Raw genomic sequence first — 46,872 nt, forward strand, 5'->3', positions numbered from 1 at the left:
TGGAGGCGCTCGGCGCGGCCCACGCCGGTGCGGTCCGCCGTGCCGGGGCCAGCGCCGATGGACACAGTGGCGGCATCAACGTCGCCGCGGTCGCGACCGCGTTCCCGAGCGGCCGTGCGTCGCTCAAGGTCAAGCTCGCCGACACCGCCGACGCGGTGGCGGCCGGCGCCGACGAGATCGACATGGTCATCGACCGCGGCGCGTTCCTCTCTGGCCGCTACGGCCAGGTGTTCGACGAGATCGTCGCCGTCAAGGAGGCATGTCGCCGCGACGACGGCACCTACGCGCACCTCAAGGTCATCCTGGAGACAGGCGAGCTGAACACCTACGACAACGTGCGGCGCGCGTCCTGGCTCAGCATCCTGGCCGGCGGCGACTTCATCAAGACCTCGACCGGCAAGGTGTCGCCTGCGGCCACGCTGCCGGTGACCCTGCTCATGCTGGAGGTCGTGCGCGACTGGCACCGGCTCACCGGCGAGGAGATCGGCGTGAAGCCGGCGGGCGGCATCCGCTCGTCGAAGGACGCCATCAAGTACCTCGTGACCGTCGCCGAGACGGTGGGGGAGCACTGGCTGCAGCCGCACCTGTTCCGGTTCGGCGCGTCCAGCCTGCTCAACGACGTGCTGCTGCAGCGGCAGAAGCTGACCACCGGCCACTACTCCGGCGCCGACTACGTGACGATCGACTGAAAGCTGACCTGACCATGAGTTTCCTCGAATACGCACCGGCTCCCGAGTCGCGGTCGATCCTGAACCTCCGCGACCAGTACGGCCTCTTCATCGACGGCGAGTTCGTCGACGGGCACGGGACACCGTTCCAGACCATCTCGCCCGCCACGGAGGAGCGCATCGCCACCATCGCGACCGCCGACGCCTCCGACGTGGATGCGGCCGTCGCCGCCGCCCGCCGCGCCTACGACCGCGTCTGGTCGCGCATGAGCGGCAGCGACCGCGGCAAGTACCTGTTCCGCATCGCCCGGCTGGTGCAGGAGCGCGCCCGCGAGCTCGCCGTCGCCGAGAGCCTCGACAACGGCAAGCCGATCAAGGAGAGTCGGGATGTGGACGTCCCGCTCGTCGCCGCCTGGTTCTTCTACTACGCGGGATGGGCGGACAAGCTGGAGCACGCCGGCCTCGGCCCCGCGCCCCGCGCGCTCGGGGTCGCAGCCCAGGTCATCCCGTGGAACTTCCCGCTGCTCATGCTGGCGTGGAAGATCGCCCCCGCCCTGGCCGCGGGCAACACGGTCGTGCTGAAGCCGGCCGAGACCACCCCGCTGACCGCGCTGCTGTTCGCCGAGATCGTGCAGCAGGCCGACCTGCCGCCGGGCGTCGTCAACATCGTCACCGGCGCAGGGGAGACCGGCCGCGACCTGGTCTCCCACCCGGACGTGAACAAGGTGGCCTTCACCGGCTCCACCGCGGTCGGGCGCGAGATCGCCCGCTCGGTTGCCGGCACCTCCAAGAAGCTCACGCTCGAGCTCGGCGGAAAGGCCGCCAACATCGTCTTCGACGACGCACCCATCGACCAGGCGGTCGAAGGCATCGTGAACGGCATCTTCTTCAACCAGGGCCACGTCTGCTGCGCGGGCAGCCGGCTGCTCGTGCAGGAGAGCATCCACGACGAGGTCGTCGACCGGCTCAAGCACCGGCTGTCGACGCTGCGCCTCGGCGACCCGCTCGACAAGAACACCGACATCGGGGCGATCAACTCGGCCGAGCAGCTGCAGCGCATCCGCGAGCTGTCCGACATCGGCGAGGCGGAGGGCGCGGAGCGCTGGACCGCCGACTGCGCCATCCCGGAGAACGGCTTCTGGTTCGCGCCGACCATCTTCGACAACGTGTCGACGAGCCACCGCATCGCGCGCGAGGAGATCTTCGGCCCGGTGCTGTCGGTGCTGACCTTCCGCACCCCGGCCGAGGCGATCGCGAAGGCCAACAACACCCCGTACGGGCTTTCCGCCGGCATCTGGTCGGAGAAGGGCAGCCGCATCCTGGCCGTCGCCGACAAGCTGCGCGCCGGCGTGGTGTGGGCGAACACCTTCAACCGCTTCGACCCGGCCAGCCCGTTCGGCGGGTACAAGGAGTCCGGGTACGGCCGCGAGGGCGGCCGCCACGGTCTCGGCGCCTACCTGGTGCCCGGCCGGTCCCTCCCGGCCGCCGCCTCCATCCCCGCCCGCATCGCTCGCAAGGGAGCCTCCAAATGAGCCGCTTGGCCGTCCCGAAGACCTACAAGCTCTACATCGGCGGGAAGTTCCCGCGCAGCGAGTCCGGCCGCACCTACGAGGTGACCACGCCGAAGGGCGGGTTCCTCGCCAACGCGGCCAAGGCCTCCCGCAAGGACGCCCGTGACGCCGTGGTCGCCGCGCGCGCCGCGGTCTCGGGATGGTCGGGGGCCACCGCCTACAACCGCGGTCAGGTGCTCTACCGCATCGCGGAGCTGATGGAGGGCCGCCGGGCGCAGTTCGTCGACGAGATCCGCGAGACCGAGGGCGTCTCCGCCTCCGCCGCGACGGCGCAGGTCGATGAGGCGATCGACCGCTGGGTCTGGTACGCGGGCTGGGCGGACAAGTTCGCGCAGGTCGCGGGCAACGCCAACCCCGTCGCGGGCCCCTACTTCAACATCTCGGTGCCGGAGCCGACCGGCGTGGTCGCGATCGTCGCGCCGCAGGACTCGAGCCTGCTCGGTTTCGTGAGCGCCGTCGCTCCCGCCCTGGTCGCCGGCAACACGGTGGTCGTCGTGGCGAGCGAGCGCTTCCCGCTGTCGGCGATCAGCCTCAGCGAGGTGCTGGCGACGAGCGACGTGCCGGGCGGCGTGGTCAACATCCTGACCGGGTCGCCTGCCGAGATCGCGCCGTGGCTGGCGTCGCACGCCGACGTCAACGCGCTCGACCTGGTCGGTGCCGGCGAACTGGAGTGGATCGACCTGCAGATCGCCGCGGCGGACACCCTCAAGCGCGTCCTGCCGCCGGAGAACGGTCCCGACGCCGCCGCGCCGTCGCTCGACCGCATCGCGTTCTTCACCGAGACGAAGACGGTCTGGCACACCAAGTCGCTGCTCTGACCGGCCCGCGATTCGTGCCGAGTGGGCGCGATTCGTGACGGATGGGGCTCGATCGTCACGAACGGCGCTCGTTCGTCACGAATCGCGGCCCTCGCATCCCCGTTCGATTGGAGGGAGGATGGAGGGAGACCTAGGGGAGGCTGCGGATGACGGACGAGTGGAGACCGGAGGGCGAGGTGCTGGCCCTCGTCGGGGACAGCCTGACGCAGGGCGGCGACTGGGGGGCACTGCTGCCCGGTGAGACGGTGCGCAACTTCGGTGTCGCCGGCGACACGACCGACGACGTCATCGCGCGGCTGGACGCCGTGATCGAGTCGAGTCCGGCGCTCGTGGCCCTGCTCGTCGGCACCAACGACCTGGCCTGGCGCCGGTCGGTCGAGCACGTCGTCCGCAACGTGGAGACCATCCTGGTGACGCTCCGGAAGGAGCTGCCGGACACGCGCATCCTGGTGCAGTCGGTGATGCCGCGCGGGCACGAGTTCGCCGACCAGATCCGCGACATCAACCGGCACCTGTGGCAGTTCGCGCCGACCGTGCACGCCGGCTGGCTCGACCTGTGGCCGGCCCTCGCGCTGGAGGACGGCGAGCTGAATCCCGCCTTCACCGAGGACCGCCTGCACCTGAACGAGGAGGGCTACCGGGCCTGGGCCGCCGAACTGGCCCCCGCCCTGGAGCGCCTGCGCGACCTCCCGCCCAACTCCCGCGCCATCACCCTCCCCGACCTCGGCGGCTCCCGCTAGCCCCCACCATCGAGTCCGCGAAGACTGCACGCGACACGCCGTAGAGGCGTGCAGTCTTGGTGTACTCGACGGGGGATCAGGAGGTGCGGAGGAGGGCTTGGTAGACGCTGATGCCGCGGAGCCAGGTGGCGACGCGGATGCGCTCGTCGCGTGCGTGCAGCGCCCCGCGCTCGTCCGCGCTCAGCTCGAACGGCGTGAAGCGGTAGACGGCGTCGCAGATCCCGGTGAAGTGCCGGCTGTCGCTCGCGCCGAGCATGACGTACGGCGTGACGACGGCCCGCGGGTGCACGGCGCCGATGGCCGCGGCGAGCCGCTCCCACTGCGGCCCCTCCGACGGCGACACCGGCGACGGCTCGCTCGCGTCGACGGCCTCGATCCGCACCGCGTCATCCCGGATCGCCCGGCGCAGGTGGCCGAGCGTCTCCGCCACCGACGAGCCGACGGCGATGCGCGTGTTGACGACCGCCTCCGCGGTCTCCGGCAGGGCGTTCGCGGCGAGGCTGCCGCGCAGCTGCGTCACGGCGGTGGTGGTGCGCACGATCGCGCGCGTCTCGTCGCTCAGCCGGCCGAACACCCAGCGCAGCACAGGCTGCAGCCGCCGGGCGCGCGTGAACACGGCCCGCAGCGGCCCGGTCGCGTGCGCGCCGAGCGTCTCCACCATCCGCAGGTTCGTCTCGGTCAGCCGCGCCGGGAACGGCCGGGCGTTCAGCCGCGTGATCGCCCGTGCCAGCCGCACCGTCGCCGTCATCCGCGGGGGAGTGGACGCGTGCCCGCCGTGCTGCTCGACAGTGAGCCGCACGCTCGTGATGCCCTTCTCGCTCACCCCGACCACCGCGATCGGCGCGCTCACGCCCGGGAAGATCCGCTCGACGACCGCGCCGCCTTCGTCGAGCACGAGCGCCGGGCGGACGCCGCGCTCCCGCAGCACCGCCGCGATGCCGCGCGCACCGGAGCCGACCGTCTCCTCGTCGTGCCCGAAGCTCAGGTAGACGTCGTCCGCCGGCTGGAAGCCCTTGCGCACGAGCGCCTCCACGGCCTCCAGGATCGCGACGACGGCCCCCTTGTCGTCGATCGCCCCGCGCCCCCAGAGGAGACGCTGCTCGCCCTCGCCGGTGAGCTCGGCGGCGAACGGGGGATGCGTCCAGCCCTCCTCGGTCGCCGGCACCACGTCGTAGTGCGCCATCAGCACGGTCGGGTCGCCGTCGCCGCGGCCGCGCCAGCGGTACAGCAGCGAGTGGCCGTGCCGCTCGCGCTCCAGCGCGGCGTGCAGCGCCGGGTAGAGCTCCGGCAGCGCGTCGGCGAACCGGTCGAAGGCGGCCCAGTCGGTCTCCGACACGTCGTTGCGCGACATCGTGGGGATGCGCAGCAGCGAGCGGAACCGCTCCAGCGCGCCGTCGTCGGCGGACGTCACTCGCCGGCCGCCGCGCGGAAGGCGTCGAACGCCTCGTCGGAGAAGAGCACGAACCGCACGTGCTCGACCGATCCGACCCCCGAGGAGAGCACTGCGCGCACGGTGCTGACCGCGACCCGGGCGGCGTCGTCCATCGGCCAGCCGTAGACGCCGGCAGAGATGGCGGGGAATGCGACCGTGCGCGCGCCGAGCTCGCGGGCGACGCGGAGGGAGGAGCGGTACGCGTTCTGCAGCAGCGGCGTGCGGTCCTCGCGCGCCGACCAGACCGGTCCGACCGCGTGGATGACCCACTTCGACCCCAGGTCGCCCGCGATCGTGGCGACCGCCTGCCCGGTGGGGAGGCCCTCCGGGAGGGTCGTGGCGCGCAGTTCGCGCGTCGCCTCCAGGATCGCGGGGCCGCCGCGGCGGTGGATGGCGCCGTCGACGCCCCCGCCGCCGAGCAGCGAGCTGTTGGCGGCGTTCACGATGGCGTCGACCGTCTCGTCGGTGATGTCGCCGCGGACGATGCGGATGAGCTCCTCCACCGTCAGCCCCGGTTGTTGGAGAGCTCGTAGATCTTGAGCAGCTCGACGATGGCGTCGTCCTGGGCGCTCCCGCCCTCTTCGAACGCCTCGGAGACGTGGGTCCGGAGGTGGTTCTCGACGAGCAGCCGGTTGAGGGAGCCGAGCGACTTCTGGATGGCCAGCGACTGGGTGATGATGTCGATGCAGTAGTCCTCGTTCTCGATCATCTTCTCGAGACCCCGGAGCTGCCCTTCGAGGATGCGCGTTCGGTGCAGCGCCCGCTTCTTGATGTCTGCGATCACCCCCTCAGGATACGACCTTCCCGTGGATACCCCAGTGGGGTCTCAGTGTGCAAAAAGCCCCCCAATGGGGGGTAGGGGTGGACATACCGAGAGGTCTATCCTCCAGGGAGGGGTTGAGAAATATTCGTTTAACAGGAAAGGCCCGACTTTGCTGAAGAACCTCAGCCCGCTGCTGTCCGGTGCGCTCTTGAGCGCACTCGACGCCATGAGTGATGGCGAGACGCTTACCCTCGTGGGCAGCGGCTATCCGGAAGACCAGATCACCACGCCCGTCGTCCACCTCGGTGACGACGTCACGACGGAGGCCGCCGCAGAGGCCATCCTCTCCGTGTTCCCGCTCGATACGGAGGATGCCTCGCCGATCGTGTTCCTCGACCTCGCCGCAGAACCCTACGACGTGCCCGACGTCGCGTTCGCGGTGAACGGGATCGCCTCGGACGCCGAACTCCGCCGAGTCCCGATGACCCGCCTCGAGCTCGACGCCTTCGTCCAGCTCGCCCGACACTCCGCCGTCACGGTGCGCGTCGGGTCCGACGCGCCGCCGTGCGCATTCCTGTTCCGCCGGGGAGTGCTGTAGCCCGCAGCACGCCCCACCACACAGCGCCGCCCGCCCGGCCGGAGAGCGAGGTCTCCGGGAACCGGGCGGGCGCACCATGTCCGGGCCGCGTAGAGTGGGATGCCGTGTCCCGTCCCCACACGCCGCAGCAGCCCGCCTTCAACAGGGCCGCGCTCGCGCCCGGTCTGCTCGGCGCGATCGTGCTCCTCGCGGGGCTCGCGCTCGTCGGCGGCGACGCGTATCTCTACATCCGCTACGGCGTCAGCATCCTCGCTCTCATCCTCTGCGTCTTCGCCGGCCAGGCGCGGATGTGGTGGTGGCTGGTGGGCCTCGTGCCGCTCGCGGTGGTGTGGAATCCCGTGTGGCCGCTGCCGCTCGGCACCCTCGCCCTGCAGGGTCTCTCCATCGTCGGGGCGGTCGTCTTCGTCGCCGCCGCGGTCACGATCAAGATTCCCGCTGACACGCGTCGCTGAACGCCGGGCTTTCCGGTAAAATGGAGCTGCGCGTCCATCCTGTGCCGCGCTCCCGGCGTCACCCGCGTCGAGCCCGGTCCACTCGGTCACCGGTCCTCCCGCCTCCGCCGGCCTCACGCCCACACGGCGTCGCGTCCTCCGACAGCCCGCGACGCCTCCACTGGAGGACCATGTCTCGTTCCGGTCAGCGCACCAGCCCGACCAGGCAGCAGCAGCGGAAGAACCGGCACGCCAACAACGACGGGCTGATCCCCGTGCTCGCGCGCAAAGTGCGCGAGGTGGAGGCGAAGGCCGCGGACGGCAAGAAGCTCGGGCCGACCAACCGCACCAAGTTCCAGGTGATCGCCTTCCTCATGCGCGAGGAGCGCGCCCGCGCGAAGTCGGACCCCGACCTCAGCGACGCGCAGCGCGCGGAGCAGCTGAAGCGGCTCGACGGCATCGCCACCATTCTCGCCAAGACGGCGGCGCGCGACACATCGCTCATCTCGCTGCTCGAGAGCGAGTCGCCCTCCACGGCCACCGCGCAGAAGATGCGCCGGGACTGGCTGCTGGAGTCGGGCACGGAGCTCTCGCCCGACGACCTCATCATCACGATCGAGCGTCCCGTGGCCAAGCAGGACAGCGTCATCCCGCCGGAGCTGGCGCAGAAGCAGGTCGTGCCGCCCTCGGTGAAGGCGCGGCAACTGTCGAACCCGTTCCTCGCCCCCGACTTCTCGCGCCTCTCGCCCAGCACCCCGACCCCGCGGCGCAGGCTCGACTCGTGGGAGCTGCTCGGCCCGTTGTTCAAGTCGTTCGAGTACGGCGCGGGCGGCCAGGCCGCCAGCATGGAGCTCCCTCCGGCACCGCTGATCGACCGCTACTCACCGCACGGCCTCGAGCTGATGCACCACCAGTCGCGGTTCATCGAGAGCGTGCGGCAGGGGCACAGGAGCTTCCTACTCGCCGACGAGCCGGGCCTCGGCAAGACCGCGCAGTCGGTGCTCGCGGCCTCCGTCGCCGGCGCCTACCCGCTGCTCGCCGTCGTCCCGAACGTCGTCAAGATGAACTGGGCGCGCGAGGTGGAGCGGTGGACGCCGCACCGCCGCGCGACCGTCATCCACGGCGACGGCGAGGGGCTCGACGCCTTCGCCGACGTGGTGATCGTCAACTACGAGGTGCTCGACCGGCACCTCTCCTGGCTGAGCACGCTCGGCTTCAAGGGCATGGTGGTCGACGAGGCGCACTTCATCAAGAACCTGCACTCGCAGCGCTCGCGCCTGGTGCTGGGGCTCGCCGACGCCATCCGGCAGGCCACGCCCGACCCGCTGATGATCGCGCTGACCGGTACGCCGCTGATCAACGACATCGACGACTTCAAGGCGATCTGGCAGTTCCTCGGCTGGATCGACGGCAACAAGCCGACGGCCGAGCTGATGGAGCACCTGGAGGAGACCGGGCTGACCCCGGCCGACTTCGGCTTCTACGCGGCCGCCCGCGAGGCGGTCATCGACATGGGCATCGTCCGCCGGCGCAAGCTCGACGTGGCTGCCGACCTGCCGAGCCGGCGCGTGGTCGATCTGCCGGTCGAGCTCGACGACGAGATGGGCCGCTCCATCCGTCAGGCCGAGAAGGAACTGGCCGCGCGGCTCGTCGCGCGGTTCCACCGTGCCGCGGCCGCTGGGCGCCCCGACTCGTTCGACGGCGACGACGAGGCGCACCGCCACCACCTCATCCGCCTCGTGGCCCAGTCTGAGCTGGAGGAGGCGAAGTCGGCGAAGACCGGAGACAACGTCTTCACCATGGTCCGCAAGATCGGCCAGGCGAAGGCGGGGCTCGCCTCCGACTACACCGCGCAGCTGGCCCGCTCGGTCGGCAAGGTGGTGTTCTTCGCCAAGCACATCGACGTGATGGATGCGGCGGAGGAGGCCTTCGCAGCCCGCGACCTGAAGACGGTGTCGATCCGCGGCGACCAGTCCGCGCTCGCCCGCCAGAAGGAGATCGACGCGTTCAACAACGACCCGGAGGTCGCGGTCGCGGTCTGCTCGCTCACCGCGGCGGGCGTCGGCCTCAACCTGCAGGCGGCGTCGAACGTGGTCCTGGCCGAGCTGTCGTGGACGGCGGCGGAGCAGACGCAGGCGATCGACCGCGTGCACCGCATCGGCCAGGAGGAGCCGGTCACCGCGTGGCGCATCATCGCCGCGCAGACGATCGACTCCAAGATCGCGGAGCTGATCGACGCGAAGCAGGGCCTCGCTGCCCGCGCCCTCGACGGCAGCGACGTGGAGGTCGGCTCGACCGACTCCGTGCAGCTCGACGCGCTCATCCACCTCCTGGAGGACGCGCTCGCCTAGCCGCTACCGGTCAGGCGATCTCGGCGTCGTCGGGGTCGAGGGGGACGGGGCGGTCGTCGTCGGGGAGCAGCTCGTCGTCCTCGTCGTCGACCACGGGGAGGTCCTCCGGGTCGTGCACGACGGGCTCCGGCTCGTAGTCGGTCTCCTGCGCCTCGACGAAGTCGTCGAGACCCTCGTCGTCCCTGCGGTCACTTCCTCTGGGGTCGCTCATGCCCCGAGGGTACCGCCGTCGATCGCGCCGGTGAAGGCCGGTGTCAGTCGAGCTCGAACACGAAGGAGGCGCCGCGCTCGTCGTGCTCGATCCTGGCGCGCCCGCGGAAGCCGGCGAAGTCTCCCGTGCCCGTCCCGGCCACGATGTAGCCGAACGCGGACGGGTCGCCCGGGTGCTGCAATGCGCCGTGGTGCACGGTGACCGAGCCGCTGCGGCCGTCCTCCAGCCGCCCGGTGATCCGCTCGGCGGCGAGGTAGCCCCTGCCGTCCTCCTCCGTGCCCGACGAGACGAAGTGGGCGACCGACTCGCCGACCAGACCCTCGGTGTAGGTCTTGCGCATGACGACGGCGCCGACCCAGTCGCCCTCGATCCCGGGGAGGTCGGCCGGCTCCCAGCCGGTCACGTCGAAGCGGGCGGTGATGGTCTCTGCGGTCATGCGTTCACCGTAGGGCCCGCGTCACCCGTGGCGCTTGAAATTTCGCGACAGCCGGGATGTGGGCTAGACAGGGGATATGCCCCACCACTCCCAGACCGAGATCGAGCGCAAGTACGACGTCGACGCCGAGGCGCGGCATCCACTGCTCGTCGGGGTCGGCGCGGTCGCCGTGCAGCAGGAGCCGGAGCGGCACGAGCTCGTCGCCACGTACTTCGACACCGCCGACCTGACTCTCGCCCAGCACCGCACCGCTCTGCGGGTGCGCCGCGGGGGCCACGACGAGGGCTGGCACGTCAAGGAGCCCGCGGAGGAGGGCCGCACCGAGCGGCAGTGGCCGCTGACCGACGGGGACGAGCCGCCCGCCGACCTGCGGGACCACCTCCGGCCGCTCATCGGCGACGAGCCGCTCGTCCCGATTGCTCGCGTGACCAACCAGCGCGACAGTGTCGTGCTGCTCGACGCCGCCGGGTTCGAGGTCGCCGAGCTCACCGACGACCACGTGCGCAGCGAGAACCTGCGCGCCGGCGGCACGCAGGAGTGGCGGGAGTGGGAGGTCGAACTGCTCGCCGGTGCGCCGGACACGCGGACCGGCCGCACCGCCCTGCTCGACGGGATCGAGGAGCGGCTGCTCGCCGCCGGCGCCCGGCCCTCGGAGAGCTCCTCGAAGCTCCAGCGAGCGCTCGGGCTCTGACCCGCCTACCACCGCGCCGCCGCATCCGTCCAGTGCGATTTTGTGCAGCCGCGTGCTCCCGGGCATGATTCAGGGGACGCATCGCACGAAACGGAGCAGCATGAAGATCGGCATCCTCACCAGTGGCGGAGACTGCCCGGGCCTCAACGCGGTCATCCGCGGCGCGGTCCTGAAGGGCGACCGCGTCCACCACTCCGAGTTCGCCGGCTTCCGCTACGGCTGGCGCGGCGTCGTCGAGGGCGACATCATGCCGCTCGACCGGCACAGCGTCCGCGGTCTCTCGCGCCAGGGCGGCACCATCCTCGGCTCCAGCCGCACCAACCCGTTCGAGACGGACAAGGGCGGCCCGGAGAACATCCAGCGGATGATGGACGAGAACGGCATCGACGCCATCATCGCGATCGGCGGGGAGGGCACGCTGACCGCAGCCCGCCGACTCACCGACGCCGGCCTCAAGATCGTCGGCGTCCCCAAGACCATCGACAACGACCTCGCCGCCACCGACTACTCGTTCGGCTTCGACACCGCGGTGGAGATCGCCACCGAGGCCATCGACCGCCTGCGCACGACCGCGGAGTCGCACCAGCGCTGCATGGTCGTCGAGGTGATGGGCCGTCACGTCGGCTGGATCGCCCTCCACTCGGGCATGGCGGGCGGCGCGCACGCCATCCTGATCCCGGAGCAACCGCAGTCCATCGAGCAGATCTGCGAGTGGGTGGAGTCGGTGCGCGACCGCGGCCGCGCACCGGTGATCGTCGTCTCCGAGGGCTTCCACCTGGACACGATGGAGGAGGCGCACTCGCACAAGGGCCTCGACGCGTTCAACCGTCCCCGCCTCGGCGGCATCGGCGAGATGCTCGCCCCCATGATCGAGGAGCGCACCGGCATCGAGTCGCGCGCGACCGTGCTCGGCCACATGCAGCGCGGCGGCGTCCCGAGCGCCTATGACCGCGTGCTCGCCACGCGTCTCGGCATGGCGGCGGTGGATGCGGTGTACGAGGGCCGCTGGGGCTCCATGGTGTCGCTGCGCGGCACGGACGTGGTCAACGTCTCGATCGCCGACGCCACCGGCGGCCTCAAGACCGTGCCGGACGCGCGCTACGAGGAGGCCGCGCTCCTCTTCGGCTGAGAGTCTTCGGCTGAGAGGCTTAGGCTGAGAGTCCCTGCTGTTCCGAGGCTGCCGGGGCTAGGCTCCTCCCTACCAGGGGAAGGAGCCCATCCGTGCCGCGATTCGTCCAGTTCGAGGAGTTCGGTTCTCGCGACTACCTGCAGGTGGTCGAGCGGGACAGACCGTGGGCGGGCCCCGGTCAGCTCCTCGTGCGGGTGATGGCGGCCGGGCTCAACCCGATGGACTACAAGGCGTACCGCTCCGAGCAGGCGGCGGCGCACATGGGCGTCACCCTCCCGAGCGGCATCGGGCAGGACTTCGCCGGCTTCGTCGAGGAGCTGGGGGAGGGTGCGACCCGGTTCGAGCTCGGGCAGGCCGTGTTCGGCACGGCCCCGTTCGCGTCCATCGCCGACTTCGTCGTCGTCCCTGAGGACGGCGCGGTGGTGGCGAAGCCCGACCCGCTCACCTTCGAGGTGGCCGGCTCGCTCGGCGTGGTCGGGCGCACGGCCATGGCGACCGTCCGCTCGATCGACCTGCACGAGCGGGACACGGTCCTCGTCAGCGCGGCGGCCGGCGGCGTGGGCGTGCTGGCGGCGCAGCTGGCGGTCCGGGCCGGCGCGACCGTGATCGGCACCGCGTCGGAGGACAACCACGAGTTCCTGGAGTCGCTCGGCGTGATCCCGGTCGCGTACGGCGACGGCCTGGCCGACCGGGTGCGCGATGTGCTCGACGACGACCGGGTCACCGCGGTGCTCGACAACCACGGGCCGGACACGATCCAGGCGGCGCTCGAGCTGGGCGTCCCGATCGAGCGCGTCAACACGATCGCCGCCTTCGGGCCGGACGCGCACGGCGCCAGCACGGTCGGCGGCCGCGCGGCGGGCAACGACGAGCTCGCCGAGCTGGCCGCCCTGCTGGCGGAGAACGAGCTGGTGCTGCCCATCGACTCCATCTACCCCATCGAGCGCACCGTCGAGGCCTTCGGGAGGCTCGAGGGCGGCCATGTGCGCGGCAAGATCGTCGTCGTCACCGACTGAGAGGGAGCATCCGTGATCCACGAGGACACCGCCCGGCAACTGCGGGCCGCGGGGCTGCGCTGGCAGCCCGCGTCAGGGGACACCTTCGCCATCGACCGGCCCGGAATGGAGGGCGAGCGGTTCACGGTCAGCGACATGACGATCGAGCCGCACCACTTCGACACCGGTACGATCCTGGGCTTCAACGGCACCACGGAGTGGGCGCTCGACTCGCTCGCGGTCGAGGACGCGCTGTGGATCCCGCGTGAGGACCAGCTGCGCGAGCTGCTCGGCGGCACCTTCCGCCACCTCGCCCGCACGCCCGACGGGTACCGGGTCACCGTGCTCCTGGAGGGGCAGGAGCGGTACTTCGAGGAGCCGGAGGCCGACGCCGCGTACGCGCAGGCGCTGCTGTCGCTGATCGGGGCGGCGGTCTCGTAGCAGGCGGCCCGCCGGTTCAGGCGGGGGCGAGGAGGGACGCGTCCACGTCGCCGACGCTGCGCGCGCCGGCGAGGCCGAGCGTGATGTCCAGCTCGGCGATGGTGTTGCGCAGCAGTTCGCGCACGCCCTCCTCGCCGGCCAGCGCCAGGGCGTAGACGTACGGCCGTCCGATGGCGACCGCGCGGGCTCCGAGGGCGAGCGCGACCAGGGCGTCCGACCCGCCACGGATCCCGCTGTCGAACAGCACGGGGAGGCGGCCGTCCACCGCGTCCACGACCGCGGGGAGGGCGTCCAGTGCCGCGATCTCGCCGTCGAGCTGGCGGCCGCCGTGGTTCGAGACCTGCACGGCGTCGACGCCGGCGTCGACAGCGCGGCGGGCGTCGTCGGGATGCAGCACGCCCTTCAGCACGATCGGAAGCCGCGTGCGCTCGCGCAGGAACGCCAGATCGTCCCAGGTCAGGGACGGGTCGGCGAAGACGTCGAGGAACGTCTCGACCGCGGCGAGCGGCTCACCGGAGCGGAGGTTGTCGCGGAGGCGACCCGGGTGGTGGCGCAGGATGCTCGCGAAGGCGGCGACCGCGGCGGGCGTCACCGTGGTCGCGGTCCGGCCCCCGCGGGCGGCCCGCTCGCGCACGAGCTCCCGGAACACCGGGTCGGACGTGTACTGCGCGATGCCGAGTCCGCGGCTGAACGGCAGGTAGCCGAGGGCGAGGTCGCGCGGGCGCCAGCCCAGCACGTGCGTGTCGAGCGTGACGACGATCGCCTCGCAGCCGGAGCGCTCGGCGCGGCCGACGAGGCTCTCGACCAGGTCCCGCGACGAGCTCCAGTACAGCTGGAACCACCGGGAGGCGCCGGGCCGCGCCGCGTCCATCGCCGCGGCGACCTCCTCCATCGGCTGCGACGCCTGGGTGGAGAGCACCGCCGGGACGCCGAGCGAGGCCGCCGCGCGCGCGGCCAGCGCATCGCCGCCGCGCCGGGCGAGCTCGAGTACGCCGATCGGCGCGAGCAGCAGGGGAGTGGGGCGCCGCACGCCGAACAGCTCGACGGACAGGTCGCGGGCCGAGACGTCGCGGAGCACGTTCGGCACGATGCGGCGGCGGCGGAACGCGTCGAGGTTGGCCTGCGCGGTGCGCTCCAGCCCGGCGGACCCGGCGACGTACGCGAACGCCGCACGCGACATCCGGCGCTGCGCCGCCCGCTCCAGCTCGGCCGCGCCGACCGGCACCCGCGGCCGCCGCCCTGCGACCCCGGCCCGGTAGATCTCGGCCTGCGCCTCGCGCCCGACGCTTCCGCTCATGCCCCCATCCTGCCCCGCCACGCATCCGTGGGTCGCGACACGCCGTGACGCCCGCGCGATGACGGCGTGTTGCGTCCCATGGATGCCGCCGTGTGGACACGACACGCCGTGGGCGCGCGCGTCGCGGCGGCGTGTCGCGTCAACCAGGCGCGCGGCCTCAGCGGCGGCGCTTGCGGGCTCGGGCGCCTCCGGCCCGCTCGCGCGCGGCCACGTCGGGGTTGCGGGAGCTGTGCGCGGTGCGGCCGCGGACGATCCCGATGAACTCGTCGACCAGCGGATGCTGTCCCTCGCGCGGCCAGGTGAGGCCGATCCGGCTCTGCGGGGCGTCCTCCAGCCGGAGGGCCACCACGTCGCGCCGCCGCAGCGCCTTCGCGACCGACGCGGGCAGCAGCGCCACCCCGTCGCCCGACGCGACGCTGCGCATCAGCGCCTCCGACGGCTTCCCGGTCACCCGCGGCTCGTCGTCGAAGTCGGCCAGCCGCCAGGTCTCCTCGAGCGTCAGCAGGTGCTCGTGGTGCACGACGGCCACTACGTCCTCCGCGTACAGCGGGATGAGGTGCCGCTCGTCGTCGGGCTCCGCGTCCCGCGCGAACACCATGTCGGCCTCGCCCGCCGCCAGGGCCGCGAGCGGGTCGTCGCTCGGCCGCACCACCAGCTCCACGCGGGGGAAGCGCTGCTCGAAGGTGCGCGTCCACTTGCCGACGGTCACGCCGAGCGGGAAGGCTACGCGGAAGGGGGAGGACACCTCACGAGGGTAGCGAACGGTAGCCTTGAGCACATGAAGGCGCAGACCATGAAGGCGGCCACCGCGGCCAAGAAGCTCGGCATCTACCTGCCGGCGGCGCCGGAGGACTTCCGCGACCGCGAGATCAGCCGCACCGAGCTGGACGCGCTGGTCGCCGAGCCGCCCGCATGGCTGCAGGAGCTGCGCGCCGACGGCCCGCACCCGCGCGACGTCGTCGCCCGCAAGCTGGGCGTCTCGAACTCCGGCCTCGCCCGCGGCGGCATCACCGAGGCCCTGACCACCGCTCAGATCAAGGATCTGCTGGCCGACCCGCCGGAGTGGCTCGTCGCCGAGCGCGCGACCCAGGCGGCCGTGCGGGCCGAGAACGCCCGCGTCAAGCAGCGCGACGCCGAGCGTGCGGCGCGGCGGGCGGCGGAGGAGCGCTAGAGCGTCACATCCCGGCCGGCTGCTCGCCGCCGTCGGGCGTGCGCATCGCCGACCGCGCCGCGTGCGCGACGACCGACGGCCCCGTGGTCAGCAGCGCACGGCGCCACGGCGCGACGCCGTCGATCTCGATCTGCAGCGAGAAGCTCAGGATGGTGCGGATGAGCACGATGATCCCCAGCACCAGCGCGTCGGTCAGCGACGGCGTCGAGGTGACCGTCTTGACCAGGTCCGCCGCGACCAGGATCTCCAGCCCCAGCAGGATCACCCCGCCGAAGCTCTCCCGCAGCGTCCGGAACGCCGCGACCCCGCTGCGCTGACGCCGCCACGCGACGAGCGCGAGCACGACTGCGACGACGAAACCGACCGCCATCGCTGCGACCCCGGCGAACTCGAACGCTATGCCGGTCGCCTCGAAGAACGCATGCGCATCCATGCGTTCATGGTGCCACGTAGAATCTTCCGGTGCCTCCCGAAACCCCGGCCGCGTCCGGCATCGACCCCGACGATCTCGCGGCGACCCTCCGTGTGCTCGAACGCCTCCATGAGCTCGACCACGACCATCCCGACTTCGTCGCCGTCCGGCGTGCGACCGGCCACATGTTCAAGGCGGTCAAGCAGGAGCGGCGGCGCACCCTGCGGCAGCAGGTGCAGGACGCCGACAAGGCCGTCATCGCGGCCACCGCGACCGGCGCGCCCGACCGCATCGACGACGAGACCCGTGGCCGCGAGCTGACCTCCAGCAGCACCGGATCCCGCACCGCGGGCACCCTGATCACCTCCCGCGCCTGCTACATCTGCAAGCAGCACTACACCGAGGTCGACTGGTTCTACCACCAGCTCTGCCCGTCGTGCGCGGCGTTCAGCCACGCCAAGCGCAACGCCCGCACCGACCTGACCGGCAAGCGCGCGCTGCTCACCGGCGGCCGGGCGAAGATCGGCATGCATATCGCGCTGCGGCTGCTGCGCGACGGCGCCCACCTCACGATCACGACCCGGTTCCCGCGCGATGCGGTGCGCCGCTTCTCGCAGCTGCCCGACGCGGGGCAGTGGATCGACCGGCTGCGGGTCGTCGGCATCGACCTGCGCGACCCGGCCCAGGTGATCGGGCTGGCCGACTCGGTCGCCGCGCGCGGTTCGCTCGACATCCTGATCAACAACGCCGCGCAGACCGTCCGGCGCTCGCCGGGCGCCTATTCGCTGCTGGCGGAGGCCGAGACGCAGCCGCTGCCGGATGGGCCGCTGCCGGAGCTGGAGACCTTCGGCCACACCGCCGACCCGCATCCGCTCGCGCTGGAGCGGTCGGTGGCGGCGCACCCGCTGCTTTCCGCCGCCGACGTGCGCGGCACGATCGCCGAGCTGGCCGGCGCCGCCGCGCTCACCGCCGACGACCTGGCCACCGCAGCGATGACCGCGGGCTCCTCCTCGCTCGCCCGGCACGCCGACGGCACGGCCATCGACGCGGGCGGGCTCGTCCCGGATGTGGCGCACGTCAACTCCTGGACCCAGGCCATCGGCTCCATCGATGCGCTCGAACTGCTCGAGGTCCAGCTGTGCAACCAGACCGCGCCGTTCATCCTGATCGACCGCCTTCGCCCGTCGCTGGCCGCCGCCGGCCGCTCCTACGTCGTCAACGTCTCGGCGATGGAGGGCGTCTTCGGCCGCCGCTACAAGGGCGCAGGGCACCCGCACACGAACATGTCGAAGGCCGCCCTCAACATGCTGACCCGCACGAGCGCGGAGGAGCTGTTCCAGAGCGACGGCATCCTGATGACGAGCGTCGACACGGGATGGATCACCGACGAGCGCCCGCACCACACGAAGGTGCGCCTCGCCGAGGAGGGGTTCCACGCCCCGCTCGACCTCGTCGACGGCGCCGCGCGCGTCTACGACCCGATCGTCCGCGGCGAGGCGGGCGAAGACCTCCACGGCGTCTTCCTGAAGGACTACAGTGTCTCGGCCTGGTGAGCAGTACGCTGACGACGTGAGCGAGATCCCCGTCCCCGGCCAGGCGCGCCCCGCACCCAAGTCGACCAAGGGCGGCAGTCTCCGGCACTGGCTGCTCACCGGCCTCGTCGACGAGCGCGGCACCCAGCAGGGACCGCACGGGCGCAACCCCGAGCGCACCCACCCGTGGTGGCAGGTCATGTGCCTCACCGGTGTCGACTATTTCTCGACCCTCGGCTACCAGCCCGCGATCGCGGCGCTGGCGGCCGGCCTGATCTCGCCGTTCGCCACCCTCGTGCTGGTGGCGCTGACGCTGCTCGGCGCCCTCCCGGTGTACCGCAGGGTCGCGCGCGAGAGCTTCAAGGGCTCCGGCTCGATCGCCATGCTGGAGCGGCTGCTGCCCTGGTGGGCTGGAAAGCTCCTGGTGCTGGTGCTGCTCGGCTTCGCGGCGACGGACTTCATGATCACGATCACGCTCTCCGCGGCGGACGCCTCGGCGCACGCGATCGAGAACCCGTTCGCGCCCGACTGGTTCCACGGCAACAACGTCCTGATCACGCTCTTCCTGCTCGCCCTGCTCGGCGCGGTGTTCCTGAAGGGCTTCAAGGAGGCCATCGGCATCGCGGTGGTGCTGGTCGCGGTGTACCTGGCGCTCAACGTGGTGGTCGTCGGCGTCTCGATCGTGCAGGTGTTCCTGCACCCGACGGCGGTGACCGACTGGTCGGAGGCGCTGTTCCGGCAGAACGGCAACCCGCTGATCATCGTCGGGGTCGCGCTGCTGGTGTTCCCGAAGCTCGCGCTGGGCCTGTCCGGGTTCGAGACGGGTGTCGCCGTGATGCCGCAGATCAAGGGACGGCCGGACGACGACCCCGCGTACCCGAAGGGACGCATCCGCGGCGCCGGCCGGCTGCTCACCACGGCCGCCATCATCATGAGCGTCTTCCTGATCACGTCGAGCTTCACCACGACGCTGCTCATCCCGCAGCGCGAGTTCCAGCCGGGCGGGCAGGCGAACGGCCGCGCGCTGGCATACCTCGCGCACGAGTATCTGGGCAACGGCTTCGGCACGGTCTACGACCTCTCGACCATCCTGATCCTCTGGTTCGCGGGCGCGTCGGCGATGGCCGGACTGCTCAACCTGGTGCCGCGCTACCTGCCGCGGTACGGGATGGCGCCCCAGTGGGCGCGCGCCGTGCGACCGCTGGTGCTCGTCTTCACGGCGATCGCATTCCTCATCACGCTGATCTTCCAGGCGAGCGTGGACGCGCAGGGCGGCGCGTACGCGACCGGCGTCCTGGTGCTCATCACGTCGGCGTCCCTCGCGGTGACCCTGTCGGCGCGCCGCAAGCGGCAGCCGAAGCGCATGTGGACGTTCGGGCTGATCACGGCGATCTTCGTCTACACCACGATCGACAACATCATCGAGCGGCCCGACGGCCTGCGCATCGCGGCGCTGTTCATCCTCGGCATCCTGACCGTGTCGATCGTGTCGCGCATCGGGCGGTCGTTCCAGCTGCGCGCCACCTCGGTGACCTTCGACGTGACGGCGCTCGACTTCATCCTGGAGGACGCGGAGGAGGGCGAGATCCGCATCATCTCGCACGAGCCCGACGTGGACACCACTAAGGAGTACGAGCAGAAGAACAAGGACGAGCGGAAGTTCAGCCACATCCCGCAGCGGTCGCGCACGATCTTCCTGGAGGTGCTGCCGTCGGACTCCTCCGACTTCGAGGAGGACCTGGTGGTGCAGGGGGTCGTGAAGCACGGCTACCGGGTGCTGCAGGTGCGCAGCGGCAACGTGCCGAACACGATCGCGGCGGTGCTCATCGAGATGCGCGACGTCACCGGCGTGGTGCCGACGATCTACTTCGAGTGGACCGAGGGCAACCCGATCTCGAACATGTTCCGCTACCTGATCACCGGCGTCGGCGAGGTCGCCCCCGTCACGCGCGAGGTCCTCCGCGAGGCCGAGAAGGACGTCAAGCGCCGCCCCGCCGTCCACGTCTCCTGACGCCCGCCACCCACTCTCGAGTCCGCGAAGACTGCACGCGACACGCCGCGCGGGCGTGCAGTATTCGCGGAGTCGACGGTGGGGGTTACTCGACGGGGAACTCGAGCCAGGCGAGGCCGCGGAGGTCGAGGCAGAGGCGGCCGGCACGTTCGGCGGCGACGGCGAGCACGTCGCCGCAGACGGAGCAGCGCAGGATGAGGCCGTGCTCGTCCACGTAGACCCGGCCGCGGGCGACGACGGACTCGTCGCCGCAGTTGACGCACTGGCCGACTGCGGTGGTGATGTCGGCCGCGAACACCTCCGACAGCAGCCCGGCGGCGGCGTTGCCGTCGAGGTAGTCCTGGTTCGTCATGGCGTCCCTCCGATGCCGCCGTAGCGCTCGGTGCGGATGCGCGCCGGGTCGTGATTCGCGTCGACCAGCCAGCCGGAGACCGCCTCGACGAACGGCGTCGACCCGCAGATGAAGAAGGTGGGGGAGTCGGAGGCCGGCAGCACGCGCTGCATGAATCCTTCGGCGGTCAGGCGGCCGGGCTTCGTCTCCGAGCCCGCCGGCGCCTGCCGCGTGTAGACGTAGTCGACGTGGAGCGGCGCCGCGGCGTCGGCCGCCAGCCCCGCGAGCTCGTCGGTGTAGTACCCGGAGAACGGCGTGCGCACCGAGTAAAGCATCCGGAACGGCGCGGTGCTCGCCGCCGCCGCGTGCGCCCGCGCCATCGACATGAGCGGCACGACGCCGGAGCCGCCGGCGATCAGCTGCACCGGTCCGCTGTCGCCCGGCCGCCAGACGAACCAGCCGCCGACCGGACCGCGCACCTCCAGCTGGTCGCCCTTCTGCAGGCCGCGGACCAGGTACGGCGAGACCTCGCCGTCGGCGAGCTCCTCGACCGTCAGCTCCAGCTCGTCGTCCGGCAGCTCGTGGGGCTCCAGGGCTCCCCGGCCGCCGCCGGACGCGATCGAGTACGACCGGACCGCCTGGTACCCGTCGGGCGCGGTCAGCCGGATGTCGACGTGCTGACCGGCCAGATGGCCGTGCAGTCCAGGGATGCGCAGCCGGATGGTGCGGGCCGTCGGGGTCTCCATCCGCGTGTCGACCACGTCGGCCACCCGCCATACGCTGCTCACCAGTAGCGCTGTTCCTTCCAGGGGTCGCCGTACATGTTGTAGCCGTTCTGCTCCCAGAAGCCCGGCTGGTCCTGCGGCAGCATCTGCAGGCCGTTGACCCACTTGGCGCTCTTCCAGAAGTACAGGTGCGGCACCAGCAGGCGGGCGGGGCCGCCGTGCTCCGGCTCCAGGTCTTTCCCGTCGAACGAGTGCGCGACCCAGGCCTTGCCGTTCAGCAGGTCGGCGAGCGGCACGTTGGTCGTGTAGCCGCCGTAGCTGTGCGCCATCGTGTACTCGAACGACGTGTCCACGTCCTTGAAGAGCGTGTCGAGCGCGACGCCGCGCCACGACGTCCCGAGCTTCGACCAGCTGGTGACGCAGTGGATGTCGGTGCTCACGTCCTCCTGCGGGAGCGCGAGGAACTCGTCCCAGCTCCAGCGGTGCACGTCGCCCTTCTCGGTGGTGATCGTGAACGCCCAGTCGTCTTTGGCGATGCGGGGCGTCGGCCCGGCGGAGAGCACCGGGAAGCCCTCGGTCAGATACTGACCCGGAGGGAGGCGGGGGTCGTCGGTCCTCCGACGGCCGAGGAAGCCGGACGAGATGATTCCCATGTCGGCAGCTTATTGCCGAGGCCGCCCGCCGGTCTATGGTGAAGAGCATGACGGCCGTGAATCTGGGACTCCCGCTGCGGGCCGCGCTGCGCCCGGACGCGGCTCCCGGCGTCATGCCGAGTCTCGACGGGCGGCCGGAGCATTCCGGGCTCGTCGACCGGTTCGGGCGCGTCGCGCGCGACCTGCGGGTGTCGGTGACCGAGAAGTGCTCGCTGCGCTGCACCTACTGCATGCCCGCGGAGGGCCTCCCCGCCATCCCGCGCGATGACCTGCTGACCGCGACGGAGATCGCGCGGCTGGTGCGGATCGGCGTGCGCGACCTGGGCGTGCGCGAGGTCCGGTTCACCGGGGGCGAGCCGCTGATGCGCGCCGACCTGGCGGAGATCATCGGACGCTCGGCGGAGGCCGCGCCCGGCATCGACCTGTCGATCACGACCAACGGCATCGGACTGGACCACCGCATCCACTCGCTCGTGGAGGCCGGCCTCACCCGCGTGAACGTGTCGCTCGACACGGTCGACCGCGAGCACTTCGCCCGGCTGACCCGCCGCGACCGGCTCCCGGCCGTGCTCGCGGGCATCCGGGCCGCGCACGAGGCCGGGATGACCCCGCTGAAGCTGAACGCGGTGATGATGCGGGTCACGCTGCACGACGCCCCGGAGCTGCTGGCCTGGGCGCTGGAGAACGGCTGCCGGCTCCGGTTCATCGAGCAGATGCCGCTCGACGCCGACCGCTCGTGGCTGCGCGAGAACATGGTGTCGGCCGAGGAGCTGCTCGCGGTGCTGGGGGAGCGGTTCACCCTCGTCGAGGCGGGCCGCGACGACCCGCACGCCCCGGCCGAGGAGTGGCGCGTCGAGGGCTGGACGGTGGGCGGCGCCCCGGCGACCGTCGGCATCATCGCGTCGGTCACGCGCTCGTTCTGCGCGGCCTGCGACCGCACCAGGATCACCGCGGAGGGCACGGTGCGCTCGTGCCTCTTCGGCGATGACGAGACCGACCTGCGCGGGCTGCTGCGCGGCGGCGCGGACGACGCCGAGATCGCACGCTGGTGGCAGGCGGCCATGTGGGGCAAGCAGGCCGGGCACGGGATGGACGCGGCCGGGTTCGCCCCGCCGGTCCGGAGCATGGGGGCGATCGGTGGCTGAGGTCGTCGTGCGGTACTTCGCGGCCGCAGAGGAGGCGGCCGGGAGGCCGGAGGAGCGGCTCGAGGTGGCCGACGCGACCGTCGGCGGACTGCAGGCCGAGCTGGTGGCCCGCTACGGGGACGCCATGGAGCGCGTGGTGCGGTCGGGGTCGTTCCTGGTCGGCGGTGTCGTCTCCCGCGATCCCTCCCGCGCCCTGACCGACACCGTCGACGTCCTCCCGCCCTTCGCCGGCGGCTAACAACCCTCCGAGTTGCACCTTGTGGCGGCTATTCGACGTGAATAGCGACCACGACGTGCAACTCGACGCCTTAGGCGGGGTAGAGGGTGACGGCGGAGGGCGGAACCCCGAGCGCGACGTGGGCGCCGACGCGCAGGCGGAGGTCGGCCACGTCGGCGGGCGGTACGAGCGCGTCGAGGCGGTCGGTGCGCACGCGCACGAGGTCGGCCTGCGGTTCGAGCGCGGTGACGGTCGCGGCGATCGTCCCGGCGTCCGGCCGGGCCAGACGCACGGCGGAGGGGCGCACCGCGGCCAGCACCGGAGCCCCCTGCTCGACAGGGTCGACGGGCTCGCCGGGGAGCAGCATCCCGTCGTCGGCGCGCATCCCGTCGGGCGTGCGGACGCCGCGGACCAGCGTCAGCCCCGAGAGCTCAGCGGTGAACGGATGCCGCGGCCGCTCCAGCACGCGCCGCGTCGGACCCTCCTCGACGACGCGGCCGTCGTGCATGACCGCGACGCGGTCGGCGAGCAGGTAGGCGTCGAGCGCGTCGTGCGTCACGAGGACCGTCGTGCGGTCCGCGAGCACGTCGGCGAGCATCCCACGGACGTCGGCCGCGACCGCCACGTCGAGGGCCGACAGGGGTTCGTCGAGCAAGAGCAGGCTGGGCTCCGCCGCGAGGGCGCGGGCGATGGCGACGCGCTGCGCCTGGCCGCCCGAGAGCTGGGCCGGGCGCCGGTCGGCGAACGCGTCGGTCGCCGTGCGCCGCAGCCACTCGTCGGCGATCGCGCCCGCCTCCGAGCGCGTCGCGCCGGAGGAGCGCGGGCCGAACGCGACGTTGTGGCGCACGGTCAGGTGCGGGAACAGGAGGGCGTCCTGCGCCAGCAGGGCGACGCCGCGACGGTGCGGCGGGCGCCAGGAGGCGGGCAGATCGAACAGCACGTCGTCGCCGAGCGTCGCGCTCCCGCGGTCGGGGCGGACCAGCCCGGCGAGCATCCCGAGCACGGTCGATTTGCCCGCACCGTTCGGGCCGAGCACGGCCAGGGTCTCGCCGTGGTCGAGCGACAGCGAGACGGCGACGTCGCGGGCGTCGAGCGCGGCCTCCAGTCGCAGGCTCACGCGACGCTCCGTGCGGCCCGCCACGGCCGCACCCGCTCGCCGGCGCCGTGAGCGACGGCGACCACGGCGATCGCGACGGCGATGAGCACGAGCGAGAGGGCCACCGCGGCATCAGGGTCGGTCTCGCGCTGCAGGTAGATCTCCAGCGGCAGGGTGCGGGTGACACCCTGCAGGCTGCCGGCGAAGGTGAGCGTCGCGCCGAACTCGCCCAGCGCCCGCGCGAACGACAGGATGGCGCCGGAGACCACTGCGGGCAGCACGAGCGGCAGCGTCACCCGGAACAGCACGGCGGAGGGACGCGCGCCGAGCGTCGCGGCCACGGCCTCGTAGCGCTCACCCGCGGAGCGCAGCGCGCCCTCCAGGCTGAGCACGAGGAACGGCAGCGCCACGAACGTCTGCGCGATCACCACCGCGGGGGTCGAGAACGCGACGTCGAGCGCGCCGCCGAGCAGCCCGCGCCGGCCGTAGAGGGCGAGGAGCGCGAGGCCGCCGACGACCGGCGGCAGCACGAGCGGCAGCAGCACGATCGCGCGCACCACCCGCTGCCCGGCGAACGGCACGCGCGCGAGCACCACCGCCATCGGGACGCCGAGCACCAGGCAGCCGGCGGTGGCCAGCAGCGAGGTGCGCAGGCTGAGGAGCAGCGCATCCACCGACGACGGCGAGGTGATCAGCGGCACGAAGTGCGGCCAGTCGACGCGGAGCGCCATCGCCACCAGTGGGAGCACGACGAAGAGGGCACCGACCGCGGCGACGGCGAGCACCCAGCGGGGGACGCCGAGACGGACGTTCATCGGCCGCTCACGGCAGCCCGAAGCCCGCGGCCCGCAGCGCCGACCGGCCGCTCGGACCGGTGACGAACGCGACGAACGCCGCGGCTCCGGCCGGGTTCGGGGCGTGCGCGACGGTCGCGAGCGGGTAGACATTGACGGTCTTCGCCGCCTCCGGGAACGGCACAGAGGCGACCTTGCCGCCCGCGCCTTTCACGTCGGTGGCGTAGACGACACCGGCGTCGGCCTCGCCCGAGATCACCTTGCCGAGCACGTCGGTCACCGACGACTCCTGGCTCACCGGCGTCAGCGTCACGCCCGCCGACCTCTCGACCGCCGCTGTCGCGGTGCCGCACGGCACCTGGGGTGCGCAGATCACGGTCTTCACCGACGGGGAGGCGAGGTCGGCGAAGCTCTTCACGTGCGCGGGATTGCCGGGAGGCACGGCGATCGCCAGCACGTTCGTCGCGAAGTCCGCCGGCGTGCCCTCGATGACGCCGGCATCCACCGCCTTCGTCATGTTCTTCTGGTCGGCGGAGGCGAACACGTCGGCCGGGGCGCCGGCGGTCAGCTGCGAAACGAGGTCGGACGAGCCCGCGAACGAGAAGGAGACCGTCGCTCCGGGATGCGCGGCCTCGAACTCCTTCCCGAGTCGCGTGAACGTCGCGGTGAGGGAGGCGGCCGCGAACACGGTGACGGTGCCGTGGACGTCGCCTGCGGATGGCGTCGGCGTCGTCGTCGATGCGGGGTCGTCGATCGTGCTGCTGCAGCCGCTCAGCAGCAGCCCCGCGGCCACCGCTAGCGCGACGGAAGCGCGCAGCCCCACGCGCGTCACCGCGACACCGCCGGTCCGCCGTGACCCGCGGGCGTCTCCACGATCACGTTGGTCGCCTTCACGACGGCGACCGCCACCGACCCGAGCTCCAGCCCGAGGTCGCGCACCGCGTCGCTGCTGATGAGCGAGACCACGCGGTGCGGGCCGCACTGCAGCTCCACCTTCGCCATCACCGTGTCCACGACGATGTCGGTCACGAGCCCGACGAACCGGTTGCGGGCCGAACCGGCGACCCCCGACGGGTCGGAGGGCAGCACGGCGTTCTGCCGGGCGAGCTGCGCGAGCTCGAGGCCGTCCACCACCGTCCGTCCGCTGTCGTCGCGGGCGCTGCCGAGCAGCCCGGCCTCGATCCAGCGTCGAACGGTGTCATCGCTCACGCCGAGGTAGAGCGCGGCGTCCTTGATCCGTATCTGCGGCACGAAGTCCAGCCTATGACCGCAGTTGCGGATGGGGAAGCCTAGAGACCCACCCACTCCGAGGCACCGTCGGTGAAGTGCTGCCGCTTCCAGATCGGCACGCGCGCCTTGATGATCTCGACCAGCTCGGCGCATGCCGCGAACGCCTCCGCGCGGTGCGGGGCTGCGACGGCCGCGATGAGCGCCAGGTCGCCGATCGTCAACGAGCCGACGCGGTGCTGCGCGGCGACCCGCAGGCCGCTCGTGCGCGCCACCTCCTCGCAGCACGCCCGGAGGAAGTCCTCCGCGTCGGGATGCGCCCGGTAGTCGAGCGAGACGACGCCCTTGCCTCCGTCGTGGTCGCGCACGATGCCCTGGAAAGACACCACGGCGCCGGCCTCCGCGCGCCAGACGAACTCGTCCACGGTGGACGGGTCGAGCGGATCGGCCGTGACGGCCGCCAGGATGTCGCTCACGAGTGGTCGCCTCCGCGCAGCTGGTCGAGCAGGTGGGGGAGCAGCTCGTCGAGCACCGCGAGACCGTCGGCGACGCCGCCGCGCGAGCCCGGGAGGTTGACCACCAGGGTCGGACCGGCCACCCCGACCCGGCCGCGGCTGAGCGCCGCGAGCGGGGTCGCCGCGGTGCCGCGCGCCCGCAGTGCCTCCTCGATGCCGGGGAGCTCCCGGTCGAGCAGGGCGGCCGTCGCCTCGGGCGTGCGGTCGGTCGGCGAGACGCCGGTGCCGCCGGTGGTGATGAGCACGAGGGGAAGCTCGGCGACGGCGGCGCGCAGGGCCGCGTCCACCTCGGCGTCGGCGACGACGCGCACGTCGGCGGGAAGCCGGCGCTCGGCCAGCCAGTCCGCGATCACCGGGCCGGTCGTGTCCTCGTAGACGCCGTGGGCGGCGCGGGTGGAGGCGACCAGCACGATCGCGGGATGGGTCGTCTGGGGTTCGGCGGGCGCCGCCTCCGTGGGCTCGCCGTCCCGCCGCCACTCGCCGCGCTTCCCGCCGCTCTTGGCGACGAGCCGGACGTCGGTGAGCGTCGCTGCCGGGTCCACCGCCTTCACCATGTCGTGCAGGGTGAGCCCGGCGACCGCGACCGCCGTGAGCGCCTCCATCTCCACGCCGGTGCGGCCGTGCGTGCGTGCGACGACCTCGATCTCGATGGCGCCGGCGTCGGGGTCCAGCTCGAAGTCGACCCGCACGCTGTTCAGCGGCAGCGGGTGGCAGAGCGGGATGAGCTCGCTCGTGCGCTTGGCCCCGCCGATCCCGGCGATGCGGGCCGTCGCGAGCACGTCCGCCTTGGGCAGGTCGTCGGCGGCCACTAGCCGGACCACCTCCGGGGTGGTCACGAAGCGGCCGCGCGCGACCGCCTCCCGGTCGGTCTCCGGCTTGCCTCCGACATCGACCATGCGGGCACGGCCGTCGGCGTCGAGGTGGGTCAACTGCGTCATAGCGTCCAGACTGTCACGGCGGAGCCCGCGTCGAGCGCCTCCGCCTCCACGGGTACGTCGATGAGCACGTCGGCCTTGGCCATCGCGGCCACCAGGTGCGACGACGGGCCCGCGACCGGGGCGACGCCGCCGCTCTCGCCGAGCCGGCCGCGCAGGAACTGCCGCCGGCCGGGCACAGAGCGCACGGCCTCGGTGAGCGTCGCCCGCTGCGGCGGCAGCGGAGGCAGCCCGGCGGCCGCTCGCAGCGGCCCGCGCAGGAACACGGCGAACGACACCTGGGTGCTGACCGGATTGCCGGGGAACGCGACCACCGGCACGCCGTCGATCACCGCGGTCGCCTGCGGTCCGCCCGGCTGCATCGCCACCGACGTCACGTCCGCGCCGCGGGGCAGCAGCACTTCGCGCACCACCTCGTAGGCGCCCTTGGAGATGCCGCCGGAGGTGATGACGAGGTCGCTCGACCGGATCGCGTCGTCCAGGATGCGGGCGAACGCGCCGGGATCGTCGTCGCTGCTCGCGCGCACCGAGACGACCGCTCCGGCCTCCTCGACGAGCGCCGCGAGCGCGATGCCGTTGGCGTCGAAGACCTGGCCGTGCGCGGGGGAGCCCGAGGTCACGAGCTCCGATCCGGTGGTCAGGACGGCGACGCGCAGCCGGGCGCGCACGGCCACCGCCTCGACGCCCGCTGCGGCGAGCGCCGCGAGGTGCCGGGGCGCGAGCCGCGTTCCCTCGGGCACGAGCACGTCGCCGCGGCGGACGTCGCTGCCGCGCTCGCGGACGTACTCGCCCGCGGTGCGGGAGCGGCGGATCTCGACGACCGCGCCCTCGAGGTCGTCGTCGCGGCCGAGGATCAGCCCGGTGTCCTCCACCGGCACGATCGCGTCGGCGCCGGTCGGCACCGGAGCGCCGGTCATGATGCGGAGCGCGGTGCCGGCGATCAGGGTCACGGGGCTGGTGTGCCCCGCGGGGATGTCTCCGCTCACCTCCAGGGCGACCGGAACGGCGTGGATGTCGGCCGCCCGCACCGCGTACCCGTCCATCTGGGAGTTGCGGAACAGCGGAAGGTCGACCTCCGACCGCACCTCGCCCGCGGTGACGCGGCCGAGCGCCTCGGCCAGCGGCACGGTCTCGACGGAAGGTTCGTCGCCGAGCGGTTCCAGCATCCGCGCGACGATCCCGGCGTGCTCCTCGACGCTGCGCGCTGTGGTCATGGGTTCAGTATCCCGCGCCGGGCGTGCACGGTCAGTACCGGGGGAGGGTCGGGTCGACGTCGCGCGCCCACGCCTCGATGCCGCCGGCGAGGACGAGACCGGGCACCCCGGCGCCGTCGAGCAGCTGCCGGGCGGTCTCTGCACGGATGCCGTGGTGGCAGACGATCACCAGCGGGCCGTCGGGCAGCCGGGCCGCGACGCCCTCCGGGTCGCGCTCGATCACGCCGAGCGGCACCAGCAGCGAGCCGGGCAGCTCCACGATGTCGGCCTCCCACGGCTCCCGCACGTCGAGCAGCGTGTGCGGCTCGCCCGCGACCAGCCGCGCGTGGAGCTCGGCGGGCGACATCGTGTCGGTCACGCCGCAGAACAGGTCGTAGTCGATGAGCCCGGTGACAGGCGCCGCCTCCGGGTCGCGCTCGTAGGCGAGCTCGCGGAACGTGCCGCGCAGGCCGTCGTGGACGACGACGCGACCGAGCAGCGGATCGCCGGTGCCGGTGACGAGGAGGATCGCCTGGCTGACCATCAGGCCGCCGACGACGCCGCACACCGACGGCAGCGCCCCGGCCTCCGCGCAGCTGGCGACGCTGCCCGGCGCGGGAGGCACCGGGAACAGGTCGCGGTAAGTCGGCCCCTGCGCCGCCCAGCTGAGGCCGGCCTGGCCGCCGGTCTGGTGCACGGCGCCCCAGACGACGGGGATGCCGGCGAGCGTCGCGGCGTCGTCGACCAGGTACCGGGTGGGGAAGTTGTCGCTTCCGTCGAGCACGAGGTCGTAGCCGGAGAGGATCTCCCGCGCGTTCTCGGAGGTGAGCCGCTCGGCCAGCAGCCGGACCTCGATCGTGTCGTCGAGCGCGCGCACGGTCTCCGCCGCCGACTCCACCTTGGCCCGGCCGACATCGGATGGCGTGTGGATGGACTGGCGCGGCAGATTGCTCGGTTCCACCCGGTCGTCGTCGACGATGCCGATCGTGCCGAACCCGGTCGAGGCGAGCAGCGGCAGCACCGCGGAGCCGAGACCGCCTGCACCGACGACGAGCACGCGTGCGGCCCGCAGCCGGCGCTGGGCCACCGGCCCGAAGCCGGGCAGCTGCGTGGTGCGGGCGTACCGGGCGGTGCGCTCCGGCGTCAGCTCGGGACCGGGTTCGACCAGGGGCGGGAGGGCCATGACCTCAGCCAATCACACCCGCGGCCCGCATCACACCGCGGCGACTCAGACGACGGTCACGCTGACGCTGTGCAGCCCGGTCGCGCCGTCGGGCACCACATCGCGCACGGCGGAGGTCTGGACCTTGCCGTTCGCGTCGGTCGCCCGCACGGTGAGCGTGTGAGCCCCGGGCGTCGCCTCCCACGCGTAGCGCCACTGCCGCCAGGTGTCGGCGGAGATCGCGTCGGCGAGCGTCGCCTCTTGCCACGGTCCGTCGTCGACGCGTACGTGCACGGCGCTCACGCCGACGTGCTGCGACCAGGCGACGCCCGCGACCGCCACGGTGCCCGCCTTCACCTGCCGTCCCGCGGCCGGCACGTCGATCCGGGAGGAGAGCTTCACCGGTCCGCGCTCCGACCAGCCGCGCTCCGTCCAGTACGCGGTGTGGTCGGCGAAGCGGGTGACCTCCAGCGACACCACCCATTTCGTGGCCGAGACGTAGCCGTACAGGCCGGGCACGACCATCCGCACCGGGTAGCCGTGCTCGAGCGGGAGCGGCTGGCCGTTCATCCCGACGGCGAGGATCGCGTTCCGCTCATCGGTCAGGGCCTCGATCGGAGTGGACGCGGTCCAGCCGTCCTGGCTCGTCGAAAGCACCATGTCGGCGCCGGCGGACGGCTTCGCCCGGGCCAGCAGGTGCCGGATCGGATAGCCGAGCCAGGTCGCGTTCCCGATCAGGTCGCCGCCGACCTCGTTCGAGACGCAGGTCAGCGTCGTCGTCGACTCCTCCAGCGGCAGCGCGAGCAGCTGCGCGAACGTCAGCTCCACCTCCTGCTCGACCATCCCGTGGATGCGCAGCTTCCAGTCGCGTGGGTCGATGCCGGGGATCTGCAGGGCGGTGTCGATGCGGTAGAAGTCGGCGTTCGGAGTGATGACCGGCGAGAGGCCCGGGATGTCGAACGACGCCCCCGCCGGGATCGGGGGAGCGGTGGTGGCCGGGGCGGGCAGTCTGACGGCCGCGCGGGCGGCCGCGGCGCCGCGGAAGCCCGAGGCCGACGCCTGGCCGACCACCAGGGCCACCGCGCCGGCAGCGGCAGTCGCCGCCGTGCTGCCGACGAAGCGCCGCCGGCTGACCCGCCCGCGCGGCGCGACGCGGGTGGGCCGGGTGTCGCGCAGCATCCCGATCAGCCAGCCGAGCAGCAGGACGGCGACCACCGCGGCGAGCACCGACGGCAGGGCGTCGACGACGCCGTTGCCCGCGCGGGTCACCGCTGCGACCACGCCGATCACCCCGCCGAGGCCGATCAGGATGCGGCCCAGCGGGGGGCGCCGGAACTCCAGCCAGCCGGCGAGACCGGCGCCGGCGAGCACGACCACGGCGAGCGCGACGATCAGGAACGCCTTGTCGCCCGTCCCGAACAGCGCGATCACGGCCTGCTTCAGCCACGCCGGGGCGAGATCGATCAGGAGCGCGCCGACGGTGAGCACCGGGCTACCGTTCTGCACGACGAAGGCGCTGACGAGCTCGGCGAGCCCGACACCCGCGACGACGCTCGCGACGCCGGCCGCCGCCGGCCGCCAGAACTCAGCCATAGGGCAAACCTACGGGCGCCGGCTGTGTGCGCGCTCGATCCGGCCATCGGCGGCGGACCGTCCGTGTGGCCACATGTGACGGCCGTGGGCACCATGCCCGGGGTCGTGTTGTCCTAATTGAGCGGTGCGGTGCGGATTTCCGGCAGGGTACGGGGGTACAGGCAGTCGATGCCTGCGCGGTCGCGGACCGTGACCTTTCCGGCCTGACGGGGTCGGGTGAAGGACGTTTGTCCGCTCGTTCGATGAGGAACGAAAGTGGAGGTTCCCGATGCGGAAATCTCGTGTGAAGGTGTCGATGGCAAGGTTGGCCGCCCTGTGCATGATCGGTGCAGGGCTGACCGGGTTCGCGTCCACCGACGCGGCGGAGGTCAATGCGGCGGACGCGGTCGCCGCGATCCAGGACGTGGCGCCGCAGGCCGTGGCCGGCGCGATAGCAGTGGGCGGCACCGCGGACGCAGCAGTTCAGGCGTCAACAGCCGACGGGGTGAAGGTGAAGGTACCAGTGGACGCCGCCGCGGGAGTCCAAGCGACCCTTCCGGGAGGGAGCGTGTCGATGGGGTTGCCCTTCGCGGAGCAGGCCACGGACGCGACGGCGTCGCCGGTGCCCGGCGTGGTCGTGTACGACAACAAAAACGGATCGTCGACCGTCCCCGTGGTGCGGGCCGACGGCACGGTGCAGATCAGCACCGTGATCGAGAACGCGAAGGCCCCGAAGCGGTACGACTACCCCGTGACCGTGCCGGAGGGCCAATCCCTCCAGCTCGCACCGGATGGGAGTGCCTTCGTGGGTCGCGTCGATGGACAGTCCTCGACGGTTTCCGCTGTCATTGCCGCACCGTGGGCGAAGGACGCCGAGGGAAACGCGGTGGCCACCCACTACGAGATCGGCGGAAACACGCTGACGCAGGTTGTCGACTTCACGCCGTCGACGGCGTTCCCCGTTGTGGCCGATCCCAGCGTCACCTTCGGCACCTACGTCGTGGTCACGATGTCGCAGGCGACGGCGCAGGCGATCAACGCTGGGTCGGCTGGTACAGCGATTGCGCTTCTCGCGTTGACTGGACCGATCGGTGCCGTCATCGGGGCAGCCGTGTATTCGACGATCGGTGGATACAGCGCTACCCGCTTGAGCCAGTGCCGCAATTGGGCGTTCAGCTACACCTACCTCGGTCAACTCGTCAAAGCGGGTTGCGCGTAGGGTGGCGCAGAAGAAAGGCAGTGCGATGAAGTTTCGCCAGTGGATTTGGTTCGTGTCCGTGTTCTGGACAGCGATCCTGTTCGCCCTCGCCCTCTTCTTGCCCGACGGAGGGATCACCAACTCCAGCAACTGGGCTCCGCTGGGGATCTACTGTTGCACCCTGTTCGTGATCGTTCCGGCCGCCAGGTTGGCCCGGTGGCTGGAGCGTCGAGAAGCGGATGACGCAGCATTTCGACAGCAGAAACCATAGGCGGAGATCACCGCGAGGGGCGGTTCCGAACTACCGGAACCGTCCCTCTGAGCATGGGTGTGACAGGCTTGGGGATCATGTCCGACGCCGCCCCGCCCACCGCCCGCCGCCTGCGCGTCGAGGACATCCCCGGCTGGTCCGGGCCGGGCTCGGTCAGCGAGGATGCGGTGTACGACACCTTCGTGGCGTGGGTCGAGGCAGGCGGCATCCAGCTTTACCCGGCGCAGGACGAGTCCGTCATCGAGGTCGTGGGCGGCGCGAATCTCATCCTGAGCACCCCCACCGGCACCGGCAAGTCGCTCGTCGCCGTCGGCGCGCACTTCGCCGCCCTCGCCCGCGGCGAGCGCACCTACTACACGGCGCCGATCAAGGCGCTGGTCTCGGAGAAGTTCTTCTCGCTCGTCGACATCTTCGGGCCGGAGAACGTCGGTATGACCACCGGGGACTCCGCGGTCAACGCCGATGCGCCGATCGTGTGCGCGACCGCGGAGATCCTCGCCAACCTGGCCCTGCGGCACGGCGATGAGACGCCGGTCGGGCAGGTCGTCATGGACGAGTTCCACTTCTACTCGGACCCCGACCGCGGCTGGGCGTGGCAGGTGCCGCTGCTCACCCTCCCGCACACCCAGTTCGTGCTCATGTCGGCCACCCTCGGCGACGTCACGGCGCTCGCCGCCGACCTGGAGCGCCGCACCGGCCGCGCCACCGCGACGGTCACCGGCGTCGAGCGCCCGGTGCCGCTGCACTACTACTACGAGGTCACCCCGGTCCACGAGACGATCGAGGACCTGCTGCACACCGGCCAGTCGCCGATCTACGTCGTGCACTTCTCCCAGCTGGCGGCGCTGGAGCGGGCGCAGTCGCTCTCCAGCGCCAAGATCGCGAGCCGGGAGCAGCGGGAGGCGATCGCCGACCTGATCGGGGAGTTCCGCTTCACGACGAGCTTCGGCAAGACGCTCTCCCGCCTGCTGCGGCAGGGGATCGGCGTGCACCACGCGGGCATGCTGCCCAAGTACCGGCGCTTGGTCGAGCAGCTGGCGCAGCGCGGGATGCTGCGCGTCATCTGCGGCACCGACACGCTCGGCGTCGGCATCAACGTCCCGATCCGCACCGTGCTGCTGACCGCGCTCACCAAGTTCGACGGCACTCGGATGCGCCAGCTGAACGCGCGCGAGTTCCACCAGATCGCCGGGCGGGCGGGACGCGCGGGGTACGACACGGCCGGAACCGTGGTCGCGCAGGCGCCCGAGCACGAGTCCGAGAACCTGAAAGCGCTGGAGAAGGCGGGCGACGACCCGAAGAAGCGCCGCAAGATCGTGCGCAAGAAGGCGCCGGAGGGGTTCGTCTCCTGGGGCGAGCCGTCCTTCCGCAAGCTGATCGAGGCGGAGCCGGAGACGCTCACCTCGTCGATGCAGATCACCAGCGCCATGCTCATCAACGTGATCGGACGCGGCGGCGACGTGTACGGCCACGTCCGCGACCTGGTGTTCGACAACCACGAGCCCTGGAAGCGGCAGCTCGCGCTCGCCCGCCGCGCGATCGAGCTGTACCGGTCGCTGCTGACGGCCGGCGTCGTGGAGGCCGTCCGGACGGGTGACGCGGTGGAGATCCGCCTGACGGTCGACCTGCAGCCCAACTTCGCCCTCAACCAGCCGCTGTCGCCGTTCGCGCTCGCCGCTTTCGAGCTGTTCGACGCGGAGTCGCCCGTCTACGCGCTCGACATCGTCTCGGTGGTCGAGTCGACGCTCGACGACCCGCGGCCGGTGCTCTCGGCGCAGCAGTTCCACGCCCGCGGCGAGGCCGTCGCGGCGATGAAGGCCGAAGGCATCGAGTACGAGGAGCGGATGGAGGCGCTCGAGGAGGTCACGCATCCCAAGCCCCACGACGTGCTGCTGCACGAGGCGTTCGCCACGTACGCCTCCAGCCAGCCCTGGGTCGCCGACTTCGAGCTGCGCCCCAAGTCGGTCGTGCGCGACCTGTACGAGCGGGCGATGACCTTCGGCGAGTTCATCGCGTTCTACAAGCTCGCCCGGTCGGAGGGGGTCGTGCTGCGCTACCTCTCCGACGCCTACCGTGCGCTGAACCAGACGGTGCCGTTGGAGGCCCGCACCGAGGAGCTGCGCGACATCGTCGAGTGGCTGGGCGAGCTGGTGCGGCAGGTCGACTCCAGCCTGCTCGACGAGTGGGAGGAGCTCGTCCACCCCGACGCCGTCCGCCACGCCGCCGAGACGACCGAGCTCGCGCCGCCGGCGCCGCGGAACGTCACCACCAACCGGCGCGCGTTCTTCGTGCTGGTGCGGAACGAGCTGTTCCGCCGCATCCAGCTGGCCGCTCTCGACCGGGTGCACGACCTCGGCGTCCTGGAGGCGGAGGCCGCGCTGCTCGCCGGAGGCGTCGCCCCGTTCACCGAGGCGCAGTGGGACGAGGCGCTCGAGCGGTACTACGCCGAGCACGACGAGATCCTCACCGACGCTTCCGCGCGGTCCGCGGCGATGCTCCTGGTCGACGAGAAGCCGGACGGCGAGGAGGGTGTCTGGCGGGTGCGCCAGATCATCGCCGACCCCGCCGGGGACAACGACTGGGGCATCGCCGCCGACGTGCTGCTGGAGGACTCCGCGCGCGAGGGCGTCGCCGTCGTCCGGGTCACCTCGGTCGGGCGGCTCTGACGAGTTTGACCCGACGCAGGCGCCGTGTGAGTATCGTCACGGTGTCTGAACAGCGCCAGGTCCCTTGCATGAACTCCCGATGACGTCTTAGGTCGGGAGGGACGCATCCGACGACACGAGAAAGAGAACGGTGGACCTCACCCTCATCGTCGTGCTGGTCATTCTGCTGGCGCTCTTCTTCGACTTCACGAACGGCTTCCACGACACCGCCAACGCGATGGCGACCCCCATCGCGACCGGTGCCATGCGCCCGAAGGTGGCGGTGGCGCTCGCCGCCGTGCTCAACCTGATCGGCGCCTTCCTGTCCACCGAGGTGGCCAAGACGATCTCCGGCGGCATCATCAAGGAGGGTGACGGCGGCGTGCAGATCACGCCGGTGCTCATCTTCGCGGGCCTCGTCGGCGCAATCGTGTGGAACATGGTGACCTGGCTCTTCGGCCTGCCCTCGTCGTCCAGCCACGCGCTGTTCGGCGGACTGATCGGCGCCGCGATCGTGGGGGCGGGCATCCAATCCATCGACTTCGTCGTCGTGCTCGACAAGGTCGTGCTGCCCGCGCTGATCGCGCCGTTCACCGCGGGCGTGGTCGCCTGGAGCGCCACCAAGCTCGCGTACTGGATCACGCGCCGCTACGACGGCCGGCCCGACGGCCGCGGCGGCTTCCGCTACGGCCAGATCTTCTCGTCGTCGCTTGTCGCGCTGTCGCACGGCACCAACGACGCGCAGAAGACCATGGGCGTCATCACCCTGACCCTCATCTCCGCGGGACTCCAGCCGCTCGGCTCCGGCCCGGAGATCTGGGTCGTCATCGCCTGCGCGCTCGCGATCGCGCTCGGCACGTACTCGGGCGGCTGGCGCATCATCCGCACCCTCGGCCGCGGCCTGACCGAGGTGAAGCCCGCTCAGGGCTTCGCGGCGGAGACGAGCACGGCGGCCACCATCCTGGCATCCAGCCACCTCGGCTTCGCGCTCTCCACCACGCAGGTGGCGTCCGGTTCCGTGATCGGCTCCGGCCTCGGCCGCCGAGGCTCCTCGGTGCGCTGGGGGACGGCGGGCCGCATCGCCATCGGCTGGCTGCTCACCCTGCCCTCGGCGGCCATCGTCGGCGCGGCCGCGGGCCTGCTCGCGAACCTCGGACCGGTCGGCGTCATCATCGACACGATCGTGGGCACCGCCGTCGTCGTCTACATCTTCTGGCGCGCCCGCCGCAACCGGGTCAGCAGCGAGAACGCCGTCAAGCCGGTGCCGCTGCAGGGCAAGAGCGAGGTCGCGCAGTCCGGCAAGGCGGTCAAGATCGAGAAGGTGAAGCCGCTCAAGCGCGAGCGGCCGAGGAGGTCGGCATGATCGACTGGGCAGCGTTCGTCCTCGTCTTCGCGGCGGCCCTCGTCGGCTCCTGCGTGGTCGTCGCGTTCTACGCGCTCGGCACGCGCCTGCTCGCCGTCGCCGGTCGCGCCCTCTTCGTCGAGCCGGTCGAGTTCACCGACGCGATCACCGTGCTGACGCCAGAGAAGGCAGCCAAGCTGCAGCGCAAGGCCGAGAAGGCCCAGCGCAAGAACCCGCTGACCGCCGGCCAGAAGCGCCTGGCGCTGACCGGCGCCTACGCGTGCTTCACCGCGTGCGCGCTGGCGGTGCTCTACGGGCTGTACCTGATCATCCCGTACTTCCACCAGTAGCCGCGGAGCAAGCGGCGGCTTCACGGCCGGGCAGGTTCGGGGTCCGCTCGAACCCGCCCGACCGCGCGGGTCATCTCGTGTAGACGAAGGTGACTGTGATGGGGCCGGCGCGGAAGGCCCCGGTGGCATTGGCGGGAGTGCGCTTGACCCTCCAGCCGTCGACCGTGACCGGGGTGGCCGTGTATGCGGCGCCGACGGTGCCCGTCAGGGTCGCGTCGGGCGCGATCGCGCGGCCGTCCCGGTCAACATGGCGCACGGTCACCGGGGCTGCCGGGGCCGGGTTGCGCTTGTAGACGAACGTCACGGTGATGGGGCCGGCGCGGAAGACCCCCGTGGCGTTGCCCGGAGTGCGCTTGACCTCCCAGCCGTCGAGCGTGACCGGGGTGGCCGTGTAGGCGGCGCCGAACGCACCGGTGAGGGTGGTGTCGGGCGCGAGGGGGACGCCGTTGACGTCGACGTGGCGCACGGTGACCGGGGCCGAGTCCTTCTCGTAGACGTACGCCACGGTCACAGCAGAGGTGCCGAAGGTGCCCGTCGCGTTGGCCGGGGTGCTCTGCGGGTGCCAGCCGTTCACTGCAACAGGCCGAGCGTCGTAGGGGGCGCCGACCGTGCCGGCGATGGTGACATCCCTGGCTAGGCGGGTTCCGTCCGACTTCAGGTGGCGCACGGTGACGAGCGCGGCGGGTTTGCCGGTGTAGACGTACGTGATGTCGATGCGGGTGCCGGTGGTGAACGTGCCGCTGGCCGGTGCGCTGCCGGAGGCGAGCTTCGGCGTGCCGTAGCCGTCGATCGCCGGAGGGGCCGGCAGGCTGTAGGCGTCTCCGCCGGGGCCGTAGAGGTTGGCGTCCGGGGCGATGGTGCGGCCGAGGTCGTCCTGGTAGTGCACGGTCGCCATGGCCGGGCGGTGGAGGAAGCGGGGGCTGGTCGCCCACATCTTCGGGAAGAAGCCGATGTGCTTGCCTGCCGACGGGACCTCGCCGGAGTATGAGGCCAGGTAGAAGCGCGAGCATCGGGTGTCGGGCTGGCACGTCAGACCCGGATACTTCTCGCTGTCGTGGACGGCCGGGTAGGCGTAGCCGAGGTTGTTGAACTCGAGCTGGTGGCTGAACTCGTGGAGGGCGATATCGGTCGAATACTCGACCGGCTGCGACAGCCCGGGGAACTTCGACGCGTCGCCGGCGTTCAGGAGAGACCAGAAGGAGTAGCCGGCACCGCGGCTGTAGCGGTCGTCGTAGTAGCCCGGGAAGGTGGCACCTCCGGCGTTCTCGTTGTAGAACGGCATGATGGCGTCGTACTCGGCCATGCCCGACGCGCGGTTCAACGCGTCGGCGATGCCCCACTCGTGGACCTTGTTGTCTCCGGCGCCGAGCTTCACGGGCCCGTCGTCGAACTTCAGGGTCGGAACGACGTCCACCATCCCGGTCGACTCCGTCAGGCTCTCGAACTGGCCCATGATGTTCTTCGCCCAGGTGCGGTAGTCCGCCGAGAGGGTGTGGCGCACGCCGTCTCCGGTCGTCACATCGGTCAGGCCGAGGAAGAGGATCTTCCGGACCGGCTTCTGCAGCGGGAGGGAGTAGTCCTGGGCGTCGCCCTGCTTCTTCGCCTCGTCGACGGCCATGGCTGTGATGGTGTCCGGGCTGACCGTCTCCGCTTGCGCGGGGGCCGCAGCCGGTGTGGTCAGGGTGAGCCCGGCCGCGGCGATGGTGCCGGCGGTCAGCACGGAGAGTGTTCTTCTGAAATGCATCTCGCGTCTTCTGTCGTTGGTGTCGCGGGACGGTGGTCCCATACAGAAGGACGCCTCCGCCCCGGCGCTATGACGTCAGAGGGTTGAGATACAGATCTCCGCTGGATCGCTCCAGTCGAGGGCTCAGTCGGTGCCGCGCGCGCGGCCGATCGCGTTCATCACGTGGTAGACCACGATCGCGGCGATGGCGCCGAGCGCGATGCCGTTGAAGGTCAGCTGTCCGAGGTTCAGCGTGAAGTCGCCGATGCCGATGATGAGCGCCGTGGCCGCGGTGAACTGGTTCTTCGGCTTTGAGAAGTCGACCTTGTTGTCCAGCCAGATCTTCACGCCGATGATGCCGATCAGCCCGTACAGCGCGGTGGTCACGCCGCCGAGCACGCCGGCCGGAATGGTGTTGATGACCGCGCCGACCTTGGGGGAGAGGCCCAGCAGGATGGCGACGACACCGGCGACCCAGTACGCGGCCGTCGAGTAGACCCGCGTCGCGGCCATGACGCCGATGTTCTCGCCGTAGGTCGTCGTCCCGGAGCCGCCGAAGAAGCCGGCGACGGTGGTGGCGAGGCCGTCCGCGAACAGTGCGCGGCCGGTGAGGCGGTTCACCGACGGGTCGGTGAGCTGGGCTACCCCACGGATGTGGCCGACGTTCTCGGCGATCAGCACGAGCACGACCGGGAGGAAGGCGGGCAGGATGCCCCAGGTCGACGCGGGGGAGGTGAACGGGTTGGCCGGCAGGGTGAACTGCGGCAGGCCGATCCATGCGGCCTTCGCGACGCCGCTGAAGTCGACCTGTCCGACGATGACGGCGAAGACGTATCCGACGGCGACGCCGAGGAAGATGGAGAGCCGGCCGAGCATCCCGCGGAACAGGACGGTGCACAGGATGACGGCGGCCAGCGTCACGAGCGCGGTCACCGGCGCCTTGGCGAAGTTCGCGCCGGCGGCGGGGGCCAGGTTGAAGCCGATCAGGGCGACGATGGCGCCGGCGACGACCGGGGGCATGAGCCCGTCGATCCAGCGCGTGCCCGTCCCGATCACGATGAGCCCGACGATGGCGAGCAGGATGCCCGTGATCAGGATGCCGAACAGCGCCGACGGCATCCCGTGCGCCTTCGTGGCGGCCACGATCGGGACGATGAACGCGAACGACGACCCCAGGTAGCTGGGCAGCCTGTTGCCGGTGACGACGAGGAAGAGCAGAGTGCCGACGCCGGAGAACAGCAGCGTGGTCGCCGGCGGGAACCCGGTCAGCAGCGGCACCAGGAACGTCGCGCCGAACATCGCGACGACGTGCTGGGCGCCGAGCCCGATCGTCCGGGGCCAGGTGAGTCGCTCGCCGGGCAGCACGATCTCGTGCGCTCCGACCTTCTTGCCGTCGCCGTGCAGCGTCCAGGGCAGTGCCATGCGTGTCCTTCAGTGCTCTCGAGTCGGAATAGGCTTGGTGCTGCGCATTCGCGCATACTCGACGAACCTGAATCCTCGCCGGGCACCGCCCACCGATCCTACGGGAGTTCACCATTTCCGCTTCGACCAGCGCGCCCACCACGGCCAAGGGGCGCTTCGACCGCTTCTTCGAGATCAGTGCACGTGGCACCACCTGGGGCACCGAGGTGCGCGGTGGCGTGCTGACCTTCGTCACCATGGCGTACATCGTCATCCTGAACCCGCTCATCCTCGGCGGGACGAAGGACGTCGTCGGCCACACGCTCGGCACCACGCAGGTCGCGGCCGTGACCGCCCTCAGCGCCGGCGTGATGACGGTGCTGTTCGGCCTGATCGCGCGCCTGCCGTTCGCCTTCGCCGCGGGGCTCGGCATCAACTCGTTCCTCGCCGTCAACGTGGTCAAGATCCTGACCTGGCAGGAGGCGATGGGCCTCGTCGTCATCAACGGCATCATCATCGTGCTGCTGTCGGCGACCGGGCTGCGCAAGCTCATCTTCAACGCCGTCCCTGCGCCGCTCAAGACGGCGATCACCGTCGGCATCGGCCTCTTCATCGCGTTCATCGGTTTCGTCGACAGCGGCTTCGTCCGCACCACGACGCTGTCGTCGCCGCCGGTCCAGCTGGGCGAGGCGGGCTCCATCGCGACGCTGCCGACCATCACCTTCCTGATCGCGCTGATCATCATGGGCGTGCTGATGGCGCGCAAGGTGAAGGGCGCCCTGCTCATCGGCATCGTCGCCGCGACCGTCGTGGCGATCATCGCCGAGGCGATCTGGCACGTCGGCCCGTCGATGGGGAAGAACCCGGCGGGCTGGAACCTCACCGTCCCGCAGCTGCCGACCTCGCTCGTGTCGCTCCCGGACCTCAGCCTCGTCGGCCAGGTCGACCTGTTCGGCTCCTTCGGCCGCATCGGCGCGCTGGCCGCGATCATGCTGATCTTCACGCTCGTCTTCACCAACTTCTTCGACGCCATGGGCTCGATGACGGGCCTCGCCCGGAGCGCTGGACTCGCGAACGAGGACGGCACCTTCCCGCGGCTGCAGTCGTCGCTGATCGTGGAGGGCGTCGGCGCGATCGTCGGCGGCGGCGTCTCGGCGTCGTCCAACACGGTCTTCGTGGAGTCCGCCTCGGGCATCGGCGAGGGCGCCAAGACCGGGTTCGCGAGCGTCGTCACCGGCGTGCTGTTCCTGCTGGCCATGTTCTTCACGCCGCTGACCCAGGTGGTGCCGCTGGAGGTCGCGGCCGCGGCGCTGGTCGTCGTCGGTGCGCTCATGGTGGTGCAGATCCGGCACATCGACTTCAGCGAGTTCTCGGTGGTGCTTCCGGTGTTCCTGACGATCATCGTCATGCCGCTGACCTACTCGATCGCGAACGGCATCGGCGTCGGCTTCATCAGCTGGGTGCTCATCCGCTCGCTCGCCGGGAAGGCGCGCCAGATCAGCCCGCTGCTGTGGATCGTGGCGGCCGGCTTCCTCATCTATTTCGCGCGCGGACCGATCGAGGGCCTGCTCGGCCAGGTCTGATCCGCCCCGGGATTCGTCACGAATGGGCGCTGTTCGTCACCAATGGCGTCCATTCGTGACGAGCGGCGGGGTGACCTCAGGGACAAGTCGGGGGTTACCCCGATACCGGGCGCGAGCGCGGGTCGGTTGGATGGATGCATGACCACCACCACTCCGTACCAGACCGCCGCGCCCGTCCGAACCCTCAGCGTCACGAGCTTCGTGATCGGCCTCTCGTCGATCGTCTTCGGCTGGACCCTCGTCGCACCCGTGGCAGGCCTCGTGCTCGGCATCCTCGCCCTCAAGCGGGAGCCGCTCGGGCGGACCTTCGCCATCTGGGGCATCGTGCTCAACGCCGTGATGCTCGCGGGCGCTGCGATCGGCATCGCGTTCGCGGTCGTCGGGCTCGGCGTCGGCCTCATGGCGCTCCCCTTCGCCTGGCTCTAGCCGGTGAGTGCGGCCTCCCGTAACCACTGCGGGTGCTCGCGCAGCCGCAGACGTGACGCAAGGCCGCACTCGCCGTGCGGGACAATGGGGGGATGGAACCATCCCCCCTCGTCCGGCCGCGCAGCTTCGTCGTCCGGGGACGCAAGACCGAAGCCCAGCAGCGGGCGATCGACGAGCTGTGGCCGACGTACGGCCTCGAGTTCGACGGGTCGCCGCTCGACCTCGACGCCGCGTTCGGCCGCACCGCGCCGCGCGTGGTCGAGATCGGCTTCGGCAACGGCGAGAACCTCCTGACGCTCGCCGAGCGCCACCCCGACCGCGACTTCCTCGGGATCGAGGTGCACGGCGCCGGCATCGGCCGGGTCCTCGGCGCGATGCGCGACCGGGGCCTCGGCAACATCCGCATCGTCCGGCACGACGCGGTCGAGGTCTTCGAGCGCGGGCTCGCGGAAGGGTCCGTCGACGAGATCCTCATCTTCTTCCCCGACCCCTGGCCGAAGGCGCGCCACCACCGTCGCCGGCTCGTGCAGCCGGAGGTCGCCCGGCTGCTGGTGCGTGCGCTCGCGCCGGAGGGCGTGCTGCGGCTCGCCACCGACTGGGAGCCGTACGCCGAGCACATGATCGAGGTGCTCGACGCCGAGCCGGGGCTGGTGAACCAGGCCGGCGAGGCCCGCTTCGTCCCGCGTCCCGACGACCGCCCGGTCACCAAGTTCGAGCGCCGCGGCGAGCGCCTCGGCCACGCGATCTTCGACCTCGAGTACCGCCCGGCCCGCTGACGGGCCCACCCCAGCCATCAGCTCCTGAGTTTTTCGACCCGACACGCCGACGCGGGGTCGAAAAAGTCCGGAGGTGATGGTGTGGGGGTGTCTTTAGGATGGGCCCATGACGCACACGGTCGAGGAGCTCCGGTCCGCCTTCGATGCCGGGGTCACCAAGCCCCTCGCGTGGCGGCTCGCCCAGCTGCGGGCGCTGCGGCGGATGCTCACCGAGCGCTCGGCGGAGTTCGAGGACGCCCTCCTCGCGGACCTCGGCAAGAACCCGACCGAGTCGCAGATCGCCGAGCTCGGCTTCGTCGTCGGCGAGATCGACCACGCGCTGAAGCACCTGCGCCGCTGGCTGCGGCCGAAGCGGGTGTCCGTGCCGGGTGCGCTGCTGCCGGCCCGCGCGTCCACCCTGCTGGAGCCCGTCGGCGTCGTCCTCGTGATCGCGCCGTGGAACTACCCGGTGCAGCTGCTGCTCGCGCCGCTCGTCGGCGCGCTCGGTGCGGGCAATGCGGTCGTGCTGAAGCCGAGCGAGCTCGCGCCCGCCACCTCCGCCGCGATGGCACGTTTCATCCCGCAGTACCTGGACCGCCGGGCGGTCGCGGTCGTCGAAGGCGGCGTGGAGGAGACCACCGACCTGCTGGCGCAGCGCTTCGACCACATCTTCTACACGGGTAACGGCCGGGTCGGCCGGATCGTCGCCGCAGCCGCCGTCGAGCACCTGACGCCGGTGACGCTGGAGCTGGGCGGTAAGTCGCCGGTCTACGTCGACGGGACGGTCGACGTCGCGGCGGCCGCCCGCCGCATCGCCTGGGGCAAGTTCATGAACGCGGGCCAGACGTGCGTCGCGCCCGACTACGTGCTCGCCGACCGAGCGGTCGTCCCGGGGCTCACCGACGCGCTGCGCGACGCCGTGCGCGACCTCTACGGCGACGATCCGGCGCAGAGCCCCGACTACGGCCGCATCGTCGACGACCGGCAGTTCGAGCGCCTGACCGGGATGCTCGGTTCCGGCACGACCGCGGTCGGCGGCGACCACGACGCCGCCACGCGGTACCTCGCCCCGACCGTGCTGGTCGACGTCCCCGAGAATGCCCCGGCCATGGCGCAGGAGATCTTCGGCCCGATCCTCCCCATCCTGCCGGTGGACGGGTTGGACGACGCCATCCGCTTCATCCGCTCAGGCGACAAGCCGCTCGCGCTGTACGTCTTCTCGTCGAGCGCCACCGTGCGGCGCCGCATCCTGACCGAGACGAGCTCCGGAGCGGTCGGCTTCGGCATCCCGGCCGCGCACCTCGCCGTCGCGGGTCTGCCGTTCGGCGGGGTGGGGGAGAGCGGAGCGGGCGCGTATCACGGCGAGCGGTCGGTCCGCACGTTCAGCCACGAGAAGGCGGTCCTCAGCAAGCCGCTGTCGCCCGACACGATGCAGCTGGTCTACCCGCCCTACACCGAGGGCAAGGACCGCTTCGCGCGCGGTCTGCTGCGCAAGCTCGGCTGATCGACACTCTGTCGAAGGGAGTCCGGGATGCCGGACAGCACGTCCACGCCACCGTCCGACCCCGGGGGTAGGCTCGGCACTGCCGGAGGCCACGAACGTCCGGCGCAGGAAACGCATGCCAACGCACAACGAGAGGCAACGGTGCCAACCGTGAACCCGACAGCAACCATGGACGAGCCGAAGACCACCCCCATCCCCGTGATCGACTCCTCCGAGAACGTCTCCGACGTCCCCACCCCCACCGCGGACGGCCGCCCCACCCGCGTCGAGACCGACTCCCTCGGCAGCCGCGAGATCCCCGCCGACGCCTACTGGGGCGTCCACACCTCGCGGGCGCTGGAGAACTTCCCGATCGCCAAGCGGCCCATCTCCGTCTATCCCGACCTCATCGTCGCCCTCGCCAGCGTCAAGCAGGCGGCCGCGCGCGCCAACCTGGAGATCGGGGTGCTCGAGCCGCACAAGGCCGAGCTCATCGACCGCGCCTGCCAGCTCATCATCGACGGCCGCTTCCACGACCAGTTCGTGGTCGGCGTGATGCAGGGCGGCGCCGGCACCTCGACCAACATGAACGCCAACGAGGTGATCGCCAACGTCGCGCTCGAGCTCGACGGTCACGAGAAGGGCGACTACGCCCACCTGCACCCGCTGGACGACGTCAACCGCAGCCAGAGCACCAACGACACCTACCCGACCGCGATCAAGATCGGACTCACCTTCGCGCTCGGCCACCTGCTCGACGAGCTGGCGCTGCTGCGCGACTCGTTCGCCCACAAGGCGGCGGAGTTCCGCAACATCCTGAAGGTCGGCCGCACGCAGCTGCAGGACGCCGTGCCGATGACGCTCGGCCAGGAGTTCCACGGCTTCGCCACCACCCTCACCGAGGACCACGCGCGCCTGACCGAGACGAAGTGGCTGCTCGCCGAGATCAACCTGGGCGCGACCGCGATCGGCACCGGCATCACCGCGGACCCCGGATATGCGGCGGCCGCCGTGCGCCACCTGAACGCGATCACGGGCCTGAACCTGGAGACCGCACCCGACCTGATCGAGTCGACCAGCGACGCCGGTGCGTTCATGTCGTTCTCCGGGTCGCTCAAGCGCAGCGCCATCAAGCTGTCGAAGATCTGCAACGACCTGCGCCTGCTCTCCTCCGGCCCGCAGGCGGGTCTCGGCGAGATCAACCTCCCGGCGCGCCAGGCCGGCTCCAGCATCATGCCGGGCAAGGTGAACCCGGTCATCCCCGAGGTCGTCAACCAGGTCGCGTTCTCCGTGGCCGGGGCCGATGTCACGGTCACGATGGCGGCGGAGGGCGGCCAGCTTCAGCTGAACGCGTTCGAGCCGGTCATCGCGCACTCGCTGCTGCAGAGCATCACGTGGATGGCACAGGCCTTCCGCACCCTCCGGATCAACTGCGTGGACGGCATCACCGCCAACGAGGAGCGCCTCGGCGCCATGGTCGGGTCGTCGGTCGGCGTGATCACGGCGCTCACCCCGCACATCGGCTACGCGGCGGCCGCGGCCCTCGCGAAGTCGGCCCTGCTGACCGGCCGGAACGTCGCCGACCTGGTCGTGGAGGCGAAGCTGATGAGCCGCGAGGAAGTCACCCGCCTGCTGTCGCCCGCCCGGCTGAGCGGCCTGGAGGTCATCACGACCGCCATCCCGGTGATCCAGGCCGACGCGATCGCGGAGGCGCGCGAGGACGGCGACTGACCTGCCGCGTCATCCGCGCACGGGCATGCTGCCCGCGTAGCGATACCCGGCGCGCGCAGGCCAGCCGGAGGCGTCGCTGAGCAGGAACACGTCGACCATGCGCTGTCCTGCCGCGTCGACGGCGGGCACGCGGATGTGCGGCGGCGGCTCGTCGTGCTCCGGCGGCGGCATCGCCACCGTCTCGACGACCCCGTCGTGGAACAGCTCCGCGAGGAACCCGGCGGTGTCGTCCATGACCGCAGGGTAGGGCCTCCGACGGCCGCCCGAAAGGCAGTCGTCGACGTCCGGTCACGGGATCGGAACGAAGTGCAGCGCTGTCTTTCGGGCCGCGAAGACGCCGACCTAGGGTGTGCCCCAATCGCGGCGAACCTGCCGCGGGAGTGCCCGGTGCTTACCCCACCGGGGATGCCGACCCGACTAAGGCATGGTCTCAGATGCGTACCCGAAGCACGTCTTCAGCGCGCCCGGAATCCCGGCGTGGGCGCCGTTCCGACTCCCGATCACCCCGCGAGCGGGGCTACTGGTCGTGGCGCGAGGCGGTCCTCGCGCTGATCACCGTCCCGGCGCTGGTGCTGGGCGTGACGGTCGCGACGACCGGGGCGCCGGCGCTGGCCGACGAGCCGCCGGCGTCGACCCCGCAGCCGGCCGCGCAGCAGGGCGGCGGGGCGAGCGCGGCGACGACGCCGTCCGCCGCCCCGGCC

Annotated in this window: 49 protein-coding genes and 1 pseudogene (1 of these 50 only partly in view); 26 read left to right on the forward strand and 24 right to left on the reverse strand. The window is 71.6% G+C overall.

Annotated elements, in window-relative coordinates; genetic code table 11:
• The 4 genes from deoC to P5G59_RS16560 form a co-directional block, all read left to right on the forward strand.
• Positions 1-689 carry the 3' portion of a deoxyribose-phosphate aldolase gene (deoC, locus tag P5G59_RS16545; RefSeq protein WP_301220101.1) on the forward strand. Its footprint begins 376 nt before the window's first position, so 689 of the gene's 1,065 nt are visible here — the last part of the coding sequence; its start codon lies beyond the left edge, outside the window; the stop codon is at positions 687-689.
• Positions 690-703: 14 nt separating this feature from the next.
• Positions 704-2,200 (forward strand): aldehyde dehydrogenase family protein, encoded by a 1,497-nt coding sequence (locus P5G59_RS16550; protein ID WP_301220102.1) that lies wholly within the window; start codon positions 704-706, stop codon positions 2,198-2,200.
• On the forward strand, positions 2,197-3,057 hold the full coding sequence (locus tag P5G59_RS16555) for an aldehyde dehydrogenase family protein (protein WP_301220103.1): 861 nt from the start codon (positions 2,197-2,199) through the stop codon (positions 3,055-3,057). The genes P5G59_RS16550 and P5G59_RS16555 overlap by 4 nt, the downstream gene beginning before the upstream one ends.
• Positions 3,058-3,203: 146 nt before the next feature.
• Positions 3,204-3,797, forward strand: coding sequence for an SGNH/GDSL hydrolase family protein (locus P5G59_RS16560; RefSeq protein ID WP_301220104.1), 594 nt, complete (start codon positions 3,204-3,206; stop codon positions 3,795-3,797).
• Between the two features lie 76 nt (positions 3,798-3,873).
• Here the strand turns inward: P5G59_RS16560 and P5G59_RS16565 are convergent, their stop codons facing one another.
• Genes P5G59_RS16565 through P5G59_RS16575 form a run of 3 tightly spaced genes read right to left on the reverse strand, consistent with a single transcriptional unit; the run spans position 3,874 to position 6,013 of the window.
• On the reverse strand, positions 3,874-5,148 hold the full coding sequence (locus P5G59_RS16565; protein WP_301220158.1) for a M20/M25/M40 family metallo-hydrolase: 1,275 nt from the start codon (positions 5,146-5,148) through the stop codon (positions 3,874-3,876).
• Positions 5,149-5,204: 56 nt separating this feature from the next.
• Positions 5,205-5,732, reverse strand: a complete 528-nt coding sequence (locus tag P5G59_RS16570) for an O-acetyl-ADP-ribose deacetylase (RefSeq protein ID WP_301220105.1) — start codon at positions 5,730-5,732, stop codon at positions 5,205-5,207.
• Positions 5,733-5,734: 2 nt separating this feature from the next.
• On the reverse strand, positions 5,735-6,013 hold the full coding sequence (locus P5G59_RS16575) for a metal-sensitive transcriptional regulator (protein WP_115698346.1): 279 nt from the start codon (positions 6,011-6,013) through the stop codon (positions 5,735-5,737).
• Positions 6,014-6,161: 148 nt separating this feature from the next.
• Here P5G59_RS16575 and P5G59_RS16580 point away from each other — a divergent pair, with 148 nt between their 5' ends.
• The 3 genes from P5G59_RS16580 (at position 6,162) to P5G59_RS16590 (ending at position 9,372) form a co-directional block, all read left to right on the forward strand.
• On the forward strand, positions 6,162-6,590 hold the full coding sequence (locus P5G59_RS16580) for an RbsD/FucU domain-containing protein (RefSeq protein WP_301220106.1): 429 nt from the start codon (positions 6,162-6,164) through the stop codon (positions 6,588-6,590).
• A 104-nt stretch (positions 6,591-6,694) separates the two neighbouring features.
• The gene (locus P5G59_RS16585; RefSeq protein WP_301220107.1) at positions 6,695-7,042 is read left to right on the forward strand and encodes a DUF6804 family protein; all 348 of its coding nucleotides are present in this window, start codon (positions 6,695-6,697) and stop codon (positions 7,040-7,042) included.
• Positions 7,043-7,212: 170 nt separating this feature from the next.
• On the forward strand, positions 7,213-9,372 hold the full coding sequence (locus tag P5G59_RS16590) for a DEAD/DEAH box helicase (protein ID WP_301220108.1): 2,160 nt from the start codon (positions 7,213-7,215) through the stop codon (positions 9,370-9,372).
• A 10-nt stretch (positions 9,373-9,382) separates the two neighbouring features.
• Here the strand turns inward: P5G59_RS16590 and P5G59_RS16595 are convergent, their stop codons facing one another.
• The gene (locus P5G59_RS16595; protein WP_301220109.1) at positions 9,383-9,583 is read right to left on the reverse strand and encodes a hypothetical protein; all 201 of its coding nucleotides are present in this window, start codon (positions 9,581-9,583) and stop codon (positions 9,383-9,385) included.
• Positions 9,584-9,626: 43 nt separating this feature from the next.
• Positions 9,627-10,019, reverse strand: a complete 393-nt coding sequence (locus P5G59_RS16600; protein ID WP_301220110.1) for a DUF3224 domain-containing protein — start codon at positions 10,017-10,019, stop codon at positions 9,627-9,629.
• 76 nt (positions 10,020-10,095) lie between these two features.
• Here P5G59_RS16600 and P5G59_RS16605 point away from each other — a divergent pair, with 76 nt between their 5' ends.
• The 4 genes from P5G59_RS16605 (at position 10,096) to P5G59_RS16620 (ending at position 13,275) form a co-directional block, all read left to right on the forward strand.
• Positions 10,096-10,710 (forward strand): CYTH domain-containing protein, encoded by a 615-nt coding sequence (locus tag P5G59_RS16605; protein WP_301220111.1) that lies wholly within the window; start codon positions 10,096-10,098, stop codon positions 10,708-10,710.
• A gap of 100 nt (positions 10,711-10,810) precedes the next feature.
• On the forward strand, positions 10,811-11,839 hold the full coding sequence (locus P5G59_RS16610) for a 6-phosphofructokinase (protein WP_175336431.1): 1,029 nt from the start codon (positions 10,811-10,813) through the stop codon (positions 11,837-11,839).
• 92 nt (positions 11,840-11,931) lie between these two features.
• Entirely contained in the window at positions 11,932-12,855 is a 924-nt protein-coding gene (locus tag P5G59_RS16615) for an NADP-dependent oxidoreductase (protein ID WP_301220112.1), read from the forward strand.
• Between the two features lie 12 nt (positions 12,856-12,867).
• A complete protein-coding gene (locus P5G59_RS16620; protein ID WP_175336429.1) occupies positions 12,868-13,275 on the forward strand; it encodes a hypothetical protein in 408 nt (135 codons plus the stop codon).
• Positions 13,276-13,291: 16 nt separating this feature from the next.
• Here the strand turns inward: P5G59_RS16620 and P5G59_RS16625 are convergent, their stop codons facing one another.
• Both P5G59_RS16625 and P5G59_RS16630 read right to left on the reverse strand, forming a co-directional pair.
• The gene (locus P5G59_RS16625; protein WP_301220113.1) at positions 13,292-14,572 is read right to left on the reverse strand and encodes an alpha-hydroxy-acid oxidizing protein; all 1,281 of its coding nucleotides are present in this window, start codon (positions 14,570-14,572) and stop codon (positions 13,292-13,294) included.
• A gap of 157 nt (positions 14,573-14,729) precedes the next feature.
• Positions 14,730-15,317 carry a LysR family transcriptional regulator substrate-binding protein gene (locus tag P5G59_RS16630; protein ID WP_301220114.1) on the reverse strand — a complete coding sequence of 196 codons (588 nt, stop codon included), beginning with the start codon at positions 15,315-15,317 and terminating at the stop codon, positions 14,730-14,732.
• 33 nt (positions 15,318-15,350) lie between these two features.
• Here P5G59_RS16630 and P5G59_RS16635 point away from each other — a divergent pair, with 33 nt between their 5' ends.
• The gene (locus tag P5G59_RS16635; RefSeq protein WP_301220115.1) at positions 15,351-15,743 is read left to right on the forward strand and encodes a DUF5997 family protein; all 393 of its coding nucleotides are present in this window, start codon (positions 15,351-15,353) and stop codon (positions 15,741-15,743) included.
• Between the two features lie 4 nt (positions 15,744-15,747).
• On the opposite strand, the gene P5G59_RS16640 is transcribed toward P5G59_RS16635, so the two are convergent.
• Positions 15,748-16,176: a DUF1622 domain-containing protein gene (locus tag P5G59_RS16640; RefSeq protein ID WP_301220116.1), complete on the reverse strand. Its 429-nt coding sequence runs from the start codon at positions 16,174-16,176 to the stop codon at positions 15,748-15,750.
• Positions 16,177-16,205: 29 nt separating this feature from the next.
• On the opposite strand from P5G59_RS16640, the gene P5G59_RS16645 reads away from it, so the two are divergent.
• Complete coding sequence (locus P5G59_RS16645; RefSeq protein WP_301220117.1) at positions 16,206-17,708, forward strand: SDR family NAD(P)-dependent oxidoreductase; 1,503 nt, start codon at positions 16,206-16,208, stop codon at positions 17,706-17,708.
• Positions 17,709-17,886: 178 nt separating this feature from the next.
• Positions 17,887-19,698, forward strand: a complete 1,812-nt coding sequence (locus tag P5G59_RS16650) for an APC family permease (RefSeq protein ID WP_301220159.1) — start codon at positions 17,887-17,889, stop codon at positions 19,696-19,698.
• Between the two features lie 85 nt (positions 19,699-19,783).
• Here P5G59_RS16650 and P5G59_RS16655 read toward each other — a convergent pair whose 3' ends face one another.
• Genes P5G59_RS16655 through P5G59_RS16665 form a run of 3 tightly spaced genes read right to left on the reverse strand, consistent with a single transcriptional unit; the run spans position 19,784 to position 21,407 of the window.
• Positions 19,784-20,050, reverse strand: coding sequence for a DUF6510 family protein (locus P5G59_RS16655; RefSeq protein ID WP_301220118.1), 267 nt, complete (start codon positions 20,048-20,050; stop codon positions 19,784-19,786).
• On the reverse strand, positions 20,047-20,799 hold the full coding sequence (locus P5G59_RS16660) for an FAD-binding oxidoreductase (RefSeq protein ID WP_301220160.1): 753 nt from the start codon (positions 20,797-20,799) through the stop codon (positions 20,047-20,049). Before P5G59_RS16660 ends, P5G59_RS16655 begins: the two co-directional genes overlap by 4 nt.
• A 14-nt stretch (positions 20,800-20,813) precedes the next feature.
• Positions 20,814-21,407: a sulfite oxidase-like oxidoreductase gene (locus P5G59_RS16665; protein WP_301220119.1), complete on the reverse strand. Its 594-nt coding sequence runs from the start codon at positions 21,405-21,407 to the stop codon at positions 20,814-20,816.
• A 47-nt stretch (positions 21,408-21,454) separates the two neighbouring features.
• Between P5G59_RS16665 and moaA the strand changes: the two genes are divergently transcribed.
• Complete coding sequence (gene moaA, locus P5G59_RS16670; RefSeq protein ID WP_301220120.1) at positions 21,455-22,552, forward strand: GTP 3',8-cyclase MoaA; 1,098 nt, start codon at positions 21,455-21,457, stop codon at positions 22,550-22,552.
• Positions 22,545-22,790: a MoaD/ThiS family protein gene (locus P5G59_RS16675; RefSeq protein WP_301220121.1), complete on the forward strand. Its 246-nt coding sequence runs from the start codon at positions 22,545-22,547 to the stop codon at positions 22,788-22,790. Before moaA ends, P5G59_RS16675 begins: the two co-directional genes overlap by 8 nt.
• 70 nt (positions 22,791-22,860) lie before the next feature.
• Here the strand turns inward: P5G59_RS16675 and P5G59_RS16680 are convergent, their stop codons facing one another.
• The 9 genes from P5G59_RS16680 to P5G59_RS16720 are packed head-to-tail and all read right to left on the reverse strand — an operon-like array spanning position 22,861 to position 31,284.
• A complete protein-coding gene (locus tag P5G59_RS16680) occupies positions 22,861-23,886 on the reverse strand; it encodes a sulfate/molybdate ABC transporter ATP-binding protein (protein WP_301220122.1) in 1,026 nt (341 codons plus the stop codon).
• Positions 23,883-24,680, reverse strand: coding sequence for an ABC transporter permease (locus P5G59_RS16685; protein ID WP_301220123.1), 798 nt, complete (start codon positions 24,678-24,680; stop codon positions 23,883-23,885). The genes P5G59_RS16680 and P5G59_RS16685 overlap by 4 nt, the downstream gene beginning before the upstream one ends.
• A gap of 7 nt (positions 24,681-24,687) precedes the next feature.
• Positions 24,688-25,491, reverse strand: a complete 804-nt coding sequence (gene modA / locus P5G59_RS16690) for a molybdate ABC transporter substrate-binding protein (protein ID WP_435871277.1) — start codon at positions 25,489-25,491, stop codon at positions 24,688-24,690.
• Positions 25,488-25,910, reverse strand: coding sequence for a TOBE domain-containing protein (locus P5G59_RS16695; RefSeq protein WP_301220125.1), 423 nt, complete (start codon positions 25,908-25,910; stop codon positions 25,488-25,490). Before P5G59_RS16695 ends, modA begins: the two co-directional genes overlap by 4 nt.
• Positions 25,911-25,948: 38 nt before the next feature.
• Positions 25,949-26,362 carry a molybdenum cofactor biosynthesis protein MoaE gene (locus P5G59_RS16700; protein WP_301220126.1) on the reverse strand — a complete coding sequence of 138 codons (414 nt, stop codon included), beginning with the start codon at positions 26,360-26,362 and terminating at the stop codon, positions 25,949-25,951.
• Positions 26,359-27,339, reverse strand: coding sequence for a bifunctional molybdenum cofactor biosynthesis protein MoaC/MoaB (gene moaCB / locus P5G59_RS16705; protein ID WP_301220127.1), 981 nt, complete (start codon positions 27,337-27,339; stop codon positions 26,359-26,361). The genes P5G59_RS16700 and moaCB overlap by 4 nt, the downstream gene beginning before the upstream one ends.
• On the reverse strand, positions 27,336-28,550 hold the full coding sequence (locus tag P5G59_RS16710; protein WP_301220128.1) for a molybdopterin molybdotransferase MoeA: 1,215 nt from the start codon (positions 28,548-28,550) through the stop codon (positions 27,336-27,338). The genes moaCB and P5G59_RS16710 overlap by 4 nt, the downstream gene beginning before the upstream one ends.
• Before the next feature lie 31 nt (positions 28,551-28,581).
• The gene (locus P5G59_RS16715) at positions 28,582-29,712 is read right to left on the reverse strand and encodes a ThiF family adenylyltransferase (RefSeq protein WP_301220129.1); all 1,131 of its coding nucleotides are present in this window, start codon (positions 29,710-29,712) and stop codon (positions 28,582-28,584) included.
• A gap of 45 nt (positions 29,713-29,757) precedes the next feature.
• Positions 29,758-31,284: a molybdopterin-dependent oxidoreductase gene (locus P5G59_RS16720; protein WP_301220130.1), complete on the reverse strand. Its 1,527-nt coding sequence runs from the start codon at positions 31,282-31,284 to the stop codon at positions 29,758-29,760.
• Between the two features lie 295 nt (positions 31,285-31,579).
• On the opposite strand from P5G59_RS16720, the gene P5G59_RS16725 reads away from it, so the two are divergent.
• From P5G59_RS16725 to P5G59_RS16745, 5 genes are all read left to right on the forward strand, one after another.
• A complete protein-coding gene (locus P5G59_RS16725) occupies positions 31,580-32,482 on the forward strand; it encodes a hypothetical protein (RefSeq protein WP_301220131.1) in 903 nt (300 codons plus the stop codon).
• 25 nt (positions 32,483-32,507) lie between these two features.
• Positions 32,508-32,732 (forward strand): hypothetical protein, encoded by a 225-nt coding sequence (locus P5G59_RS16730; protein ID WP_301220132.1) that lies wholly within the window; start codon positions 32,508-32,510, stop codon positions 32,730-32,732.
• Positions 32,733-32,809: 77 nt separating this feature from the next.
• Positions 32,810-35,398, forward strand: a complete 2,589-nt coding sequence (locus P5G59_RS16735; RefSeq protein ID WP_301220133.1) for a DEAD/DEAH box helicase — start codon at positions 32,810-32,812, stop codon at positions 35,396-35,398.
• 130 nt (positions 35,399-35,528) lie between these two features.
• A complete protein-coding gene (locus P5G59_RS16740; RefSeq protein ID WP_301220134.1) occupies positions 35,529-36,740 on the forward strand; it encodes an inorganic phosphate transporter in 1,212 nt (403 codons plus the stop codon).
• Complete coding sequence (locus P5G59_RS16745; RefSeq protein ID WP_301220135.1) at positions 36,737-37,069, forward strand: peptidase; 333 nt, start codon at positions 36,737-36,739, stop codon at positions 37,067-37,069. The genes P5G59_RS16740 and P5G59_RS16745 overlap by 4 nt, the downstream gene beginning before the upstream one ends.
• Before the next feature lie 70 nt (positions 37,070-37,139).
• On the opposite strand, the gene P5G59_RS16750 is transcribed toward P5G59_RS16745, so the two are convergent.
• Together P5G59_RS16750 and P5G59_RS16755 are read right to left on the reverse strand one after the other, a co-directional pair.
• Positions 37,140-38,813: a MucBP domain-containing protein gene (locus P5G59_RS16750; protein WP_301220136.1), complete on the reverse strand. Its 1,674-nt coding sequence runs from the start codon at positions 38,811-38,813 to the stop codon at positions 37,140-37,142.
• A gap of 123 nt (positions 38,814-38,936) precedes the next feature.
• A complete protein-coding gene (locus P5G59_RS16755) occupies positions 38,937-40,214 on the reverse strand; it encodes a uracil-xanthine permease family protein (protein WP_301220137.1) in 1,278 nt (425 codons plus the stop codon).
• A gap of 173 nt (positions 40,215-40,387) precedes the next feature.
• Here P5G59_RS16755 and P5G59_RS16760 point away from each other — a divergent pair, with 173 nt between their 5' ends.
• From P5G59_RS16760 to P5G59_RS16780, 5 genes are all read left to right on the forward strand, one after another.
• Positions 40,388-41,776, forward strand: a complete 1,389-nt coding sequence (locus P5G59_RS16760) for an NCS2 family permease (protein WP_435871280.1) — start codon at positions 40,388-40,390, stop codon at positions 41,774-41,776.
• Between the two features lie 138 nt (positions 41,777-41,914).
• On the forward strand, positions 41,915-42,202 hold the full coding sequence (locus P5G59_RS16765) for a hypothetical protein (protein WP_301220138.1): 288 nt from the start codon (positions 41,915-41,917) through the stop codon (positions 42,200-42,202).
• 92 nt (positions 42,203-42,294) lie between these two features.
• Complete coding sequence (gene trmB / locus P5G59_RS16770; protein ID WP_301220139.1) at positions 42,295-42,978, forward strand: tRNA (guanosine(46)-N7)-methyltransferase TrmB; 684 nt, start codon at positions 42,295-42,297, stop codon at positions 42,976-42,978.
• 106 nt (positions 42,979-43,084) lie between these two features.
• Entirely contained in the window at positions 43,085-44,461 is a 1,377-nt protein-coding gene (locus tag P5G59_RS16775; RefSeq protein WP_301220140.1) for an aldehyde dehydrogenase family protein, read from the forward strand.
• Positions 44,462-44,629: 168 nt separating this feature from the next.
• Positions 44,630-46,171, forward strand: coding sequence for an aspartate ammonia-lyase (locus tag P5G59_RS16780; RefSeq protein WP_301220162.1), 1,542 nt, complete (start codon positions 44,630-44,632; stop codon positions 46,169-46,171).
• A gap of 9 nt (positions 46,172-46,180) precedes the next feature.
• Here the strand turns inward: P5G59_RS16780 and P5G59_RS16785 are convergent, their stop codons facing one another.
• A complete protein-coding gene (locus P5G59_RS16785; RefSeq protein ID WP_301220141.1) occupies positions 46,181-46,405 on the reverse strand; it encodes a hypothetical protein in 225 nt (74 codons plus the stop codon).
• Positions 46,406-46,688: 283 nt separating this feature from the next.
• Positions 46,689-46,872, reverse strand: a pseudogene (locus tag P5G59_RS16790) (hypothetical protein); the annotation flags it as partial.

Source organism: Leifsonia virtsii (genome assembly GCF_030433675.1).
Lineage (GTDB): Bacteria > Actinomycetota > Actinomycetes > Actinomycetales > Microbacteriaceae > Leifsonia > Leifsonia virtsii.

Bases quoted from the DNA above. Each gene is read 5' to 3' on its own strand.
- P5G59_RS16550 (WP_301220102.1), top strand. From the start codon at position 704: ATGAGTTTCCTCGAATACGCACCGGCTCCCGAGTCGCGGTCGATCCTG.
- P5G59_RS16555 (WP_301220103.1), top strand. From the start codon at position 2,197: ATGAGCCGCTTGGCCGTCCCGAAGACCTACAAGCTCTACATCGGCGGG.
- P5G59_RS16560 (WP_301220104.1), top strand. From the start codon at position 3,204: ATGACGGACGAGTGGAGACCGGAGGGCGAGGTGCTGGCCCTCGTCGGG.
- P5G59_RS16565 (WP_301220158.1), bottom strand. From the start codon at position 5,148: ATGTCGCGCAACGACGTGTCGGAGACCGACTGGGCCGCCTTCGACCGG.
- P5G59_RS16590 (WP_301220108.1), top strand. From the start codon at position 7,213: ATGTCTCGTTCCGGTCAGCGCACCAGCCCGACCAGGCAGCAGCAGCGG.
- P5G59_RS16595 (WP_301220109.1), bottom strand. From the start codon at position 9,583: ATGAGCGACCCCAGAGGAAGTGACCGCAGGGACGACGAGGGTCTCGAC.
- P5G59_RS16600 (WP_301220110.1), bottom strand. From the start codon at position 10,019: ATGACCGCAGAGACCATCACCGCCCGCTTCGACGTGACCGGCTGGGAG.
- P5G59_RS16605 (WP_301220111.1), top strand. From the start codon at position 10,096: ATGCCCCACCACTCCCAGACCGAGATCGAGCGCAAGTACGACGTCGAC.
- P5G59_RS16610 (WP_175336431.1), top strand. From the start codon at position 10,811: ATGAAGATCGGCATCCTCACCAGTGGCGGAGACTGCCCGGGCCTCAAC.
- P5G59_RS16625 (WP_301220113.1), bottom strand. From the start codon at position 14,572: ATGAGCGGAAGCGTCGGGCGCGAGGCGCAGGCCGAGATCTACCGGGCC.
- P5G59_RS16635 (WP_301220115.1), top strand. From the start codon at position 15,351: ATGAAGGCGCAGACCATGAAGGCGGCCACCGCGGCCAAGAAGCTCGGC.
- P5G59_RS16640 (WP_301220116.1), bottom strand. From the start codon at position 16,176: ATGGATGCGCATGCGTTCTTCGAGGCGACCGGCATAGCGTTCGAGTTC.
- P5G59_RS16650 (WP_301220159.1), top strand. From the start codon at position 17,887: ATGTGCCTCACCGGTGTCGACTATTTCTCGACCCTCGGCTACCAGCCC.
- P5G59_RS16655 (WP_301220118.1), bottom strand. From the start codon at position 20,050: ATGACGAACCAGGACTACCTCGACGGCAACGCCGCCGCCGGGCTGCTG.
- P5G59_RS16665 (WP_301220119.1), bottom strand. From the start codon at position 21,407: ATGGGAATCATCTCGTCCGGCTTCCTCGGCCGTCGGAGGACCGACGAC.
- moaA (WP_301220120.1), top strand. From the start codon at position 21,455: ATGACGGCCGTGAATCTGGGACTCCCGCTGCGGGCCGCGCTGCGCCCG.
- P5G59_RS16685 (WP_301220123.1), bottom strand. From the start codon at position 24,680: ATGAACGTCCGTCTCGGCGTCCCCCGCTGGGTGCTCGCCGTCGCCGCG.
- moaCB (WP_301220127.1), bottom strand. From the start codon at position 27,339: ATGACGCAGTTGACCCACCTCGACGCCGACGGCCGTGCCCGCATGGTC.
- P5G59_RS16710 (WP_301220128.1), bottom strand. From the start codon at position 28,550: ATGACCACAGCGCGCAGCGTCGAGGAGCACGCCGGGATCGTCGCGCGG.
- P5G59_RS16715 (WP_301220129.1), bottom strand. From the start codon at position 29,712: ATGGCCCTCCCGCCCCTGGTCGAACCCGGTCCCGAGCTGACGCCGGAG.
- P5G59_RS16720 (WP_301220130.1), bottom strand. From the start codon at position 31,284: ATGGCTGAGTTCTGGCGGCCGGCGGCGGCCGGCGTCGCGAGCGTCGTC.
- P5G59_RS16725 (WP_301220131.1), top strand. From the start codon at position 31,580: ATGGCAAGGTTGGCCGCCCTGTGCATGATCGGTGCAGGGCTGACCGGG.
- P5G59_RS16730 (WP_301220132.1), top strand. From the start codon at position 32,508: ATGAAGTTTCGCCAGTGGATTTGGTTCGTGTCCGTGTTCTGGACAGCG.
- P5G59_RS16735 (WP_301220133.1), top strand. From the start codon at position 32,810: ATGTCCGACGCCGCCCCGCCCACCGCCCGCCGCCTGCGCGTCGAGGAC.
- P5G59_RS16745 (WP_301220135.1), top strand. From the start codon at position 36,737: ATGATCGACTGGGCAGCGTTCGTCCTCGTCTTCGCGGCGGCCCTCGTC.
- P5G59_RS16750 (WP_301220136.1), bottom strand. From the start codon at position 38,813: ATGCATTTCAGAAGAACACTCTCCGTGCTGACCGCCGGCACCATCGCC.
- P5G59_RS16755 (WP_301220137.1), bottom strand. From the start codon at position 40,214: ATGGCACTGCCCTGGACGCTGCACGGCGACGGCAAGAAGGTCGGAGCG.
- P5G59_RS16765 (WP_301220138.1), top strand. From the start codon at position 41,915: ATGACCACCACCACTCCGTACCAGACCGCCGCGCCCGTCCGAACCCTC.
- trmB (WP_301220139.1), top strand. From the start codon at position 42,295: ATGGAACCATCCCCCCTCGTCCGGCCGCGCAGCTTCGTCGTCCGGGGA.
- P5G59_RS16775 (WP_301220140.1), top strand. From the start codon at position 43,085: ATGACGCACACGGTCGAGGAGCTCCGGTCCGCCTTCGATGCCGGGGTC.
- P5G59_RS16780 (WP_301220162.1), top strand. From the start codon at position 44,630: ATGGACGAGCCGAAGACCACCCCCATCCCCGTGATCGACTCCTCCGAG.
- P5G59_RS16785 (WP_301220141.1), bottom strand. From the start codon at position 46,405: ATGGACGACACCGCCGGGTTCCTCGCGGAGCTGTTCCACGACGGGGTC.